Source organism: Amycolatopsis sp. NPDC024027, assembly GCF_040638975.1.
GTDB lineage: Bacteria > Actinomycetota > Actinomycetes > Mycobacteriales > Pseudonocardiaceae > Amycolatopsis.
Window position 1 is genome coordinate 166,864 of record NZ_JBEZYY010000012.1, and the last position, 56,652, is coordinate 223,515.

Sequence of the window (56,652 nt, forward strand, 5' to 3'; positions counted from 1 at the left end):
ACCGCCCCGCACGTGGGCTACTACCGCGCCGACGCGGCCGGGAAGCTCGTCGTCAAACAGCCGATCGACGTGCCCGGCCTGACGATGATGCACGACTTCGCGCTCACCGGGGAGCACGTCGTGTTCTACGACCTGCCGGTGGTGTTCGACCGGGCGTCGGTCGGCCGGGGCATGCCGTACCGCTGGGACCCCGGCTACGGCGCCCGGCTCGGCGTGCTGCGCCGCGACCGGCCCGAGGCCGGCGTCCGCTGGCTGGCGATCGAGCCTTGCTACGTCTTCCACACGCTCAACGCGTTCGACAGCGCGTGCGGCCGGATCGTCGTGCACGTCCTGCGCTACGACCACCAGTGGTGGGCCGGCCACGAGGACCCGCCGGCGTCGCTGTGGCGCTGGACGATCGACCTCGCGGCCGGCACGGTGACCGAGGACCGGCTCGACGACCGGCCGGGCGAGTTCCCCCGCATCGACGACCGGCTCACCGGGTCCGACGCGCGGTTCGGGCACGTCACCGGCCACGACGTCCTGCGCCGCCACGACCTGCACACGGACACGGCCACCGAGCACGTCTTCGCGCCGGGGCGCACCCCCGGCGAAGCGGTGTTCGTCCCCGCCGAGCAGGGCGAAGGCTGGCTGCTCACCTACGTCCACGACGCGGCGGAGGATCGCAGCGACCTCGTCGTGCTCGACGCCGGGAACCTCGCCGCGGCGCCCGTGGCGACCGTCCACCTCCCGCAGCGGGTGCCCGCGGGCTTCCACGGGAACTGGCTGCCGGACGCGTGAACGCTCAGGCGAACTTGGTCTTCGGGCGCTCCTGCCGGACGTCGTCGACGTAGACGTCCACCTTCTCGTCGAGAAACGCGACCAGCCCGGCGACGCGGGTGCTCTCGGGCAGCGGCGTCGGGTAGCTCCAGGCGAGGTCCTCGTGCCCGGCGACGTCGAAGTGGTCGGCGGCGCCCTTGTACGGGCAGTGCGTCACGACGTCGATCTTCTCCAGCAGGTCCATCCGGACGTCCACGCGGGGCAGGTAGTAGCGGGTCGGCAGGCCGGTCTCGAACAGCAGGTGCGGGCGGACGGTGTCGGCGACGGTGACGCCGTCGACCTCGATCCGGACGTGCCGCGAGCTCGGCAGGATGTCGACGCGGACGCCGGGGTCGCGCGGGTGCGTGAAGATCTGTTCGTCCTCTTCGAACCAGTCGAACGCGCCGAACTCGAAGCGGACGTGGCCGCGGAGCTCTTCGATCGGGGAATCCGGGTACTCCAGCGCGCCGTCCACCGCCTCGGCTCCGGCACCCTTTATCGTCGACAGAACAGCTTCTCCGCGGCTCGGCGAGTGCGCCGTCCGGCCGGAGGGGGTGAGAACACCGCTCACGACGTCCGCGCGCGGGATGTAGTACGTGGGGTAGTACGGAACTTCCCACACCAGGAGGGGGTGCACCGTGTCCGCGACGACCTGCCCGCCGAGGAACACCCGTACCCGCTTCGCGCCTTGTGCCACGCGGACCCGGCCGCGTCCCGGAGTGCTCATGTACCGGTCAACGGGCCGCGAAGGACGGGTATTCCGGCGGGCTCCGGGGCTGGACGGCTAGCGTGGCAGGCAGCACGAGGACGACAGGAAGCGGGCACGGGTGGCCGGCGTAGAAATCCCCACGGTCGGTACCCCCGCCGGGATGCGCAAGATCAACCAGCGGGCGGTGCTGGACCTGCTGCGCCGCGGCGGACCGGCGACCCGGCCGCAGGTGGCGAAGGACACCGGCCTGTCGAAGCCGACGGTCAGCCAGGCGCTGCTGGCGCTGGAGGCGGCCGGGCTGGCCCGGCCGACCGGGCAGACGTCCACCGGCACCGGGCGCTCGGCCGTGCTGTACGAAGCCGACCCCACCGCGGGGTACGTGCTGGGGGTCGACATCGGCCGCGAGCACCTGCGGGTCGCGGTGTCGGACCTCGGCCGGACGCTCGTGGCGCGCCGCGACGAGCGCAACACGGCACGGTCCGGCGCGGCTCTGGTGACGGCGGTCGGGAAGATCGCGGCCGCGGCGGTCGCGGAGGCCGGCCTCGCGGCGGGCGACATCGTTGTCCGCGTGGTCGGCTCCCCCGGCGTCGCCGATCCGGAGAAGCGGTGCTTCCGGCACGCGCCGAACCTGCCGGGCTGGGGCCGCCAGGGCCTGATCGACGACCTCGAAGCGGCGCTGGGCCCGGACCTGATGGTGGAGAACGACGCGAACCTCACCGCGGTCGGCGAGTGGGAGAGCGGCGCCGCGCGCGGGGCGTCGGTGTTCGGCTGCATCACGATCGGCACCGGCGTCGGCATGGGCCTGATGGTCGACGGCCGGGTGTTCCGCGGCGCGACCGGCGCGGCGGGCGAGATCGGCTACCTCCCGTACGGCCGCACGCGCGCGGCCGACGAGCCCGGCACCCCGCCCGCGCGCGGGCACCTCGAAGAGGCGACGGCGGCCCAGTCTGTCGTCCAGGGGGCCCGCGAACTCGGGCTGGGCACGGCGAAATCGGCCCGTGAGGTGTTCCGCCTGGCCCGCGAAGGCGACGAGCTGGCCCGCCAGGCACTGGCGGCGGAAGCCGACCGCCTGGCGTACACGGTGGCCTCGGTGGCGGCGGTGATCGACCCGGAGCTGATCGTCCTGGGCGGCGGCATGGGCGCGGCGGCGGACCTGCTGCTGGAACCGATCGACCGCGCCCTGCGCGCGTTCACGCCACTGGTGCCGAAGGTGGTCCAGGGTGAGCTGGGCGAGGACGCGGTGCTGACCGGCGCGATCAGCGTGGGCCTGCGGGCGGCCGAGGGGCTGGTGTTCGACCGCCGGGTGGGTGCCGCCTAAGCCGCCCGCCAGGCTTCGCCGCCCGTCGACAGCCGCCAGGGTGTCAGACGCAGCACCGTGATCTTCGGGTCGCGGTGGTCCTCGCCGCCGAGGATCTTCGGGTCGAAGCCGAGCGGTTCGGGCGTCGACGCGAACAGGTCCCACAGGTCCTTGCGCGTCTCCTCGTCGTCCTCGAACTCCGCGCGGCACTCCGCCACCGCCACCTCGTGCTGCGGATCCCAGTAGGAGCACGACACATACGGCGACGCCGCCAGGTGGGCGAGCTTCAACGGCGTCGGCCGGGTGAACAGCCGGCCGACCAGGCCCTCCGGGGTGCGCTCCCAGATCGGGTGGACGACCCGGGACCGCGGTCTCCCCCGCCGGTCGACCGTCACCAACGTGCACCACACGATCCGGTGCGCCACCCGCACGAACGCGTCCGCCAGTTCCGCCGGCACTCTGCTAGATTCCACAACCATGGTTGTGCATCCTAGCGCCCACACCCTCGACTTGTCACTGACCGCGCTCTTCGCGGGCTGGGCGATGACCGACGAGATCCAGCGGCGGCTCGCCGGGCAGGGCTTCGGCGAGCTCCGCTTCAACGACGGCGTCGTGATCCAGCACGTCCTGGCCGCACCGCTGTCCATCACCGCGCTGGCCGAGCGGATGGGCGTGACGCAGCAGGCGGCGTCGAAAGCGGTCGCCGACCTCGAACGCCGGGGACTGGTCCGCCGTGAGCCCGGCCCCGCCGACGCGCGCACGAAACTGCTGCACCTGACGGAACACGCGCTGGCCGCCGTCGAAGCGACGCGGGTGCTGCGGCGGGAACTCCAGGAGGAACTGATCGCGGAGCACGGCACCGAACGCGTCGACGACGCGCGGGCGCTGCTGGCGGCGGTCATCGGCCGCTTCGGCGGCGGTGACGCGATCCGCGCCCGCCGCGTCCGGCCGCCACGCTGATTACCTCCGGCGTAATCGACACCCCCGCCGGGAAGGCCGACGATCGGCGGCATGAGCGAAACCGCCGAGAACCGCAGGATCGTCGTCGACTGCCTGGAAAACCTGTTCGTGCACAAGGACTTCGACGCCGCGAAAGCGGCACTGCACCCCGATTTCGTCACCCACAGCCCGGGTCTGCCCTCCGGCCGCGAGGCGTTCGCCGACGCCGTGAAGAACTCGCCCCTGGCCGGCGCGACCGCGCGGATCCAGCACGTCGTCGCGGAGAACGACCTCGTCATGGTGCACCTGCACGTGGCAGGCACGGCCATCGTCGACGTCCTGCGCCTCGAGGACGGTCTCCTCGTCGAGCACTGGGACGTCAAGCAGCCCCTCAGCGCGTGATGGCGCAGGTCCCCGACGCCGTGGCCAGCAGCTTGCCCTCGGCGTCGCGGATCTCCCCCTCCGCGAAGGCGATCCGCGACCCCTCCTTCACCACGCGGCCCGTCGCCCGGATCTCGCCGCGGCCCGCGTGGATCGCGCGCAGGTAGCTCACCTTCAGCTCCACCGACGCGTACCCGACGCCGGCCGGCAGCGTCGTGTGGACCGCGCAACCGACCACCGAATCCAGCATCGTCGCCGCCACGCCGCCGTGGACCATGCCGATCGGGTTGTACAGCGACTCGTCCGGCTCGGCGACCGCGACGACCTCGCCGTGGCCGATGTGCTCCCAGCGCAGCCCGAAGTGCGCGGCGATCGGCGGGCCGGGGACGCGCCCCTCGGCGACGGCGGTCAGGTAGTCGAACCCGGACATGGTGGCACCGAGCCGGGCCGTCGCCAGGGGGTCCTGCCACGTGATGGTCTTCGAACGGGCCTGTGCGGCGACGTCGGTCATCCCGGCTCCTCGACTGCGACACTCGAAAACTATGACAACTGTCTTAACACCAGCGTCGCTCCCGGACCGGGTGGCGTCAAGCGCGGCGTGACCCAGACCACCCGTGGTCCGCCGGCACGACGGGTGGAATCATCCGGGGGTGAGCACCGACCGCAAGCTGATCGACCCGGAACGCGTCGCGGCGGCGGTCGACGGGCTCGGCGACCGCGCCGTCATCGACGAATGGGCCCGGCGCTTCTCCGTGGTCGCCGACCCGTCCCGGCTGGCCCTGCTGGTCTCCATCCACTACGCCCGCGAGATCAGCGTCACCGACCTCGCCGCGGCCACCGGCATGACCGACACCGCGGTGTCGCAGGCCCTGCGGCTGCTGCGGGCCCACGGCCTGGTCACGCCGCAGCGCGTCGGCCGGGTCGTCCGGTACCGGCTCGCCGACGCGACGGTGCACGAACTGATCCACCACGTACGCCCGCACCCCGAACAAGCTGAGACAACCGGGGCTTCGCCCCGAGCCGGGGGCTCCGCCACCCGGACCCCCGAACAACAGGTGGACCAGACCGAAGACCGGTAGCGTGCGGGCATGACGGGATTGCCCGAGACCATCACCGCCTGCCTGTTCGACCTCGACGGAGTATTGACCGGCACGGCGGTCCTCCACCGCGAGGCCTGGAAGCGGACATTCGACGAATTTCTCCGCGCCCGCGACGGCGCCGGGTTCGCGGAGTTCACCGACCACGACTACGCGGCCTTTGTGGACGGCCGCCCGCGCGCCGACGGCGTGCGGGAGTTCCTGCGGTCACGGGGGATCGAACTGCCCGAAGGCACCCCCGACGACCCGGTGGACGCCCCCACCGTCAACGGCGTCGGCAACCGCAAGAACGAACTGGTCCTCAAGATCATCGACGAGCGCGGCGTCAACCCGTACCCGGGCTCGGTGCGCTACCTCGAAGCGGCCAAGGCCGCCGGGCTGCGGATCGCCGTCGTGACGTCCTCCGCGAACGGCGCCAAGGTGCTCGACGGCGCCGACCTCAGCAAGTACGTCGAGGCCCGCATCGACGGCATCGTGATCCGCGAACGGCACCTGCGCGGCAAGCCCGCGCCGGACTCGTTCCTGGCCGGCGCCGAGGCGCTCGGCGTCGAGCCCGCGCACGCGGCCGTCTTCGAGGATGCCCAGTCCGGCGTCCAGGCGGGCAAAGCCGGCGGCTTCGGGTACGTAGTGGGCGTGAACCGCGCGGACCAAGCCGAAGAACTGCGGGCCCACGGGGCCGACATCGTCGTCGACGACCTCGCCGACCTGCTGGAGGACCGATGACCGAACCGCACGGCTACGAGTGCGCGCCCTGGGAACTGCGGTGGCGCGGCATGGACGTCGACGCCCTGCAGCGCACGGAATCGGCGTTCGCCGTGTCGAACGGCCACATCGGGCTGCGCGGCACCCTCGAGGAGGCCGAGCCGCGCGGGCTGCCCGGGACGTACCTCAACGGGTTCTACGAGCAGCACGAACTCCCCTACGCCGAGGCCGGCTACGGCTACCCCGAAGAGGGCCAGACCGTCGTCAACGTGACCGACGGCAAGATCATCCGGCTGCTCGTCGAGGACGAACCGCTCGACATGCGCTACGGCGCCGCCACCGCGCACGACCGGGTCCTCGACTTCCGCACGGGGACGCTCAGCCGGACCACCGAGTGGTCGTCGCCGACCGGGCGGCGGGTCCGCGTGCGCACCGAGCGGCTCGTGTCGTTCACCCAGCGCGCGATCGCCGCGATCCGGTACGAGGTCGAGCCGCTCGACGAGGACCTGCAGCTGGTGGTCCAGTCGGACCTGCTGGCCAACGAGCCGATCGAGTCCGACACGAGTGACCCGCGGGTGGCCGCCGCGCTGGAATCGCCGCTGGTCGGCGAGTTCCACCGCGCGTCGGACTACAACGCCGTGCTGGTGCACCAGACCCGCCGGTCGGGGCTGCGGATGGCCGCGGCGATGGACCACAAGATCGAGGTGGACGACGGGATCCGCGCCCGCATCCACAGCGAAGAGGACCTCGCGCGGCTCACCGTCGCCGTCGACGTGCCCAAGGGCGGGCGGCTGCGGATCACCAAGTTCCTCGCCTACGGCTGGTCCGCGCAGCGCTCGGTGCCCGCGCTGCGGTCCCAGGTCGAGGCGGCGCTGGCCGGCGCCCGCCAGACGGGCTGGAAGGGCCTGCTCACCGAGCAGCGCGAGTTCCTGGACGACTACTGGGCCACTTCGGACATCGAGATCGAGGGCGATCCCGAACTGCAGCAGGCCGTCCGCTTCGCCCTGTTCCACATCCTGCAGGCCGGGGCCCGCGGCGAGAGCCGCGCGATCGCCGGCAAGGGGCTGACCGGGCCGGGCTACGACGGGCACGCCTTCTGGGACACCGAATCCTTCGTCCTGCCGGTGCTCACCTACACCATCCCGGACGCGGCGCGCGACGCCCTCCGCTGGCGTCACTCCACAATGGACAAGGCGCGGGAACGCGCGCACCAGCTGGGGTTGCGCGGCGCGGCGTTCCCGTGGCGCTCGATCAACGGCGCCGAGTGCTCGGCGTACTGGCCGGCGGGCACGGCGGCCTTCCACGTCAGCGCGGACATCGCCGACGCCGTCCTGCGCTACCTCAACGCCACCGGCGACGAGCAGTTCGAGCGCGCCTACGGCACCGAGCTGCTGCTGGAAACCGCGCGGCTGTGGGCGTCACTGGGCCACCACGACCGGCACGGCGCGTTCCGCATCGACGGCGTCACCGGGCCGGACGAGTACTCGGCGGTGGCGGACAACAACGTCTACACGAACCTGATGGCGCGGCGGAACCTGCAGGCGGCGGCGCAGTCGTGCGAGCGGCACCCCGACGTGGCCGCGCGGTTCGGCGTCGACACCGTCGAGCTGGACTCGTGGCGCGCGGCCGCGGCGGCGATGTACCTGCCCTACGACGAAGAACTCGGCGTGCACCCGCAGTCGGAGGGGTTCCTCGACCACGACGAGTGGGACTACGAGCACACCGATGCGGCGCAGTACCCGCTGCTGCTGCACTTCCCGTACTTCGACCTGTACCGCAAGCAGGTCGTCAAGCAAGCGGACCTGGTGCTGGCGCTGCACCTGTGCGGCGACTCGTTCAGCGCGGAAGAGAAGGCACGCGACTTCGCCTACTACGAGGCGAGGACCGTGCGCGACTCCTCGCTGTCGGCGGGAACGCAGGCGGTGGTGGCGGCCGAGGTGGGGCACCTGGAGCTGGCCTACGACTACCTCGCCGAAGCCGCGCTGACCGACCTGCACGACGTGCACAACAACGTGCGCAACGGCCTGCACATGGCGTCGCTGGCCGGCGCGTGGCAGGGCGCCGTGGCCGGGTTCGGCGGCCTGCGCGACCACGGCGGGACGCTCGCCTTCGCGCCGCGGCTGCCCCCGCAGCTGGGGCGGATCACCTTCCGCCTGATGTTCCGCGGCACCCGGTTCCAGGTCGAGATCGACCCCGACCAGGCCACTTACCACGTCGTCGCCGGTGCGCCCCTGGAAGTCCTGCACCACGGGGAGCGCATCACGATCACCGCGAAGCCGCAGCAGTACGCCATCCCGAAGATCGACGCCGGCACGCCGCCGAAGCAGCCACCCGGCCGCGCCCCGATGCGGCGCGACTCGGAAGCGGTGCGTCAGTACGCGGAGCCGGCCAACCCCATCACCGAGGAAGGTCGCTAGCGGCTTCGCGTCCGGGTGGGGCCTGGACGTCCTCGGTCCCACCCGGGCTGACGTCCGGGTCCGGCGCGGTCGGCACGTCGTGCGTCAGCTTGCCGGGGGTCGGGAGCTTGGGGAGCTCTTCGTCTTCGTCGTCGCGGCCGTGGAGGCGCTGTTGCTCGCTCATGCTTTCCGGAATACCCGGTTTTCCCGGTGACGGCCAGCGAATCAGGCCGCGTGCATCCCCGCCGCCGCACGCGCCTTGTCCTGCAGGGTGAGCAGCAGGCCGTCGCGGGTCGACCAGGGGCAGATCGTCACCTTGCCGCCGGCGACCGTCAGCAGCGCTTCCGCGACGATCGCGCCGGCCAGGGCCTGGTGGGCGCGGTTGCGCGAGATACCGGGCAGTTCCGCCCGCCGCGACGGCGGCAGCGCGGCGAGCCGCGGGATCCACGCGCGGAGCTCGTCGAGCCGCAGCTCCTTGCACTTGCCCGGGCGGGCGCCGGCCAGCCGCGCGAGCTGCTGCAGCACCTTGGAGCAGCCGACGACCCGGGGATCGTCGACATCGGCGGCGCCGAGTGCGGTGGTCACGACGTCGAGGGCGTGCGCGCGCAGCGCCTTGACCTGCTTGTTCGACACGCGCTCGGACGGCAGCCAGTCCCGCGTCATCGAGCGGGCCCCGAGCGGCAGTGAACGCGCGAAGGTGGCCTTCTCGCCGGAGCCGGCGGCCAGTTCGACCGTCCCACCGCCGATGTCGAGCACGAGCATCGGCCCGGGCTCGTCGGCGTACCACCGGCGGGCGGCCAGGTAGGTCAGTTCGGCCTCGCGGCGGCCGGAGAGGAACCTCAGTTCGACACCGGTTTCGCCGGCGACGTGCCGGACGACGTCCGCCGCGTTGGCCGCGTCGCGGATCGAGGAGGTAGCCAGCGGGTAGACGTCGCTGACGCCGTGGCGGTAGGCGGTGGTCATGCCCGCCGCGACGGCGGCCGTGACGGCGTCGATGCCGCGCTCGGACAGGCGGCCGCGGACGTCGAGCTCGCGGTCCAGCCGCAGCCGCGTCTGGTGGTTGACCACGGGTGCACGGGGTGAGCCCGCCACCGGCACCACCACGAGCCGGGCGCTGAACGAACCGACGTCCAGCACGCCCACCGCGGGCTCAGCTCTTTTACGCACTGCTCGGCGCACCTCACTTCCGCCTGGTGAATATCCCCAGTTCGACGGCTCGAAACCAGTAATCATGTCCGATCTCACGCGTGGCTGCCGCGCATTTCCGCGAATGAGTCCCTCCGGGGGCGCATTCCTGACGCGAAGGTCACAGTGAGATAACCCGATCGAGTGAACCCCTGAGCAACCGGACACGATTCGGTAACGCCAGCGGCGGCGCTGCGATTAATCGGACATCGGAACCGGCGTGGAGCAGGGGAAAGAGATGCAACGGCCCGAGCAGTTCGTGCGGCCGGCCGCCGTCGTGCTCGCGGTCGTGGCCGGGCTCGGCTGCGTCCTCCTCGGCGTGACGTCGGTGCTCGCACCGGCGCCCGCGGCCGCCCCGGCCGCGGATCGCCCCGAAGCCGCCGGAGCCCCGCCCGCGGCGGTGCTGATCCCGGACCTGGGTCTGACGCTCGACCACGTGGTCGCCCTCGGCCACGTCGGCGGCCGCCGCGAGCAGCCGGGCACGGCATCGGGCGTGGGCTGGTTCGCCGACGGGCCGCCGCCGGGAGCACCCGGGGTGGCGGTGTTGTCGGCCCACGCGAGCTTCGGCTACTCGGCCGGCGCGTTCGCCCGGTTGGACAAGCTCCCGCCGAAAGCGGCGATCACGGTCCGCGACGCAAGGGGCCGCGAGTCCCGCTTCACGGTCCGCAGGACGGCGGTGTTCCCGGCGACCGAGCCGGACACGACGCTGGTGGCACCGGAGGGCGCGGGACCGGAGCTGCGGCTGATCACGAGCGACGGAACGTACGACAGCGCCGGTCTCGGCGGCACGCGGGTCGCGGTCTACGCAACCCCGGCTTAGCGGCAGGCGCGGCGGTCAGTGCGGCCGCAGGCCCCGGCTGCACGGCCACGGCTTTCCGGCAGCACAGCGCAAGCACCGCCCTCGACCCTCGGACGCGACCTTCCCGCAGCGCACCGCACCCGGGCCGACAGCCCCAGCGGCGAGCGGGCCGCGACCACCCGACCACCGACCTCACGGCCGCTGCCCTCCCGCAGCGCGCACCTCCCCCCGACCCAGCGGCGGCGCGTGGCCAGCCCAGCCCCTCAAACGCGCGAAAGCCACCTCGAGGACCTTGCCCCAAGGTGGCCACCGCGCGTCGGGCTCAGTCGATCAGCTCGCGCAGCTGGGACACCGCCGCCACGCGAGCCTCGCGGCCGGGCTGCAGGGGGTTCACCACCAGCGTGGTCGCGCCCGCCTCGGCGAAGGCCGCCAGGCGCTCCTTCACGTAGCCCGCCGGGCCGACCAGGGAAATCGCGCGCAGCAGCTCGGCCGGGACCGCCGCCGCCGCTTCTTCCTTCTTGCCGTCCAGGTACAGGTCCTGGATCAGCTTCGCCTCGGCCTCGTAGCCGTAGCGGCAGGCCAGGTCGTTGTAGAAGTTCTTGCCCCGGGCGCCCATCCCGCCGATGTACAGGGCCAGGACCGGGCGCACGTAGTCGAGCAAGGGCTCGACGTCGTCGCCGATGGCCAGGGCCACCGTGACGAACGTTTCCAGCTCGCCCAGTGCCGCGTCGCGCTTGGCCTTGCCCTCGGCCAGGGAGGCACCCCAGACGTCGGCGGCCTTCTCCGGGTGGAAGAAGATCGGCTGCCAGCCCTCGGCGATCTCGGCCGTCAGCGCGACGTTCTTCGGGCCGATCGAGGCCAGCAGCACCGGGATCCGCTCCCGCACCGGGTGGTTGATCAGCTTGAGCGGCTTGCCGAGCCCGGTGCCCTGCTCGGGCGGCAGCGGAATCGTGTAGTGCTTGCCCTCGTGCACCACGCGCTCGCGGCGCCACACCTGGCGGCAGACGTCGACGATCTCCCGCGTGCGGCCCAGCGGCGCGTCGTACTTCACGCCGTGGAACCCCTCGATGACCTGCGGGCCGGACGCCCCGAGCCCGAGGATGAACCGGCCGTCGGAGACGAAGTCGAGGCCGGCCGCGGTCATCGCGGTCAGCGTCGGCGTGCGGGTGTAGATCTGGAAGATGCCGGACGCCAGTTGGACACGCTCGGTCTTCGCGGCCAGGTAGCCGAGCTGGCTGACCGCGTCGAACGAGTACGCCTCCGGCACGAAGACGACGTCGAGGCCGGCCTTCTCCAGTTCGACGACGTCGGCGACGCTTTCGGCGAAGCCTCCGGAGTAGCTGATCCCGGTCCCGATCTTCATGACATCCTCCCGTGCTAAGCGTCCGCTTAGGCTAGCCGGGAACCACCGTACCCCGCACGTCGCCGAAGCCGATGCGCGCGCCGCGCGGGCCGGGCGCGGTCGCGCTGATCACCACTTCGTCGCCGTCCTCGAGGAACGTCCGCGTCACGCCGCCGGGCAGCTCCAGCGGCTCCTGGCCACCCCAGGACAGCTCCAGGAACGAGCCTCGCTGGTCACGCTCCGGGCCGGTCACCGTGCCCGAAGCGAAGAGGTCGCCGGTGCGCAGGCTCGCGCCGTTGACCGTCATGTGCGCCAGCTGCTGCGGGGCCGTCCAGTACTGCGTCGCGAACGGCGGGCTCGACACCAGGTGGCCGTTGAGGCGGACCTCCAGCGCCAGGTCCAGCCCCCACTTTTCGGAGGTCCGGAGGTATTCGAACGGCTCCGGGTCCTGCGGCGGGCCGTCGACGCGCGCGTGCTCCAGCGCGGCCAGCGGGACGATCCACGGCGACACCGACGTCGCGAACGACTTGCCGAGGAAGGGGCCCAGCGGCTGGTACTCCCAGGCCTGGATGTCGCGCGCCGACCAGTCGTTGACGAGGCAGACGCCGAACACGTGGTCCGCGAAGTCCGCTGTGGACACACTCGTGCCCACAGTGGACGGAGTGCCGACGACGAACCCGACCTCCGCCTCGATGTCCAGCCGTTGTGACGGGCCGAACGACGGGGCATCGGCGTTGCGGGGCTTGCGTTGCCCGTGCGGCCGGACGACCGGCGTGCCGGACGCCACGACCGTGCCCGCCCGGCCGTGGTAGCCGATCGGCAGGTGCTTCCAGTTGGGCGGGAGCTCGGTGGCGTCCGGGCGGAAGATCTTGCCGGCGTTGAGGGCGTGGTGCTCGCTGGAGTAGAAGTCGACGTAGTCGGCGACCTCGAACGCCAGGTGCGTGGTCACCTCGGCCAGGGGCACGAGGTGCGGCCGGAGCTGATCGGCGTAGCGGGCTTCGGTCAGCCACCCGGTGACGCTCTCGCGGACTTCGCGCCAGGTGGCGGCCCCGGCGGCGAGCAGCGGGTTGAGCACCCCGGAAGTGAGCAGCGGGGCGAACGCGGCGGCGGTCCCGGCGGCCGCGGCGGTCAGGTCGAGCACCTGATCGCCGACCGGCACGCCGATCCGCCGCTCGGGCGCGCCGCCGACGGAGAAGACGCCGTAGGGCAGGTTGTCCAGGCCGAACGGTGTGTCGTCGGCGAGTTCGAGCCAGGTCACGGTCACTCCTCGTCCCGGGCGGCCCGCGCCGCCACCCACTCGGCCACCACGTCCGCCAGGACCGGCAGCGGCAGGGTTCCGCTGCCCAGCACCGTGTCGTGGAACTCGCGGATGTCGAACGCCTCGCCCAGCGCCTGCTCGGCCTCGGCGCGCAGCCGCTCGATCTCCAGGCGGCCCACCATGTAGCTGAGCGCCTGGCCCGGGAGGCCCGCGTACCGGTCGATCTCCGCCTCGATCTCGATCCGGGCCATCGGCGTGTGTTCGACCAGGTAGTCGACCGCCTGCTGCCGGCTCCAGCCCAGCGCGTGCAGGCCCGTGTCCACCACCAGCCGCGCCGCGCGCATCGAATCCTGCGTCAGCAGGCCGAGCCTCGCCGTGTTGTCCGAGTACAGCCCCATCTCGTCCGCGAGCCGCTCGGCGTACAGCCCCCAGCCCTCCACGTACGAGTTGAACATGGCGATGCGGCGCAGCATCGGCACGCCGGTGAGCTGCTGGGCGAGCGTCAGCTGGAAGTGGTGGCCCGGCACGGCTTCGTGGAAGGCGACGGACTCGCTCAGCGTCCGCTGCCGCTGGTCCGCCTCGCGCGTGTTGGCGTAGTACGTGCCCGGCCGTGAACCGTCGAGCGACGGGTCGATGTAGTAGGCGATCGAGCCGCTTTCGGCCTCCGCGTCGGGCACCGGCGCGACCCGGCACCGCTGCTCCGGTACCCGCGAGAACCACTGGGGCGCCGCGGCTTCCGCTCGCCTGATCGTGGCGCGAGCGGACTCCAGCAGTTCGTCGCCGTCCCGCCAGCGCAGCGCCGGGTCCGTGCGGATCCGCTCGAAGATCTCCGCGAGCTCGGTCGTGCCGAAGAGCTCGGCGCCCAGCTCGCGGTATTCCCCCGCCAGCCGCTCGATGATCGCCAGGCCGGTGTCGTGCAGCTCCCGCGGCGTGCGCTCGGTCGTCGTCTCCGCCCGGATCAGCGCCGCGTAGCGCTCCGGCCCGCCCGGCAGGTCGCCGATCCCCGGCGACGTCTCGGGCCGGGCCGCCGGGACGACCTCGTCGGCCAGGAAGTCCCGGTACCGCCGGTAAGCGGGCCACACGACTTCGGCCAGCAGCCGGTCCCGCTCGGCTTCGAGGCCCCGAACGGGCACCTTCAGCGGGTCGTTCTCCGGGGCGGCGAGGTACCGCTCGACGTAGCCGACGCCGATGCGCGCCAAGAACGCCGGCGGCGCCAGGCCCTCGGCGAGCGCCGCCCGCTGCCGCTCGATCACCTGGTCCAGGTAGGTGCCGATGGCGGCGAGCCGGCTCAGGTAGCCGCGCACCTTGACGTCGTCGTCGAGGATCGTCTGCGGCAGCTCGGTGAGCAGGCTGAGGGCCGGTGCGTCCAGCCCGTCGCTCACCGCGATGTCCGCCCGCCCGGAGTCGAGCAGGTCGATCCGGGTGCGGGCCTGCCAGATCACGACGCCCCGGGTGACGCGGTCGGCCGGGGTCAGCCCGGCCGGGTCGATCGCCTCGGCGCGCGCGATCAGGCCGGCGAGCCCGGTGCGGAACCGGGCGGCGGCTTCGGCGGTCTGGTCGGCGAGCTTGTCGTGCGTCCCCGGCAGGCCGTACAGCGACGCGAACAGCGGCTGCGCCTCGAACATCAGCTCCAGGCACTCGTCGGCGAGCTTCTCCGGCGTGTCACGGCGCTGCGCCACCCACTCGCCGACCACGCCGGACAGCACCGGCAGCGGCAAGGTGCCGCTGCCCAGCACGACGTCGTGGAACTCGCGGATGTCGAACGCCGCGCCCAGCGCCTGCTCGGCCTCCGCGCGCAGCCGCTGGATCTCCAGCCGTCCCACCATGTAACCCAGCGCCTGGCCGGGATCGGCGGCGTACCGGTCGATCTCCGCCTCGATCTCCAGCCGGGCCATCGGCGTGTGCTCGGCCAGGTAGTCGACGGCCTGCTGCCGGCTCCACCCGAGCGCGTGCAGGCCCGTGTCGACGACCAGCCGGCCCGCCCGCATCGAGTCCTGGGTCAGCATGCCCAGCCGCGAGACGTCGTCGGAGTACAGGCCCATCTCGTCCGCCAGCCGCTCGGCGTAGAGCCCCCAGCCCTCGCCGTAGGCGTTGACGTGCACGATCCGGCGCAGCAGCGGCAGGCCGGTGAGGCCCTGGGCGAGGCACTGCTGGAAGTGGTGCCCCGGCACGGCTTCGTGGAACGCGATCGCCTCGCTGGTGAACCGCGGCCGCTTCTCCGCTTCGTGCGTGTTCGCGTAGTAGACGCCCGGGCGCGTGCCGTCGAGCGACGGCCGCAGGTAGTAGGCGATCGTGCCGCTCGCCGCATCGGCCGCCGGCACCGGCGCGACCTGGCACCTCTGCTCCGGCACCCGCGAGAACCACTGCCCGGCCACGGCTTCCGCGCGGGTGATGGCGGCCCGGGCCCCGGCCAGCAGCTCCTCGCCGTCCCGCCAGCGCAGCGCGGGGTCGGTCCGGATCCGGTCGAAGATCTCCCCGAGATCGGTGGTGCCGAACAGCTTCCCACCCAGCTCGCGGTACTCCCCGGCGAGCTTCTCGATCAGCGCCAGCCCGGTTTCGTGCAGTTCCTGCGCGGTGCGCTCGGTGGTCGTTTCGACGCGGATCAGCGCGGCGTACCGCTCCGGCCCGCCCGGCAGGGCACCGATGCCCGGCGATGTCTCGGGCCGGGCCACCGGCGCGACCTCGTCGGCCAGGAACGCGCGGTAACGCGCGTACGCGGGCCGGACCACCTCGGCGAGCAGGCGATCGCGCTCGGCCTCGAAGCCCTCGAGCGCATACGGCGGTGTCACCCGCAGCGGGTCGCTCTCCGGCGCGCCGAGGTAGCGGTCGACGTACTCGATGCCGATGCGCACCAGGAAGCCCGGCGGCACCAGCCCTGCGCCGACCGCCGCGCGCTGCCGGTCGATCAGCGCGTCGAGGTAGCCGCCCAGGCCCGCGAGCCGGCTCAGGTAGCCGCGGACCTTCGGCTCGTCGTCCAGGACCGTCTGCGGCAGGTAGAGCAGCAGCTGCAGTGCGGGCGCGCCGAGCCCGTCGCTGACCGAGATGTCGGCGCGGCCGGAATCCATCTCGTCGATGGCCGCTTTCGCCTGGGAGAACACGACTTCCAAGGTGACGCGCTCGTCCACGGGCAACCCGGTGGCGTCGAGGGCTTCGGCGCGCGCGGCGATCGCCGCGTACCCGGCTCGGAGCCGGGCCTGGGCTTCGGCACCCGGATCGGGCAGCTTGCCGTGGTCGCCGGGCAGGCCGAACACCGACGGGTACAGCGGCTGCCGTTCGAAGTGCAGCGCGACCAGCTCGTCGGCGAGCCGGCCGGGTGTGTCGAGCCGGCCGGCCACCCAGTCCGCGACCACCTTGGCCAGCGCGGACAGCGGCAGCATGCCGTGACCGAGCACGACCTCGTGGAACCCGCGGATGTCGAAGCGTTCGCCCAGCGCCTGCTCGGCTTCGGCGCGCAGCCGCTCGATCTCCAGCCGCCCCACCATGTAGCCGAGCGCCTGCGCGGGCCAGCCGATGTACCGGTCGATCTCCGCTTCGATCTCCAGCGGCGCCATCGGCGTGTGGTCGGTCAGGAAGTCGATCGCCTGTTGCCGGCTCCAGCCCAGCGCGTGCAGCCCGGTGTCGACGACCAGCCGGCCCGCCCGCATCGAGTCCTGCGTGAGCATGCCGAACCGCGAGACGTCGTCGGAGTACAGGCCCATCTCGTCGGCGAGCCGCTCGGCGTACAGGCCCCAGCCCTCGGCGTAGGCGTTGAACATGCCGATTCGCCGCAGCAGTGGCAGGTCACGCAGCTCCTGGGCCAGGCTGAGCTGGAAGTGGTGCCCCGGCACGGCTTCGTGGAACGCGATCGCCTCGCTGGTGAACCGCGGGCGCTTGTCCGCCTCGTAGGTGTTCGCGTAGTACGTGCCGGGCCGTGAACCATCGAGCGAGGGCTGGAGGTAGTACGCGATCGTGCCGCTCGCCGCGTCGGCCTCCGGTACCGGCGCGACCTCGCACTTCTCCGCCGGGATGCGGGAAAACCACTGCGGCGCCACGGCTTCGGCCCGCGCGATGGCGTCCCTGGCCGCGGACAGCAGCTCCTCGCCGTCGCGCCAGCGCAGCGCCGGATCGGTGCGCAGGTGCTCGAAGATCTCGCCGAGCTCGGTGGTGCCGAACACCTTCGCGCCGAGTTCGCGGTACTCGCCGGCGAGCTTCCCGATCAGCGCCAGCCCGGTTTCGTGCAGCTCCTGCGCCGTGCGCTCGGTGGTCGTCTCCGCGCGGATCAGCGCGGCGTACCGCTCGGCCCCACCCGGCACGTGGGAGATCCCGGGTGCGGTGTCGGGGCGCCCGGCGGGCTCGACCTCCGTGCGCAGGAAGTCCCGGTACCGCGCGTACGCCGGGTGGACCACCTCGGCGAGCAGCCTGTCCCGCTCGGTCTCGAAGCCCTCGACGGCCGCCGTCGTCCCCAGCTTCAGCGGGTCGGTGTCCGGCGCGGAGAGGTAGCGGTCGACGTACTCGACGCCGACGCGGGCCAGGTACGCCGGCGGCACCAGCCCTTCGGCCAGGCTCTCGCGCAGCCGCTCGGTCAGGTCGGCGAGGAACGGCTCGATCGCACCGAGCCGGGCCAGGTAGCCGCGCGCCTTCTTCTCGTCGTCCAGCTTGTAGTACGGCAGGGCCATCAGCAGCCCGAGCGCGGGCGAAGTGAGCCCATCGCTGACCGCGATGTCGGCGGTCCGCGCGCCGAGCCGGTCGGCCTCGACTTCGGCCGAGGCGATCACGACCTCGCGCGTCACCGCTTCTTCCGGCGTCAGGTCGCCGGTGGGGAGCGCCCGCGCGCGGGCGGCGAGATCCGTGTAGGCCGCCCGGAACCGGTCCTGGGCTGCCCGTGTCTGGTCGGCGAGCCGGTCGTGGTCACCGGGCAGGCCGAGGATCGACGGGTTCAGCGGCTCCTGCTCGAAGGACAGCTCGACGAGCTCGCTCGCCAGGCCGTCGACGGTGTCGCCGTGCCCGGCCACCCACTCGTCGACGACGGTGGCGAGCACCGAGAGCGGCAGCGGGCCGCCGGCCAGCACGAGGTCGTGGAACGCGCGGACGTCGAACCCCGAGCCGAGCCGCTGCTCGGCGCGGGTGCGGGCCCGCTGGATCTCCCGCCGCCCCACCAGGTACCCGAGCGCCTGGCCCGGCCACGCGATGTACCGGTCGACCTCGGACTCGACCTCGGCGCGCGACTCCGGCGTGTGCTCCAGCAGGTAGTCGATCGCCTGCTGCCGGCTCCACCCCAGCGCGTGCAGGCCGGTGTCGACGACCAGCCGGCCCGCTCGCAGCGAGTCGCCGGCCAGCATGCCGAGCCGGGCGATGTCGTCGGAGTAGAGCCCCATTTCGTCGGCGAGGCGCTCGCTGTAGAGCCCCCAGCCCTCGATGTAGGCGTTGAACATGCCGATGCGGCGCAGCAGCGGCAGCTCGGTGCGGCCCTGCGCGATGCTGAGCTGGAAGTGGTGGCCCGGCACGGCTTCGTGGAACGCGGTCGTTTCGGCCATGTGCCGGAGCCGCTCGGTGGCTTCGTGGGTGTTCGCGAAGTAGATCCCCGGCCGCGAACCGTCGGCGGCCGGGCGCAGGTAGTACGCCGCGGGCGCGCCGGGCGCGACCTCCGCCGGCACGGCTTCGACCGCGCACTGCTGCTCCGGGATCCGGCCGAACCACTTCGGGGCTTCCGCGGCCGCGCGGGCGACGGCGGTGCGGGCGGTCTCCAGCAGCTCCTCCGCACTGCGCCAGCGCAGCGCCGGGTCGGTGCGCAGGCGCGCGAAGATCTCGGCGAGGTCGTCGGTGCCGTACACCTTCAGCCCCAGCTCGCGGTACTCGGCGGCGAGCGCCTCGATGGTGTCGAGGCCGATCCGGTGCAGCTCTTCCGGGGTGAGCTCGGTGGTCGTGTGCAGCCGGGCCAGGCGGGTGTAGGTCTCGTCCCCGCCCGGCAGCCACGACAGGCCCGGCCGGTCCGCGGGCCGTCCGTGCGGCTTCACCTCGGTGGCCAGGAACTCGCGGTACCCGGCGAAGGCCGGGCGGACGACGTCGGCGAGCAGCTCTTCCCGCCGCCGCTCGAACTCCTCGTCCGGGGCGGGCTGGCGGCGCAGCGGGTCGGCGCCGGAATCGGCGAGGTAGCGGTCGAGGTGGGCGATCGCGGCGTCGACCAGGTGGGCCACCGGGAGCAGGCCGTCGGCGATGCCGTCGGCGTGCCGCCGCGCGGCCTGGCGCAAGTACTCGGGGATCGCGGCCAGCCGGCCGAGCTGGGCCTCCGCGGCCTCGCCCGCCGTCACCGTCGTCATCGGCAACGCCATGAGCAGGCCGGCCGCGATCCCGACGGAGAGGTCGGTGACGGTGAACTCGGTCATCCGGCTGTCGATCGCCGCGATGCGGTTCTCGGCCGTGGTGATCAGGACTTCGCGGGTGACGCGGTCCTCGGCCGGCAGGCCCTCGGTCCCCAGCGCGCGGGCCCGGCCGAGGAACTCCGTGAGCCGGGCCCGGAACGCCCGCTCGGCCTCGGCGGTCAGGTCCGCCAGACCGGGCGCCGCCGGACGCAGGCCCAGCAGCGCCGGCGTCAGCGGATCGGCGGCGAACAGCGCTTCGACGAACTCGTCGGCGAGTTCGGTGACCGCGGTCATGGCAGGACCCCCAGCTTCGGCTGATGTGCTCACGGCCGACCCTAACGGAGATCACCGACAGAAACGGTGGACCGTTCGCCGGGGGCGGACCGCCTCGGGCAACGCGGACCGGCCAGGCGGTAGCGTTTCCGATGTGGCCGTGACCGATCCCGTGGATGCCCGCCTGCTCGCCGCGCTCGCCGACCTCGGCAAGGCGGCGGTGCACGAGCTGGCGGCCAAGGTCGGCATGGATCCCCGCGAGGTCGCCTACCGGCTGGTCGCCCTCTCCGGCAGCGGGCTCCCCCTGCTCGTCGGCGTCGAAAGCGACCCGAACGGCCTGCGCGCGGCCATCGCCGGCGCCCCGCCGTCGTGGGCGAACCGGCCGCAGGTCCCCCCGCCTTCGCAGCCCGTACCGCACCAGCCCGCCCCGCCGATGCCCCCGCCCGTCCAGGGGACGCCTTCGGGGCCGTACACCGTCCAGGGCGCCCCTTCCGGGCCGTACACCGTGCAAGGCGCGCCTTCGGGGCCCTACACCGTCCAGGGCACGCCGTCCGGGCCGCACCAGGTCCAGGGGACGCCGTCCGGGCGCTACCCCGGCCCGCCACCGCAGCAGCCGCCGCGCCCGCCCCGGCCGTTCACGCCGCCGCCGGTGCCGCTCGACCCGGCCGTGAGCACGTGGGGCGTGCCGCAGACGGCGTCCTGGGCCCGCGGCGACGAACCCGCCCGGCCGAGCGGGCCCGCCGCCGGCAAGCGGGGCCGGCTCGGCGAGGTCATGGAGACCCAGGGCCTGGAGGGCGAGCAGCTGTCGGTGCAGCTGCTGGAAGTCCAGGACCCGGCCGACTACCTGTTCAGCGCGGCCGGGTACCGCCTGGAAGCCGGTGAGCGTGCGGTGGTGGTGCACACCGAGATCACCAACCGCGGGCCGATCCCGTTCGCGTCGCTGCCGGACAACTACCTCGAGCTGCTCGCCGCCGACGGCCAGGCGATCGGCAAGGCCCCGGTGTCGCTGACGTCCCGGCCCCCGCACAAGATCGGCGTCAAACCGGGCGAAACGCTGGGCGGCCACACGGTGTACGTCCTCCCGGACGCCACCCGCGTGGTTTCGGTCCGCTGGAGCCCGCGGCCGGAGCCGGACGAGCGCACCATCACCTGGTCGATCGAGGATTGAGGCTTATTCTGGTCAGCCCGCCGCGCCCCGCGCGGAAACCGGCGGCTACCGGCGATGTCATGCGGCGGGCGACGGCTGAATAAGCCTCACTAGTAGCTTTCGTCGCGCAGCTTTTCCAGGGCCTTCGCCAGGTCGTCCGGGTACTCCGACTCGAACTCGACCCACCGGCCGTCCGCCGGGTGGGCGAATCCCAGGGTCTTCGCGTGCAGCCACTGCCGGCTGAGCCCGAGGTGGCGGGCCAGGACCGGGTCCGCGCCGTAGGTCAGGTCGCCGACGCAGGGGTGCCGCAGCGCCGAGAAGTGGACGCGGATCTGGTGCGTCCGCCCGGTTTCGAGCTTGATGTGCGCGAGCGACGCCGCCCGGAACGCCTCGACGACTTCGTAGTGCGTCACGCTCGGGCGGCCGCCCTGGACCACCGCGAACTTGTAGTCGTGGCGCGGGTGGCGGTCGATCGGGGCGTCGATCGTGCCGCGCATCGGGTCCGGGTGGCCCTGGACGATCGCGTGGTAGCCCTTGTCGACCGTGCGCTCCTTGAACGCGCGCTTCAGCACGGTGTACGCGTGCTCGCTCTTGGCCACCACCATCACGCCGGTGGTGCCCGCGTCGAGCCGGTGGACCACGCCCTGGCGCTCGGCCGCGCCCGAGGTCGCGATGCGCAGGCCGGCCGCGGCGAGGCCGCCGACGACGGTCGGGCCGGTCCAGCCAGGGCTCGGGTGCACGGCGACGCCGACGGGCTTCGAAATGACGATGATGTCGTCGTCGTCGTGGAGGATCTGCATGCCCTCGACGGGCTCGGCGACGATCTCGATCGGGTTCGCCGGTTCGGGCAGCGTGATCTCCAGGAGGCCGCCGCCGGAAAGCCGGTCGGACTTGCCTGCCGGACGGCCGTCGAGCAGCACGTCCCCGGATTCGGCGAGCTCGGCGACGACCGTGCGCGACAGTCCGAGCAGCTTGGCGAGGCCGGCGTCGACCCGCATCCCGTCGAGCCCGTCGGGCACCGGGAGCATCCGCGAGCTCACGCCTGTTCCTCCTGCTGCTCCGGTGCTTCGGCCTTCTTCTTGTCCTTGGCCGGCTTGTCCTTGGTCGACGTGCCGTCGTAGTCCTTGCCCAGCAGCGACAGCAGCACGATCAGGGCGCCGCCGACGCAGATCGCGGAGTCGGCGATGTTGAAGATCGCGAAGCCCTTGCCGTTCGGGGCGAACGCCGAGATGAAGTCGACGACGTGGCCCTGCAGCCCGCCGGGCGCGCGGAAGATGCGGTCGGTCAGGTTGCCGGTGGCGCCGGCGAGCACGAGGCCGAGGCCGATCGCCCAGCCGATCGACCGCAGCCGCCGCGACAGCCAGACGATCGCGATGACGACGGCGAGCGCGACCAGGGCGAGCACCCACGTCATGCCGGTGGCCATCGAAAACGCGGCACCGGGGTTGCGGATGACCTGCAGGTAGATCAGCCCGCCGAGGACCTTGACCGGCTCCTTGCCCTCCAGGTTGGCCACGACCAGGTTCTTCGTCACCAGGTCGATCGCCCAGAACACGACGGCGACCGCGAAGACCCAGCCGACCCGCCGCTTGGGCAGCAGCGGCTTCGCCGGGACCTCCGGGTTCTCGGGCGCGTCCGCGGCGGGATCGGGCACCGCGTCGGCGGGCGCGGCGGTGTCGGGTTCGGAGTGGCTGGGCTCGGTGCTCACCGGTCCATTGTCCACGGCGCTGGTCAGGCCGTGTCGGGCCCGTCCGGCCGCGGGCGCAGGAGGACGGCGAAGGCAGCCGCGAACAGCACGCCCGCCGCGGCGAGCGCGCCGGCCACCGGGGGCAGGAACACGGTCGCGACCAGCGCGAACACCCCGGCTACGGCCAGCAGGAACCGGCTGCGCTCGTGGGCGGCCAGCAGCACCAGGCCCAGCGTCGCCAGCAGAGCGCCGCGGACGTCGCCGCCGAGCCGGAGCTGGAGGGCGCCGGCCAGGTCGAGCAGCGGGACGGCGGCCAGCGCCCCGAGCGTGCCGAGCAGGAACCGGCCGGGGCGCGGGGGCCGCAGCTCCCGCCAGTACCAGGCGGCCACGGCCAGCACCACGCAGGCGAGACCCGCGAGCCAGCCGAGCTTCGTCGCGGGCGTGGGGTCGGCCGAGAACGCGATGGCCCGCACCTCGTTTCCGGCCGGACGGCCGGGGCCGCCGACTCCGCCGGTCCCGAGGCCGTACCAGCCTGGGGACAGCTGGTACCCCTGGCCGGCTTCGATACCGTCCGGGACCGTCTCGACGGCCACCATCACCAGCAGCGCGAACCCCAGCGCGGCCAACGGGAACCAGGACCGCCGTGAACTCCCCATCGCGTCAGCGTATCGAGCTCGGGTTTCCCCGCAGCAGCGCGATGAAGGCGGCGGCGAGCAGGATCACCGCCGAGATCAGCACGCCCGCCATGTCCGCCGAGAGCACCACGACGACCAGGGCGAACGCGACCACGGTGACCAGGAGGAGCAGGCTGCGCTCGTAGGCGGCGAGCACCAGCAGGCCGAGCGTGGCCAGCAGCGGGCCGCGCAGCCCCTCGTCGAGCCGGAACTGCCGGGTCCCGACCAGGTCGAGCAGCGGGACGGCGAGCAGCGCGGCGACCGTGCCGAGGACGAACCGCCCGGTGCGGACGGGCCGCAGGGCCAGCGCGTACCAGACGGCTGTCCCGGCGAGCACCACGCCGAGCGCGACCAGCCACGCGGGCCCGGCCGGCAGGCCGCTTTCCACCCGGCGGAAATCGTCCAGGGGCAACGGATACGCCTGGCTGTGCTCGGTCACGCCGGGCGGGACCGAGTACGGTCCGATGAGGAGGTTCGCGGACTCGCTTTCGGCCCGGCTGCGGCGGGCCACCAGCTGCACCGCCGCCAGGCCGATCTGGGCGAACCCCAGCAGTGCCAGCGGAAACCAGAAACGCCCTCTCCCCATCGGCCCAGGTTAGCTGCTCAGCAGAAGGGCGGCAGCTCCCGCGGGTCGCCCACCGGCGCCCAGCGGCCGTCCACCTTCGCGTATTCCCAGCGTGCTCCGCGGGCGACGATCTGCCGCAGCGCCAGGAGCACGCGGTCGACGTGTTCCTCCGTGCTGCCGAGGCCGAGGCTCACGCGGACCGCCTGCTGCCCGTCGCCGCCGGCGACGCCGATCAGCCGCTTGGCCGCGATGTGGGCGCAGAAGGCGCCGTCGCGGACGCCGATGCCGTACTCGGCGGACAGCACCGCGGCGAGCCAGCCGGGGTCGAAGCCGTCGACGACGAAGCTGACCGTGCCGACCCGGTCGACCGGCGCGTCGAACAACCGCAGCTCGGCGCAGCCCGGGATGGCCTCGAGGCCCTTGCGCAGCCGGGCGAGCAGGGCCTGTTCGTGGTTTTCGATCGCGGCCCAGTTTTCACCGAGGGTCTCGCACGCGACACCGAGCGCGTACACGCCGACCGTGTTGGGCGAACCGGCTTCGTGGCGCTCCGGGCCGGTGTTCCAGACGACGGCGTCCTCGGTGACGAGCTTGGTCGCGCCGCCGCCGGCGAGGTACGGCCGGGCCGCGCGCAGCCAGTCGGCGCGGCCGATCAGCGCACCCGCGCCGAAGGGCGCGTACAGCTTGTGGCCGGACAGGGCGATGTAGTCGACGTCCAGTTCCTTGAGCGAGATCCGGCGGTGCGGGGCGAGCTGGGCGGCGTCGAGCGCGATGCGAGCGCCGTGTTTCCGTGCCACGGCGGAGATTTCGGCCACCGGGAGCAGTTCACCGGTCACATTGGACGCTCCGGTGACGACGACCAGCCGCGGTCCCTGCGGGGCGGCCGCGAGTGCTTCGTCCACAGCGGACACCGCGGCGAGACGGGTGCGCGGGGTCGGGATCCGCCGGACGTTCGGTCCCGGCCACGGCAGCAGCGCGGCGTGGTGCTCGGTGTCGAAGACGATCACCGTGGTGTGCCGCGGCAGGCTGCGGGCGAGGAGGTTGAAGGAGTCGGTGGTGTTGCGGGTGAAGACGACGGTGTCGGTCCGCCGGGCGTCGACGAAGCGGCGCAGGACGTCACGGGTGCGCTCGTAGAGCTTGGTGGAGACCTGCGACGCGAAGCCGGCCCCGCGGTGGACGCTCGCGTACCAGGGCAGGAACTCGTCGACGGCGCCGCGGACGGCCTCGAGGCACGGGGCGCTCGCGGCGTGGTCGAGGTTGGCGTAGCCGATGTCCCCGCCGGTCACCAGCGGCACCCGCAGCGCCGCCCCCGCGACGGCGGGGATGGCGCGGGCTTCGGGGCTTGCGGGGCTTTCGAGCGGGGTGCGGTCGATGGCGAGAGTCATCGGGGTGCCTCCTCGGCGATCCGGGGGACCCCGGCGAGGGGCCCGCGCTTGCCCGTCGCACGGCGCGACCGGCCCGGTCTTCACCCGGGGCACCCCACCGCGGTAGGAGGGTTGCCGGCCAGCAAGCCGGGGCTTCGCGCTGGCACTCATGACCTGAACCAGAAGGTAACCGAGAACGCGGCCGGTGGCCAACCCCTGCCTCACATTCTGAGACGCCGCTCACAGACAGTGAGCACGCACGGCCGCGGCGCCCGGAAATCCGGGCGAACGTGACGCCGTCCCCGTCGCGGCCGCGTCCGGTTCAGCCCCGCCGACGGCACGGCCGCGTTTCCGTCAGCGGCCGGATTCGCCCTTCCAGCGAGCCAGGCGCCCGGCCCGGTCGACGGCGCGCAGCCGGCGTTCGGCGTCGTCGCGGACGGCGCTCGTCGTGACGACCAGCAGCTGGTCGTTCTCCTGCAGCCGGCTGGTCTTCTGCGGTGTGAAGCCCGCGCCGTCGCGCACCACCAGGCTGATCGTCGCCCCGATCGGCAGCCGCAGCTCGGACAGGTACACGCCGTGCAGCTTCGATCCCGGCTGGATCCGGACCTGCAGCAGTTCGGCACCCAGCTCGTCCAGTGGCGCGGAGTCGACCTCCACCTCGTGCGGCTCGGACTTCTTGGCCAGCCCGAGCCGGCGCGCGAGCGGGCCGAGCGTCGCGCCCTGCACCAACGTCAACACGACGACCAGCACGAACACCGCGTCGACCAGCCGCTGCGCGCCCGGCAGGCCCTGCGACAGCGGGATCATCGCGAGCACGATCGGCACGGCGCCGCGCAGCCCGGCCCACGACAGGAACGCCTGTTCCCGCCACGGCAGCCGGAACGGCAGCATCGCCAGGACGACCGAGACCGGCCGCGCCAGCAGCAGCACGACCGCGCCCGCGACCAGGCCCGGCACGATCGCGTCGAGCAGCCGGCCCGGCGACGCGAACAGCCCGAGCAGCACGAACAGCCCGATCTGCGCCAGCCAGCCCAGGCCCTCGGCGAACGACAGCGTGTCCGAGCGGTGCGGCAGCCGCGAATTGCCGAGCACCAGCGCGGCGACGTAGGTGGCGAGCAGCCCGGACGCGTGCAGCAGCTGCCCGGACGAGTACGCGACGACGCACACCGCGACCGTGGCGAGCGGGTAGAGGCCCGTCGCCGGCAGCGCGGCCCGGCGCAGCGCGTGGCCGCCGAGCCAGCCGAAGGCCAGCCCGATGGCCAGGCCCGCCGCCAGCTCGTAGACCGCCAGCAGCGGCAGCGTCCAGTCCACAGTGGTGCCTTCGGCCAGCACCACGACGGCGATGTAGGCCGGCGCGTCGTTGATGCCCGACTCGAGTTCGAGCGCGCCGGTGAGCCGTTTGCCGATCCCCGCCGTGCGCAGCACCGAGAACACCGCGGCCGCGTCGGTCGAGGCGAGCACCGCGCCCCACAGCAGCGCCAGCCGCCAGTCCAGGCCCAGCAGCCAGTGCAGCGCCGCGCCGGTGACCGCGATGCTCACCACCACGGACACTGTGGACAGTGCGATTCCGCGGCCCAGCGCGGGTTTCACCGCCGACCACCGGGTGGTCAGCCCGCCTTCGGCGAGGATCATGACGAGCGCGGCGAGGCCGAGCGACTGGGTGAGTCCGGGGTTGTCGAACCGGATGCCGAAGCCGGCTTCGCCCAGCACGACGCCGATCCCCAGGTACAGCAGCAGCGAGGGCAGGCCGAGCCGGATCGACACGCGCACGGCCAGCACCGAGGCGAGGAGCACGACACCGCCGACGCCGAGCAGCACGGGAAGCTGGTCCATGCCCGCCTCCTCCCGAGTGCCGTGGGGCCCTCAGAATAGTGAAGCGCGGGGGTTAACTCGTTCGTGTACCGCTGCCCGGCGCCGGGCACCCGGTGTGTTAAGGCGCCGCGGCACCACCGAGCGCGTCGAGATCGACACCGAGAGCGGCGAACGGCTCCCCCGCCGCGGGCAGCACCTTGACCGCGCGGTGGCCGTCCCTGGCCACCCAGCCGGCGTCGACCGCCCGGTCGAGCAACGCCGCGGGCAGGGCACCGGCGAGGTGGTCGCGGCGCTCCGTCCAATCCAGACAGTCACGCAGCAGCGGCCGCCGCCCGGCGGCGACCGGCACGCCGAGGTTCGCCAGCACCGTCCGCCCGCGCGGGGTCAGGGCTAGGCCGTCGGCGGTGTCGACCAGGCCGGTGGCGAGCATGCCTTCGCGCAGCGCCACGCCGAGCTCGCCGGCGAGGTGGTCGTAGCAGGTCCGCGCGAACCCGAGCCGCCGCGCCCGCAGCGAGGACTTCAGGCCGGTGACGGGCCGGTACCCGGCAGTTTTTCGGGGGCTCCGGGTGGCGGAGCCCCCGGCCCGGGGCGGAGCCCCGGATGCCACGGCGTGCTGGGCCAGGTGCTCGATCAGCTCGGCCACGCGCGGGTCGGCGATCCGGACGTAGCTGGCCCGCCCCTGCTTGGCCCGGACGACGAAGCCGGCACCGGCCAGCCGGGTGACGTGCTCACTGGCCGTCGAGAGGGCGATCCCGGCCGCCTTCGCGAGCTCGCCGACGGTCCAGGCGCGCCCGTCCAGCAGTACGAGGCACATGGTGGCCCGGCTCGGGTCGGCGAGCACCGCGGCCACCTCGGCCAGCGCGATCGTCTCCATGCCCCCACGCTACGGCCCCGACCCGTCGGCCACGGCCGAACCATCGCCCCCGGCCGGAGACGGGTCAGAGGGGTTTGAGGAACTTGGCGGCGACCTGGACGGCCGGGCCCGAGTCGTTCGAGTTCTCCAGGACCACCGCGAAGGCGATGGTGCCGCGGTAGCCCACGAACCAGCCCGTGGCCTGCTTGCCGTCGCCGAACTGGGCGGTGCCGGTCTTGCCGAAGACGTTGCCCGCCGCCGCGGCGGCCCGGCCGGTGCCGCTGGTGACCACCGCGCGCATCATCTTCCGCACCTCGCCGAGCACCGACGCCGGCGGCGGCGAATAGCCCTTGACGACCTTGGTCTCGACGTCGTGCCACAGCCGCGGCGTGATCGCCTTGCCGGAGGCGACCGTGGCGGCCATCAGCGTGCCGCCGAGGGCGCTGGCCTGGATGCGGCCCTGGCCGAACCCGTCCTCGACCTGCTCGTCCTTGCTCGCCGCGGGCTCGACCTTCCCCAGCTCCGTCTTGAGCCCGGGGATCTCGTAGTCGGCGTTGAGGCCGAGTTCGTCGGCCGCCTTCTTCAGCCCGTCCGCGGGCAGGCCGAGCGCGAGCTGGCCGAACGTCGTGTTGCAGGAGCGCGCGAACGCCGTCTGCAGGTTGGTCGCGCCCAGCTCGAAGCCCTCGTTCTTGACCGTCCGCGTGCCGATCGTCGCGACGCCCGGGCAGTCGACCGGCGACGTCGCGGTGAGCCCGCTCTGCTGGACCGCCGCCACCGACGTCGCGATCTTGAACGACGACCCCGGCTCGTACAGGCCGTTGAGCGCCTTCGGCGAGTTCCCGGCGGCGGCGTTCTGCGCGACGGCGAGGATGTCGCCCGAACCCGTGTCGAGGGCGACGAGCATCGCCGACCCCTGGTAGCCGTCCACCGCGGCCTGGGCGGCGTTCTGCGCGTCCAGGCTCAGGCTCGCCACGAGTGGCTTCGCCCCTTCGGCCGACGCCTTCCCGAACAGCGTCTCGACGCTCTTGCCGCCGCCATCGACGCGCTCGACGGCGAATCCCCCGCCGGCCGCGGCGGTGACCTGCCCGGTGAGCGCCGAGCGCAGCAGCGGGGCCGGGTTGCCGTCCACCGGCCGCACGCCGCCGGGCCCGCTGATGACCAGCGGCTTGCCGTCGCGGTCGGCGACCGCGGTGGTGTCCTGCGCGGCGGTGCTGATCACCAGCCGCTGGCCCGCCTCCAGCTTCGGGTGCAGCAGCGACGGCGCCCAGTGGACCAGCCACTTCCCACCGTTCTGCGCGAGCTGGAACGGCACGTCGTAGGTCCACGTCTTGCCCGGCTTCAGCACCCACGAGAGGCTGAACGTCCCGTCCGTCTGCTTCGCGCCGGCCGCAGCCGGCTGCAGGGCGCCCAGCTTGGCGGTGACCGACGACGGGGTCAGCGCGTTCCGCGTGGCCCGCAACGCCACCGCGGCCGCCGCGTTGTCGTCGGTCAGCCGGGCCGCCGCGTCGGGGTTGTTCTCGGAAAAGTCCTGCAGGTACTCGGTGATCGCCGAGTTCGGGTCGTGCGCGCCCGGGCTCTCCACCGTGGTCGCGCCCGCGGCGGCCTCCGGCGTCGAACCCCCGCTGTTCAGCACGAAGAACGCGGCCACCAGCACCACGACGACCAGCAGCGCGCCACCGATCAGGATGCCGCGTCTCTTACCGGGATTCACCTTCGACGTACCCCTCCCCCAAGGTGCCGCCCCGGATCCGGGGTGGCCGGTCGAGTCTGCACCCTACCGGCCACCCGCGGCAATCATGCTTTCGCCACCGCCACGGTGACCTTCGTGCCGTCGCCGACCGTGCCGGCGAAGCCCTCGGCCACCGGGCCGTGGGTCACCGACGTCGCCAGCGTCTCCGAGGCCAGGAACTCCTCGTGCGTCCGGGCCGCGGCCACGACGTCGGCGGGCGCGTCGATGGTCAGCGCGATCCGGTCGGCGACGTCGAGCCCGGCGTCCCGGCGGGCCTGCTGCACGACCCGGACCAGGTCGCGGACCAGGCCCTCGGCCGCCAGCTCCGGCGTCACCTCGGTGTCGACCAGGACCAGCCCGGACCCGCCGGGCAGCTCCGCCGCCGCGCCGCCGCCCTTGGCGACCAGCCGGCGTTCGAACTCGCCCTCCTGCAGGGCGATCCCGGCCGCGACCACGGCGCCGCCCTGGAACGACCAGTCCCCCGCCTTGACGGCCTTGATCACCGTCTGGACGTCCTTGCCCAGGCGCGGGCCGGCGGCGCGGGCGTTCACCGCGACCTCGAACCCGCCGTGCGCGGCGACGTCGGTGGTCAGCTCGACCGCCTTGACGTTCACCTCGTCCCGCAGGATGTCGGCGAAGGCGCCCATCGTCTCGGCATCGTCGGCCGCCACGACCAGCGACGACAGCGGCAGCCGCACGCGCAGCTTGTTGGCCTTCCGCAGCGACAGCGCCGAGGACGCCACCTGCCGCACCCGGTCCATCGCCGTCACCAGCGCCGCGTCCGCGGGCAGGTCGTTCGCGTTCGGCCAGTCGGTCAGGTGCACCGAACGGCCGCCGGTGAGCCCGCGCCAGACGACCTCGGTGGTCAGCGGCAGCAGCGGCGCCGCGACCCGCGAAGTCACCTCCAGCACGGTGTGCAGCGTGTCGATCGCGTCCTTGTCGCCCGCCCAGAAGCGGTCGCGCGAGCGGCGCACGTACCAGTTCGTCAGGACCTCGAGGAAGTCCCGGACGGTCTGGCACGCGCCCGCGACGTCGTAGTGGTCCATCGCGTACTCGACGTCGGTGACCAGCTCGTGCGTCTTCGCCAGGACGTACCGGTCGAGCACGTTCGGCGAGTCCGTGCGCCACTGGCCTTCGACGCCTTCCGCGTTCGCGTACAGCGCGAGGAAGTAGTACGAGTTCCACAGCGGCAGCACGGCCTGGCGGACGGCGTCGCGGATGCCCTTGTCGGTGACGACGAGGTTGCCGCCGCGCAGGATCGGGCTCGCCATCAGGTACCAGCGCATGGCGTCGGAGCCGTCGCGCTCGAGCACCTCGTTGACGTCCGGGTAGTTGCGCAGCGACTTGGACATCTTCGCGCCGTCGGAGCCCAGCACGATGCCGTGCGCGACGCAGGTTCGGAACGCCGGCCGGTCGAACAGCGCCGTGGCCAGCACGTGCAGCAGGTAGAACCAGCCGCGGGTCTGCCCGATGTACTCGACGATGAAGTCGCTCGGGTAGTGGTGCTCGAACCACTCGGCGTTCTCGAACGGGTAGTGCACCTGGGCGTACGGCATCGAGCCCGAGTCGAACCAGACGTCGAGGACGTCCGGGACGCGGCGCATCGTCGACCGGCCGGTCGGGTCGTCCGGGTTCGGCCGGGTCAGGTCGTCGATGTAGGGCCGGTGCAGGTTGTCCAGCCGCACGCCGAAGTCGGCCTCGAGCTCGTCGAGCGAGCCGTAGACGTCGGTGCGCGGGTACGCCGGGTCGTCGGACTGCCACACCGGGATCGGCGTGCCGAAGTACCGGTTGCGGGAGATCGACCAGTCGATGGCGTTCTCCAGCCACTTCCCGAACTGGCCGTCCTTGACGTTCTCCGGGTACCAGGTGATCTGCTGGTTGAGCTCGACCATCCGGTCCTTGAACTGCGTCACCGCGACGAACCACGACGAGACCGCGCGGTAGATCAGCGGGTTCCGGCAGCGCCAGCAGTGCGGGTAGCTGTGGTCGTAGGTCTCGTGCCGCAGCAGGACGGCGCCCTGCTGCGCCGCGGATCCGGTGCCGTTCTTGAGGTCCCGCACGATGTTCGGGTTGGCGTCGAAGACCTGCAGGCCCTCGTAGTCCGGCACGGTCGCGTCGAACTTGCCGTGCGCGTCGACCGGCGTGACCGGCGGGATGCCGGCGGCGTCGGTGACGACCTTGTCGTCGGCACCGTAGGCCGGGGCGATGTGGACGATCCCGGTGCCGTCGTCGGTGGTGACGTAGTCGGCGGCCAGCACCTGGTGGGCGTTCTCGGTGCCGGTGAAGTACGGGAACGGTGGCGCGTAACGGGTTCCGAGCAGCTGCGTGCCGGTGTAGCGCGCGACGACCGTCGGCTCTTCGCCGAGTTCACGCGCGTACGCGGCCACCCGCGCTTCGGCGAGCAGGAACCGCTTGCCCTCGCTCTCCACGACGACGTACTGCACTTCGGGGTGCACGGCGGTGGCGAGGTTCGACGGCAGCGTCCACGGCGTCGTCGTCCAGATCAGCAGGTAGCTGCCGTCCAGGTCATTGTCGTTGCCCTGCAAGCGGAAACCGACCGTGACGGCCGGGTCCTGGCGGTTGCGGTAGACGTCGGAGTCCATGCCCAGCTCGTGGTTGGACAGCGGCGTCGCGTCGCGCCAGCAGTACGGCAGGACGCGGTAGCCCTCGTAGACGAGTCCCTTGTCCCACAGGCGTTTGAACGCCCACAGCACCGACTCCATGTAGGTGACGTCGAGGGTCTTGTAGTCGTTGTCGAAGTCGACCCAGCGGGCCTGGCGGGTGACGTACTCGCGCCACTCGTCGGTGTAGCGGAGGACGGACTCCTGCGAAGCCGCGTTGAACTTCGCGATGCCCATCTCTTCGATCTCGGACGTCTCGGTGATGCCGAGCTGGCGCATCGCTTCGAGCTCGGCGGGCAGCCCGTGGGTGTCCCAGCCGAAGCGGCGCTCGACCTTGCGGCCCTTCATCGTCTGGTAGCGCGGCACCAGGTCCTTGACGTACCCGGTGAGCAGGTGGCCGTAGTGCGGCAGGCCGTTGGCGAAGGGCGGGCCGTCGTAGAAGACGTACTCGTTTTCGCCCTTTTCGCCGGCCGGGCGCGCGTCGATCGTCGCCTGGAAGGTCCGGTCGCTCTCCCAGTAGGCGAGGACCTGCTTCTCCAGTGCGGGGAACGACGGCTGCGACGGGACTCCTGCGCCGTCGCCAAGCTGGGCCTGGGGGTACATCCGGGTGCTCCTCGGTTCGTCGCTCGCGTACGGACGACCGGCTTCGCACCGGTCACCCACACGGGGACGAGACGCCTCGGCGTTCCGCGGTACCACCCCGCTTGCCTGCTCGCGCAGGCCACTTCGTTCGACGGCTGTCACGGGCCGAACCCGTCCGGTTCTACTGAGAGCGGTGAAGCTCGGTTCTTCCGGAGGCTCCCCGGTGATGGCCGGATCGACGCCGTGTTGCCTACCAGGTTAACCGGCCCGCGCAACCGGGTTGTCACGAGGGGCACATACGGTCACGACGATCGCGACCAGCCAGAGCGTGCCCGCGATCAGGCCCACCTCGTGCAGACCGGTGACGAACGGGCCGGCCACGACGGTGCCGAGCACCGCCACCCCGAGCGCGCCGCCGGCTTGGCGGGCGGTGTTGTTGACGCCGCTGGCCACGCCCGCGCGCTCCGGCGGGATGCCGCCGACCGCGGCCGTCACCACCGCCGTCGTCAGCAGGCCCATCCCGATCCCGAGGCCGAGCAGGGTCGGCAGCAGGGCCGGGTAGCCGCTGTTTTCGTTGAGCAGCACCAGGTTCAGCATTCCGAGTGCGCCCAGAGCCAAGCCGGTCACCATGAGCGGGCGGGGGCCGAAGCGGCCGGTGAGCCGGCCCGCGACGGGAGCCAGCAGCGAGAGCGGGCCGAACAGCGGCAGCACCTCGAGCCCGGCTTCGAGCGGACTCGCGTGCCGGACGCCCTGCAGGTACAGCGTCAGGACGAGGATCGCGCCGATGCCGGTGAAGTTCATCGCCGCCGCGACGAAGTTCGGGCCGAGCGTCCGGCGGACGACGTCCGGCGGCAGCATCGGATCCGCCACCCGGCGTTCCACGACCGCGAACGCCGCGAGCGCTCCGGCCGCCACGATCCCGGCCAGGAGGTCCCGCTCGATGACCGCGTACACCCCGGCACCGAGGGCCGGCACCGCCGTGGCGACGCCGGCGACGTCGATCCGCCGTCCGGATGTGCGCTCGCCGCGCGGGACGAGCCGCGCTGTCGCGAAGGCCGCTGCCAGGACGACGGGGACGTTGAGCCAGAAGACCGGCTGCCAGCCCACCGCGGTGACCACGGCGCCGCCGAGCACCGGGCCCGCCGCCAGGGCCAGCGCCGACACCCCGGCCCAGAGGCCGAGGGCCCGTGCCCGCTCGGTGCGTCCCGGGTAGGCGTTCGTGATCACGGCGAGGGTGCCGGGCAGCAGCAACGCGGCGCCCAGGCCCTGGCCGGCGCGGGCGGCGACGAGCCACGGCGCCGACCCGGCGAGCCCGCAGGCGGCCGACGCCGTGCCGAACAGCGCGAAGCCCGCGAGGACGACCCGGCGGTGACCGAAGACGTCGCCGAGCGCGCCGCCGGTGAGCAGGAAGGCGGCCAGGACGACCGCGTAGCCGTCGACCACCCACTGATGCGCCGCGAGGCCGGCGTGCAGGCCGGTGCCGATGGCGGGCAGGGCGACGTTGACGACCGTGACGTCCAGCTGGACGAGGAACATCCCGGCGCACATGGTGAACAGGAGCACGTCCCCAGTGGACCGCGCGGACACTTCCGTTTGGGTGGAAGTGTCGCGGGGGCATCCTGGGAGGCGTGGAAGGCGACGCCGACATCGCGCGCACGGCCGCGCTGTTCGCGGACCCGGCCCGGGTACGCGTGCTGCTCGCGCTCGCCGACGGCCGGGCGCTGGCGGCGTCGGTGCTGGCCGCCGAAGCGCGGCTGTCCGCGCCGGGCGTCAGCGCGCACCTGGCGAAGCTGCGGGCGGCGGGCCTGGTCGTCGCCGAGAAGTCGGGGCGCCACCGGTTCTACCGGCTGGCCGGCCCGGACACCGCCGAGCTGCTGGAGACGCTGGCGCGGTGTTCGCCGTCCCAGCCGGTGACGTCGTTGCGCGAGGGGACGCGGGCGGAGGCGCTGCGGACGGCCCGGACGTGCTACGACCACCTCGCTGGCCGGCTCGGGGTGGCGGTGACGTCGGCGTTGCTGGCGCGCGGCGCGTTGACCGGACCTGGCGATACGCGAAGGCGGCCGGGTGACCGGATTTCGGCTCCGCTGCGCGAACACCCGTACACGCTGGGTCCGGCGGCTGTTCCGGTGTTCGGCTCACTGGGCGTGGACCTGGCGGCCGTCGCCGCCGGACGGCGTCCGCTGCTGAAGTTCTGCGTCGACTGGAGCGAGCAGCGGCACCACCTGGCGGGCGCGCTGGGCGCGGCGGTGGCGGCCCGGTTCCTCGACGCGGGCTGGGTCCGGCGGCGAGCCCAGGCCCACCGCGCACTCCGCCTCACCCCGGAAGGCTCCCAAGCCCTGGAGACTCACCTCGGCCTGGCCGCCTGACGCCGTGTCGTCCCTTCAATCACGCGTGTCGTCCCTCCAGGCACGCGTGTCGTCCGTTCCGGCAGGCGCTCGAACCCCGGATCTCGCGTGATGGAGGCCGGAACTCGGGTGATCAGGGCCGTGACTCGCGCGGCTGGCGGGGCATCTCGCGTGATTGGAGAGGCATCTCGCGTGATCAGGGGGGCATCTCGCGTGATTAGGGGGTCGACACGGTCAGCGGTGGGCGGCGACCAGGGTGGCGTCGGGGCGGCAGCGGTCGCAGGGGGTGAAGCCGAGCTGGCGGGCCTCGCCCACGCCGATCGGGATCGTGTCGCGGGTGCCGAGCCAGGGGCACGTGCCGAGGTGGTAGCGGGGGTGCTCGTCGACGACCACGACCTCGTCCTCTAGGTCGGCCAGGACCGCGACGTCGGCCTCCGGGGTCTCTTCCACTCCCGGGTCGGAATCGGGCTTCGTTTCGGTCTCGGCTGAAGCGTCGGCCTCTTCGGCCGGCTCGGGTTCGGGTGCGTCGGGCGTGTCGGCCGGGTCGCCCAGGTCGCCGGCGGCCGGGATCAGGGTGGTTTGTTCTTCTTCGGCCGGTGACTCGGGCGCCTCGGGCACCTCGGCCTCCGGCGGGGAAACGGCCGGAGTGGCCGGAGCGGCGGCCGGGGCCGGAGGCGCGGCGGATCGGCGACGGCGGCGCAGCCAGTCGGCGACCAGGAGCAGCCCGGCCAGCACGGACAGGCCGATGGAAACCCACGCCCACAGCGAAGAAGCCGTGATCAGCGCGGTGACGAGCAACCCCAGAGCCGCCAGTACCAGGACCAGCACGATGTAAAGCACGCTGAATTACAGCACGAACCGCCCGGGAGCGGACCACGACCCGCCCACGTGTGGTACCGGATCGACTCCGAACCGTGGTCCACCCCACCGGCGGGGGCCGGCGGGGTGGACGCGGAACGGAAACTCAGCCGGCTTCGGCCCGCGGGCCGAAGGAGTAGCCCTGGCCGCCGCTCGTCGAACCGGACGACTGCCCGGAGTTCGACGACGCCGACGCGGGGGCCGCGGAACCGCGGTCGTCGAGCTCGCGCAGCTGGGACTCGAGGAACCCGCGCAGCCTCGTGCGGTACTCCCGCTCGATCGTGCGCAGCTCTTCGATCTTCTTGCCCAGCCCGCTCTTCTCGGAGTTCAGGCTGTTCATCGTCTCGGTGTACTTCCGCTGGGACTCGCGCTCCAGCGTGGTCGCCTTGTCGCGCGCCTGGCGCTCCAGAGTCTCGGCACGGGTCCGCGCGTCGTTCAGCATCGTGTCGACGCGGGTGCGGGCCTCGTTGACCATCGAGTCGGACTTCGCCCGGGCGTCCGAAAGCAGCTGCTCGGACTTGGTGCGGGCCTCGGCCAGCATCCCGTCGGACTCGGTCTTCGCCTCGGCGGTCAGCCGGTCGGCCATCTCCTGGGCCAGGCCCAGGACCTTGGCGGCCTGCACGTTCGGCTCCGTGCTGTCCCCGACCATCGAGTGCGTCGAGTGCGCCTGGGTCTGCTCCATGGCCGACTGCGGCGGCGGCACCGGGGCCAGCCGGCGCGACGGCTCTTCACGCATCGGGGGAGCGGATTTGGCGCTGTCGAGCTCGCTCCGAGTCGACTCGAGCTCGGCGTCGAGCTGCTCCATCTGCTGGCGCAGCTCGTTGTTGTCTTCGATCAAGCGGGCCAGCTCGGTCTCCACCAGGTCGAGGAACGCGTCCACCTCGTCCTCGTTGTAGCCCCTCTTGCCGATGGGCGGCTTGCTGAACGCAACGTTATGCACGTCAGCGGGGGTCAACGACATCAGATCACCTCACGCACTCCATGGCCTGCAGGGTCCACCCAAGTTTCCCCGATCAACTTGGAGTCGCCAGTTGCATCGCGAAGAACACAACCAACAGCAGCACCATAATCGACAAGTCCAGTCCGACGCCGCCGATTCGAACCATCGGAATGATTCGTCTGAACAGACGAACCGGCGGGTCCGTCACTGTGTAGATGGTCTCGAGCGTGACCGCAACCCCTCCGGCCGGATGCCACTCACGCGCGAAGGTCCGGACGAGTTCGACCACGATCCGCGCCGTCAGCAGCAGCCAGAAGGCGAACAGCACGTACCAGACGACCAGCCACACAGCTTCCACGTACCTACTCTAACCGGGCGTCCTCTCCGAAGACGCAGTTGAGGGGGCCGACCTCGCCTCGGGTCGGCAAAGTCACGTCTGCTTGCGCTCAGCGGTCCCGGCGACTTCAGCCCCGCAAAAACAATCCACCCTCGGCAATCCGCCGGCGGTCTTCCGCGGTGACGTCCACATCGGGCGGTGAGAGAAGGAACACCTTGTTGGTGACCTTGTCCATCGACCCTCTGAGCGCGAACGCCAGCCCGGCGGCGAAGTCGACGAGCCGCTTCGCGTCCGCGTTCTCCATCTCGGTGAGGTTCATGATCACCGGGATGCCCTCGCGGTAGTGCTCCCCGATCGCCCGCGCCTCCGCGTAACTGGTCGGGTGCAATGTGGTGATGCGGCTCAACGGATCACGCACCGGCTGGCGCACGACCGGCTCGGTGACCGGTCGAAGCCGGGCCACGGGTTCCGGCTGCCGGTCCATGGCGAGCGCGCCGTGGACAGCGGGCTCGGAGCTGGGCACGGAGCGTGACCGGCTGCGGCTGACAGGCTCGTCGTACGTGTCGTCGACGTCGCGGTACCGTGAGCGGGACGACCGCGGTGCCGGCTCCTCGTAGGAGTCGTAGTCGTCGTCCGCGTAGCCGCGCCGGTAATCGTCTTCGACGTCGTAGCCGTCGTCATCAGCGGGCACCATCCCGAAGTAGGCCTTCAGCTTCTGCAGCGCGCTCATGCCTCTCCCTAGCCCTAGCCGCTCCCGCACTGACTCGATCTCCACGCCGTCAGTGCCCCGCACGGGCGGCCACGAAACGTGACGACCGCGCGAGCTCCCTACGGCGAGGCTAAACCGCGTCCACCGAGCAACGCGGTTCCGACACGCACACAGGTCGAGCCGTGCGTGATCGCCTGTTCGAGATCATGGCTCATCCCGGCGGAGACGTCTGCGGCATTCGGGTGATCTTTTCGGAGGGCCTCCCCCGCGCGAGCGAGCCGTTCGAAGGCGGCGGCCGGGTCCGCACCCAGCGGCGCGACGGCCATCAGGCCGCGAAGCCGCAGCTCTCCGGACCGCGCGATGCGGTCGGCGAGCGCGGGCAGCTCGGCGAGCGGGCAGCCGCCGCGCTCGGGGTCGTCGTCGAGGCTGGCCTGGATCAGCACGTCGAGGGGTTCCTCACGTTTACCGCTGTAACGCTCGGTGTGCACCGCCTTGGCGAGCGCGTCGGCGAGCCGCCCGGAGTCGACCGACTGCACCTCGTGCGCCCACCCGACCACGGACCGCGCCTTGTTCCGCTGCAGCCGGCCCACCATGTGCCACCGCAGTGCCGATCCGGGGAGCAGCTCGGCGGCTTTCGGCCCGGCTTCCTGGTCGCGGTTCTCGCCGACGTCGGTCACGCCGAGCTCGGCCAGCAGCGCGACGTCGGACGCGGGGAAGGTCTTCGTGATCGCGATCAGCTTGACCTCGTCCCGCGGGCGCCCGGCCGCGCGGCAAGCGGCGGCGATCCGCTCTTCGACCTCGGCCAGGTTCTCGGCCAGCTCGGCCTTCCGGGAGGTCATGCCTCGACCCAGGTGATGCCCGCGATCCGCCCGGTCGTCCCGTCGCGGCGGTAGCTGAACAGCGTCTTGTCCTCGTTCGTGCAGCGCGGGTCGACGCCGACCTTGCCGACACCCAGGTCGGCGAGCTGCCGCCAGAGCCCGGCGCGCAGGTCGAGGCCGGGGGTGCCCTTGCGGGTCTTGCAGGCGCTGCCGGGGACGTGTTTCTCGACGTCGGCGGCCATGGCGGCCGGCACCTCGTAGCAGTCGCCGCAGATGGCCGGGCCGAGCAGGGCCTCGATCCGGTGCGGCTCGGCACCCACCTCTTGCATGGCGCCGACGGCGGCCGGGACGACCCCGACCCGCGTGCCGACGCGCCCGGCGTGCACCGCCGCGACCACCCCGGCCTCGGCGTCGGCCAGCAGGATCGGCACGCAGTCCGCGACGAGCACCACGAGCGCGACACCCGGGGTCGCGGTCACCAGGGCGTCGGTCGCCTCCGCCGCGCGGGACTCCGAACCGTCGACGATGGTCGCCGTGCGGCCGTGGACCTGCTCCATCCAGGCCAGCTTGTCCTCGGCCAGCCCCAGCTCGGCGGCCAGGCGCTTGCGGTTGGCGAAGACGTTGCCCTCGTCGTCACCGACGTGGTCACCCAGGTTGAAGGTGTCGTAGGGCGGCCGCGACGCACCGCCCGCCCTGGTCGTCACCACTCGCCGAACCCGCACGAAATCCTCCTGGACGTCACTGAAGGCCATCACCCCCGACTCTAGTTCGCGGGTGATGGCCTTCAGAGGTGGTGGCTAGCGCCGCATGAACGGCGGGACGTCGACCTCGTCGTCCGACGGGTCGTCGTGCACCGGCATCGCGCGCCCGGGCAGGCTGCCCTGGGTCGCGTTGGAGCCGAGCGGCGAGTAGCCGCGCGAACCGCCGCCGGGCTGCGGGAGCCCGCCGGACGGCTGGTTGCCGCCGGCCGACGGCAGCGGCGAGTGCGACCGCGGCGGCGCCACCGGGTAGCCGGAGCTGCCCGCGGACGGCACCGGCGTGGCCCCCGACGGCGGCGACTGCTGGTTCGAGACCTGGCCGGCCGAAGCCGACGCGGTGGTCCCGGACGAACGCGAGCCGGAGCCGAAGGTCGACGGGTCGAGCTTCTTGTGCGTCGGCGCGCCGGCGTCGAACCCGGCGGCGATCACCGTGACGCGGACCTCGTCGCCGAGGGAGTCGTCGATGATCGTGCCGAAGATGATGTTCGCGTCCGGGTGCGCGGACTCCTGGACCAGCGACGCGGCCTCGTTGATCTCGAACAGGCCCAGATCCGAACCACCCGCGATCGAAAGCAGTGCGCCGTGCGCACCATCCATGGAGGCCTCGAGGAGCGGCGAGTTGATCGCCTTCTCCGCGGCCTGGATGGCTCTGCCTTCACCGCGTGCGCTCCCTATACCCATCAGGGCGGAGCCCGCACCGGACATGACGCTCTTGACGTCGGCGAAGTCCAGGTTGATCAGGCCCGGCGTGGTGATCAGGTCGGTGATGCCCTGCACACCGGACAGGAGCACCTCGTCCGCGGAGCGGAACGCGTCCATCAGCGAGACGCCGATGTCGCCGAGCTGCAGCAACCGGTCGTTCGGGATCACGATGAGCGTGTCGCACTCGTTGCGCAGCGACTGGATGCCGTCTTCGGCCTGCTTGCCGCGCCGCTTGCCCTCGAAGGTGAACGGGCGGGTCACGACGCCGATGGTCAGCGCGCCCAGCTTGCGGGCGATCTGCGCCACGACCGGGGCGCCACCGGTTCCCGTGCCGCCGCCTTCACCGGCGGTCACGAACACCATGTCGGCGCCCTTGATGACCTCTTCGATCTCTTCGCGGTGGTCTTCGGCGGCCTTCTGGCCGACCTCGGGGGCGGCGCCCGCGCCGAGGCCGCGGGTCAGCTCGCGGCCGATGTCCAGCTTGACGTCGGCGTCGGACATGAGCAGTGCCTGGGCGTCGGTGTTCACCGCGATGAACTCGACACCCTTGAGGCCGACCTCGATCATGCGGTTCACGGCGTTCACGCCGCCACCGCCGATGCCGACCACCTTGATCACCGCAAGGTAGTTGTGCGGGGGCGTCATCGAAGTCCGCCTTCCTGATCGTTGTGCCCGTACAGCCCGTCGCCGGTGATCAACCCTCAACCTCAACCCCAGATCGAGAGTTATGTCAACCGCCGACGTTAGGCAGGACGGTAGGCACCAGGCAGGCTCTAATCCAGTAGGCACGCCGTGTGTCGCAAAGGTGTTTTGCCACAACACGTTCGAGCGCGCAAGAGCGACGGGCCGTGAGCACCCCTTCGGCCCGATCTGGTATGGCCGTCGGATCAGGCGGGAACGGGCATGCTCATGAGGACTTCCGTGGGTGCTCCGGTGGCCGATCCACCGGCCGGTTCGACGCTCACCGCCACCTTGTCGGCGCCGGCGACGCCGTCCGCCACGACCAGGCCGCCCTGGTCCGCCGCCGCGATCACCCCGGCCGGGCGCGGCGCGGCCGCGCCGGTGATCAGCCAGGCTTCGTAGACCTTCCCGCCCGGCTGCGACGGCAGGCCCGCGTCCATCACCATCACCCGGTTCAGCGAGCGCGACAGGACGACCGTGACGCCGCCGCCGATCGGTGCCTCGCCGTGCGCGGTCTTCGCGTCCGGTGCCGCGAGCAGCGCCGCCACCGGCGCGAACTGCTGTTTCGCCTGGTCGAGCCGGCTCTGCGCGGCCTGCAGCTCCTGCTGCTGGGTGAGCGCGATCCCGCCGAACACCCCGCCCGCGGCGAGCCCCACGACGGCCGCCGCGGCCGACACGACGACCGCCCAGCGCGGGACCCGCGCCGAGCGGCGGTGCCGCTCCGGGGCGCCGGGCCGGGTGCGCGGCGGCAGCTGCCGGGTGGCGTGCATGGCGGTCATGACGCGGTCCTTGAACCCCGGCGGCGGCTCTTCGGCCATCGCCGCGCCCAGCCGGGCCGCCGTCGCCCGCAGCTCGGCGACCTCCTGCGTGCACGACTCGCACTGCTCGAGGTGGCGGGCGAACTCCGCGCGTTCGACGTCGTTGACGGCGTCGAGCGCGAAGGCGCCGGCCAGGGTGTGCATCTCCGGCGTGCTCAAGCGGTCACCCCCAGGCAGTCCCGCAGGCGGATCAGCCCGTCCCGCAGCCGCGTCTTGACGGTTCCTTGCGGCGTCGACAGCACTTCGGCCACCTCGCGATACGTATAGCCCTGGTAGTAGGCGAGCAGCACGGACTCGCGCTGCAGGTCGGTCAGGAAGGACAGGCACCGGCGCACCTGGGAGCGTTCGAGCCGCGCGGTGACGGACTCGGCGACCTCGTCGAACGGGCGGCCGCGGGCGGCCTCGAAGGTCGCCTTCTGCTCGCGCTCGGTGCTCGCGCGCGCCGAGCGGACACGGTCGACGGCGCGGCGGTGCGCCAGCGTCATCGCCCAGTTGAGCGCCGAGCCCTTGTCCGGCGCGTACCGCGTGGCGGTGCGCCACAGCTCGATGAGCACCTCTTGGGCGACCTCTTCGGACTGGGCCGCGTCGCGCACGATCCGCCGGACGAGCCCGTAGATCGGCCCGGAGAACTGGTCGTAGAGCAGCTCGAAGGCCCGCTCGTCGCCCTTGGCGACGCGGATCATGAGCTCCTCCGGGGACGGCACTGTGGGACCGGCCGAAACCTCCGAGGGCACCGGCGCCATCCGGCGCGGGCGGGCCGGCTCATCCATGCAGCTGTCCTCCGGCGTTCTGCGGGGTGCGCGGCACGACCGCGGCCTTCCGCAGCCACAGCGCGACGCCGTGGCGGCGGATCAGCGCGGACACCCGCTGCGGGAGCAGCGGCCGGGCCAGGACCAGCCGGGCCAGCCACCGCGGGTTCACCGGGCGGCGAACTCCCCGCAGCGTAGCGACCAGCGGCGTGGCCGTCCCGCGGCGCAACGCCACGGTGAGGTCGAGCAGCGCTTCCGGGTGCGGGAGGCGCATCCGGTATTCGCCGTCCATCTCCTGGAACGGCGAGACGTAGAACGCCTTGGCCGCGCGGGCGCGGCCGGCCTCGTCCGGGTGCAGCAGGTAGGCGTGGCGGCCGCCGTAGGTGTTGTGCACCTCGGCGACGACGCACGCCGGCCGGCCCGCCGGATCGTGGCACCAGTAGACGCTGATCGGGTTGAACGCGTACCCGAGCACGCGGGCGGCGGCCAGCATCTCGACCCGGCCGCCGCGCAGGTCGACCCCGCGCTCGGCGAGCCAGGCGTCCAGCTTCTCCCGGATGCCGCGCGGGTCGCCGGCCGCGAAGTGGTCGCGGGGGTCGAACCGGGCGAACGGCCGCAGCCACCACGGCAGCCGCGGCAGGTCGGCCAGGTCCACCCGCCACAGGTAAACGCGGTGGGTGAAGGCGTGCGGCGGGTCGATCCGCCGCACGTGCGCGACCGTGGCGTCGTAGAGCGCGTTCGTCACCACGTCACCCCCAGGCTTTCCGCGGCGCGGGCGCCGGAAGCGCAGCCGTCTTCGTGGAAGCCCCAGCCGTGGTAGGCGCCCGCGTACGCGAGCACGCCGTCGTTGAGCCCGGCCAGCCGTCGTTGCGCGGCAACGGATTCCGGCGTGTAGACCGGGTGCTCGTACCGCATCCGCGCGACCAGGTGCTCGGCCCGGGGGCCGTCGCCGGGGTTGAGCGTGACGACGTAGCCGGTCGGCTCGTCGAGGCGCATCAGGCGGTTCATGTCGTAGCTGACCTGGACCGCGCCGGTGGGCGCGCCGCAGGCGGGCGCGCGGTAGTTCCAGCCGGCCCGGGCGCGGGGCAGCGAAGGCAGCACGCTCGTGTCGGTGTGCAGCCAGGCCTCGTTCTCGGAGTAGCGGAACGCGCCGAGCACCTCGCGCTCGGCGGCGGTCGGGTTGGCGAGCAGCGACAGGGCCTGGTCGGCGTGGGTGGCGACGACGACCTTGTCGACGCGGTGCGGGGTGTCGGCGTCGTCGCGGATCTCGACGCCGCCGGCGGTCCGCAGCACCGACCGCACCGGCGTCGACAGGTGCACCGCCGTCAGCTGCTTCGCCGCGAGCTCGACGTACTCGCGCGAGCCGCCCACGACGGTCCGCCAGGCCGGCGAGTCCTGCACCGAGAGCATGCCGTGGTTGCGGAGGAATTCGAACAGGTACCGCGCCGGGTACCGGAGGGTGTCGGCGCGGTCGGCCGACCACACGGTGGACACCAGCGGCAGCATGAAGTGGTCGACGAAGTAGCGGGTGTAGCCGCCGATGGCGAGGAACGCGCCGAGCGTGACGTCGCCGGCGTCCTTCGCCGCCAGCAGCCGCTTCGCGTGCCGGTGGAACCGCTTCACCTCGGTCAGCATCCGCAGGTACCGGCCGCGGACGGCGTTGGCGCGCTGGGCGAACAGGCCGCTCACGCCCTTGGCGCCGGCGTACTGCAGGCCGCAGCCGTCGCAGCGGATGCTCATCGACATCTCGGTGTCGCGCGTGGCCACCCCGAGCTCGCCGAACAGCTTGAGCAGGGTCGGGTAGGTGCGCTCGTTGTGGACGATGAAGCCGGAGTCCACGCCGACGGTGCCGCCGAGGGTGCTCGGCACGTCGTGCGTGTGCGCGTGCCCGCCCAGCCGGTCGTCGGCCTCGAACAGCAGCACTTCGTACTTGCGTTGCAGCAGGTATGCCGCGGTCAGCCCGGCCACCCCGCTGCCGATGACGCCGATGCGTTCTCCGGTGATCTCCACACCGGTCCTTCGGGACCGCGGCCCGCCCGGATTGCCCGGCCGGGCGACCAATCCACCGCGGCGGGGAGAGCGAATCCCGGTCATGCCGCACACCACCGCGCACCGCCTCGCCTCGTTCGCCGCGAAACTCCTCGGCGGCCCGCTGCCCGTGGGCCTCCGGACCTGGGACGGGACCCGGGCCGGCCCAGAAAACGCACCGGCCCTCGTGCTCCGCAACCGCCGTGCCCTGCGCCGCCTGCTCTACGCGCCCGGCGAGCTGGGGCTCGCCCGCGCCTACGTCACCGGCGACCTCGACGTCGAAGGAGATCTGGCGGACGGCTTCCGCCGGATCTGGGCCCTCACCCGCACGGGTGGGCTCAACCGGGCCAAGCTGGGACCGCGCGAGTGGGCCGAAGCCGTCCGGCTGGCGGCCCGGCTCGGCGTCGCCGGGCTCCCGCCGAAACCGCCCGCCGAAGAGGCGCGGCTGTCCGGGAAGCTGCACAGCCTGCTGCGCGACCGCTCCGCCATCGCCCACCACTACGACCTGAGCAACGCCTTCTACCAGCTGCTGATGGACGAGTCGATGGCGTACTCGTGCGCGTACTTCACGTCCAAGTCCCAAAGCCTCGAACAGGCGCAGCACGACAAGCTGGAGCTGATCTGCCGCAAGCTGGGGCTGCGGCCGGGCATGCGGCTGCTCGACGTCGGCTGCGGCTGGGGCTCGCTGCTCGTCCACGCGGCCAAGCACCACGGTGTCGAGGCCGTCGGCATCACGCTCTCGGCCGAGCAGCTGCAGCACATCCGCGGCCGGCTCGCCCAGCACGACCTCGAAGACCGCGTCGAGGTGCGCCGCCAGGACTACCGGGAGCTGCCGGACGCGCCGTTCGACGCGGTCGCGTCGATCGAGATGGGCGAGCACGTCGGCGAGGTCAACTACCCGGCGTACGCGGCGACGCTGCACCGCGTGGTGAAGCCGGGCGGGCGCGTGCTGCTGCAGCAGATGTCCCGGGGGCACGTCGCCCCGGGCGGCGGGGCGTTCATCGAGCGGTACATCGCGCCGGACATGACGATGCGCCCGGTCGGGCGGACCATCGACCACCTGGAGACGGCCGGGCTCGAGGTGCGGGACGTGCAGGCGCTGCGCGAGCACTACGTCTGGACGGTCCGGGCCTGGGCCGCCACCCTGGAGGAGAACTGGGCCGACGTCGTCGCGCTCATCGGCGAGACGGGCGCGCGGGTCTGGCGCCTGTACCTGGTGGGCGGGGCGCTGGCGTTCGAGGAGAACCGGATGGGCGTGGACCAGATCCTGGCCGTGCGACCCGACCGGCACGGCGGCTCCGGCCTGCCGGCCACGCGGGAGTGGTGAAGATGCCCCCGCTGCTCGTCACGGCCGTCGTCACGCTCGTGGCGGTGACCGTGACCTTCGGGATCGCGCGGGCGCGCCGGCGGTACGACACGATCGACACGTTCTGGGGGCTCGGGTTCGCGATCGTCGCGCTCGCCGCCTTCCCGTTCGGCGACGGCCCGCTGCCGCTGCGGCTCGTGGTGGTGCTCCTGACGGTCGTCTGGGGTGTGCGGCTCTCGGTGCACCTGCACCTGCGCAACCACAAGCTGCCGGAGGACCCGCGGTACGCGCGGATGGGCCACGGGCCGCTGAAGATGTTCCTGCGCGTGTACCTGTTCCAGGCCGTCGTCCTGTACTTCGTGTCGCTGCCGGTGCAGTTTGCCGTGGACGGCACGGGCATCGGCGTCCTCGGCTGGCTCGGGGTCGCGGTGTGGCTGGTGGGTTTCGCGTTCGAGACGATCGGCGACGACCAGCTGCGCCGGTTCAAGGCCGACCCGGCGTCGAAGGGCAAGGTGCTGGACACGGGCTTGTGGCGCTACACGCGGCACCCGAACTACTTCGGCGACGCGTGCGTGTGGTGGGGCCTCTACCTGCTGGCCTGTTCGACGTGGCCGGGCGCGCTGACGATCCTCTCCCCCGTCGCGATGACGTTCACCCTGGCCCGCGGAACGGGCAAACCCATGCTGGAGAAGGGAATGGCGCGCACGCGCCCGGCGTACGCGCACTACGTCGAGCGCACCAGCGGGTTCTTCCCGTTGCCGCCGAAGAAGGTCATTCCCCGGTGAGACCGTCGGTCAGCTCGCGCAGCACGTCGAGGTGGCCGACGTGCCGCGCGGTCTCCTCGATCATGTGCGTGAGGACCCAGCGGACGTTGAAGGTCTCGTCCTTGTGCGTCACCCGATCGTCCAGATCGTGAGCGGCAGTGATTTGGCGGCTGCGGGCGCACTGCTTCTCGTAGTCCGCGAGGAGGGTTTCGAGCTCGGTGTCCGGCGGGACGCGGAACTCCGCGTCCGGGTCTTCCTTCAGGCGCTCCTCCCAGGTGTCCTCCTCGCCGTCGACGACCACGCCGAACCAGAACCACTCGTCGAGCGTGAGGTGCGCGACCAGGCCGGCGACGGTCGTCAGCTCGCTCGGCAGGTGCACCTGGCGGGCCTGGTCTTCGGTGAGGCCGCCGGCCTTCCACGCGACGGTGGCGCGGTGGTAGTCGAGCAGGCTGGTGAGGATTTCCCGCTCGCCACCGGTGAGCGGGACTTCGGGGCGCTGGGGTCGTTCGGTCATGGCCGGGAGTCTGCCAGGCACCACCGACAGTTTTCCGGAATACCTTGTGCACGATGTAATCGTGGGCTAGGTTTGCGGACGTGCCGGACGAGTTCCTTCTAGACGAGCAGGCCTGCTTCGCGCTCTACGCCGCGTCACGCGCGGTGACGGACGCGTACCGTCCCCTGCTCGGCGAGCTCGACCTCACCTACCCGCAGTACCTGGTGCTGCTGGTGCTGTGGGAGTCCGACGCCCGGCCGGTCAAGGAGATCGGCGAGGCGCTGCACCTGGACTACGGCACGCTTTCCCCGCTGCTGAAGCGGCTCGAGGCCAACGGGCTGGTGTCGCGGACACGGTTGCCCGCGGACGAACGCACGGTGATGATCAGCCTGACCGGGCAGGGCCGGGCGGTGCGCACGCGCGCCGCCGGCGTCCCCTCGGCGATCGGCTGCGCACTCGGCCTCGGCGAGCAGGAGCGGCGGGAACTGATCACCACCCTGCGGCGGCTGACGGCGTCGGCCGCCGCGTACTCATCCGAGCACTGACTCATCCGAGCACCGAGGAGGCTTTATGCCCAGCCGTGACGCCACCACCCACTGGGTCGGCGGACTGAACAGCGGGAAGGGCGAGGTCACGCTGGACTCGTCCAACGCGGGCACGTTCGCGGTCTCGTTCCCGACCCGGGCGGGCGACCCGGACGGCCAGACGAGCCCGGAGGAGCTCATCGCGGCGGCGCACTCGTCCTGCCTGGCGATGAACCTGTCGGGCGTGCTGGAGTCCCAGAAGCTCACGGCGGACTCGATCGACGTGAGCGCCGAGGTGACGCTCGGCCCGGCCAAGGGCGGCGGCTTCGAGATCAGCGGCATCGCGATCACCCTGCGCGCCTCGATCCCGGGCGTGACGGCGGAGCAGTTCGCGGAGTACGCGGAAACGGCGGAGAAGACCTGCCCGGTGTCGAAGGCCCTGGCCGGCACGACGATCACCATGGACGCGGCACTCGCCTGAGTTCCCCGGGTTCGACCGTCGCGAATGACTCATTCGGGACCTCGGAGGTCCCGAATGAGTCATTCGCGGCACCGGCGATCACGCGACGGCCCCTCAGCCGAAGGCGGCCAGGGCGAGGGGTTCCCACTTGCGCCAGCCGTCCAGCCGGTCCCGGTACTCGGCTTCGACCGCCGCGAACGACTTGCCGAAGAACATGCGGTGCGGCGGGTCGTCGGTGTCCGCGAGTTCCAGCAGCGGCGCCCGGGTCGCCCGCGGGTCGCCGAGGTCCCACTCGATCCGGCCCGCTTCGCGGACCGCCTCGTAGGCCGGGTCCGGCTCGCTCTGCCGGATGCTGCCGCCGCCGAAGTCCGTGCGGTACGGGCCCGGCTCCAGGCAGATCACGTCGATCCCGAACGCCGCGACCTCCTGCCGCAGGGACTCCGAAAGCCCTTCCACCGCCCACTTCGAGGCGTGGTAGGCGCCGATGCCCGGGAACGCGCGGATGCCGCCCTCGCTGGTGACCTGGATGATCCGGCCACGCCCCTGGCGGCGCATGATCGGCAGGGCCGCCTGCGTCAGCCAGAGCGTGCCGAAGAAGTTCGTCTCCAGCTCCGCCCGGACCTCCTGCTCGGTGAGTTCCTCGACCATCCCGAAGTGCCCGTAGCCGGCGTTGTTCACCAGCACGTCCAGCGAACCGAACCCGGCCGCCGCCCGCTCGACCGCGTCGACGGCGGCGGCGCGGTCGGTGACGTCCAGCTTCAGGGGCAGCACGGCGTCGCCGTACCGGTCGACCAGCGGACGCAGGTTTTCGACGTCCCGCGCGGTGGCGGCGACCCGGTCACCGCGCTCGAGTGCGGCTTCGGTCCACTCACGGCCGAAGCCCTTGGACGTCCCGGTGATGAACCAGTTCTTCGTCACGACTTGCCCTTCCGTTCGCGTCTCTACCTCTCAAGCTAACAGTAGCACAGAGTGCATTTTTATGATGGCTGGTAGAGTTGCCGCCATGATCGCGAGTGACGGCCGCCGGGAGCGCAAGAAGGCCGAGACCCGGACCCGCATCCGGGAAGCGGCCCTGGACCTCTTCGCGAGCCAGGGCTACCGCGAAACGACGATCGCGCAGATCGCCGCGCGGGCCGACGTCGCGACCCGCACGGTCACGCTGCACTTCCCGGCCAAGGACGACCTGCTGTTCGCCGACGATCCGTTCACCCCGGAGTCACTCGAGGCGCGGTTGCGGGCTCGGAAGGCGGAGAGCACCCTCGACGCGGTCGGCGACTGGATGCGGGCGACCATGCGCGAACTCGACGCGCGCGACCACGGCTCCGGGGTGGACCCGGCGCACCTCTGGCAGCGCCGGGCCCTGCGCGCCGGACTGCTCATGGCCGACGACGACCTCCGCGGCCGCGCCCGGGCCGGCTACCGCGACCTCGAACTCCTCATCGCCGCGGGCATCGGCGAGGACATCGGCCTCCCGGCGGACGCCCTGCTCCCCCGGCTCGCCGCCGTCACCGTGGTCACCGGCCTCCGCGAGATCTACGTGACCCGCGAGGGCCGGGCGCGGTCGGCGACGAGCGAACTGTCCGATCTGGTCGACGAGGTGCTCGCCTTCGCCCGGGCCGGCCTCCGCGACCGGTCGGCGACCCCCTGAGCGGCCCTTGCTCGAGCAGAATCGAGTGATCGCGGTCCGGCGGGCGAGCCAATGGCGGCAAATTCCGGCCACACCCCGCGAAGCCGACGAAGTAAACCGATCGGTTTTCAATCCGGGCGAACCGGGTTAACCTCGCGGGATGACCACCGAGGCGAAACCCACGTCCCGCGAGCGGCTGCTGGCCGCCGCGGCCACCCTCACCCACCGGGACGGGGTCGGCATCGGCGTCGAGGCGCTGTGCAAGGCCGCGGGTGTGTCGAAGCGGTCCCTCTACCAGCTGTTCGAAAGCAAGGACGAACTCCTCGCGGCGAGCCTGAAGGACGGCGCGGCCGCCTTCGTGGCCGGCCTGCTGCCCCCGGCGGACGACGGCCGCTCGCCCCGCGAGCGGATCATGCACGTCTTCGCGCAGCTGGAAGCGCAGGCCCGCACCCCCGATTTCCACGGCTGCCGGTACCTGGACGCGCAGATCGAACTCAAGGACCGGCGCCACCCCGCCAGCCGGGTGGCGCGGCGGATCAAGCGGAACCTGCTCGGCTTCTTCCGCCGGCAGGCCGAACAGGGCGGGGCCGCCGATCCGGAGCTGCTGGCCCGGCAGCTCCTCGTGGTCTTCGACGGCGCCAGCGCCCGGGCCGGCATCGGGGTCGACGACCTCAAGGGGCTCATCGTCCCGACCGTGACCACCCTGCTCGACGCGGCGGGCCTGCACTGAGGTCCGTCACTCCGGCGGCGCCCGGCCGCCGGCGACTTCCTTGAGCGGCTTGTGCGGGAAGCGTCGCTTGGCGTACTCCTGCGCGCGGGAACCCGGGCGACGAACTCAGGCTCTGCCACATCGAGGCGCTTTCGGCGGCGGGGACGCGCACCCAGCACGTACTCGCGTTCCCCGGCCAGGTCGGGGTGGTCGAGACCGACCGCGGCCGCGCCGGCGGCCAGGCACAGCTCGCGCAGCCAGTCCGCGTCGAGCACCGGCGGCGGCCCCGCGGCTTCCCGGAAGGGACGTCGCCGCGGCGCCCGGTAAACCGATCGGTTTTCTCACCGTGGTACCACATCTTGCGATCGGAAACCGACCGGTTTACGGTATCGAAACCGATCGGTTTCCGATCGCTCCCGAGAGGAAGCCGGCGCGATGCCCGACGCGAACGCCCACCCCACCATCCACATCCCCGGTGCGACCAGCCATGTCCTCCCCGCGCGCGGGGCCCGCGAAGGAGCGTTGCGCTACCTCGGGGCGGGCACCGGCGCTCCCCTGGTCCTGCTGCACACCGTGCGGACGCAGGCCGAGCACTTCCGCAACCTCATCCCCCTCGTCGCGGACCGGTTCACCGTGTACGCCCTCGACCTGCCGGGGATGGGTTACTCGGAGATCGTGCCCGGCGCGTCCTACGAAGAACCGGCGCTGCGCGCGGGCGTGGAACGGCTCCTCACCGAACTCGACCTCGACGACGTGACGCTGCTGGGCGAATCCATGGGCGCGGTGCTGGCCCTGACCACCGCGGCCGAACTGCCGGACCGGGTCCGGCGCGTCATCGCGGTGAACGCCTACGACTTCCGCGGCGGCATCGCCCGGTCCGGCCTGCTCGCCCGCGCGGTGGTCGCCGGCGTCCTCGCGCCGGGCGTGGGCCCGGTGATCGCCGGGGTGGAGCCCAAGGCCGCGCTCCGCCGGATCCTGCGAGGCGGCCTCGGCGACAAGAGCGCCCTGCACGAGGACTACCTGGCCGAACTCCTCCAGGTCGGCCGCCGCCCGGGCTACCCCGCCGTGGCCCGCGGGATCTACCGGAACCTCCCGAGCCTCATCGCGGCCCGCTCGCGCTACGCGGCAGTCAAGGCGCCCATCCACCTCGTCTACGGCGAGAAGGACTGGTCGCGGCCGTCGGATCGCCGGGCCAACGCCGATCTGCTGCCGGACGCCGCCTTCACGCAGGTACCCGGAGCGGGCCACTTCATCGCCCTGGAACGGCCCGGCGTGCTGGCCGGTTTGGTCACCGCGGCGGCGTGACGGGCCCGCCGTTCACTCCCGGGGTGATCGAATCGGTTCGATCTTCACCGAGCCCGGTGAATACCCTGCGGACCAGCTGAGATCCGCTTGCGCATCCCCGGCGAGTACTCTACGTTCGATTTTCGTCGATGCGGTTCGACGACATCGTGCCGGATCGCCGTCTCTGGGGGAGGGGCAGTCGAGAACGCCATGCGCAAGCGCGGTCACCACCGGCACGCCGGGACACGGCTCGAGGCCGGCCACCGGACGAACGTCCTGGCCCTGGTCGTCCCGCTGCGCGCCGGCGCCCACGACGTCGTCGTCCGGGAGTTCGTGGCCGCCGCGATCGCCGCGGCCGGCACCCGTGACCACGCCCTGCTCCTGCTCACCGCCGAAGAGGGCCCGGCCGCGCTGCGCCGCGCAGTGTCCTCGTCCGTCGCCGACGGGGTCGTGGTGATGGACGTCGAAGCGGCCGATCCGCGCGTGCCCGTGCTGCTCGGGCTGGGCCGCCCGGCGGTGCTGATCGGCCTGCCGGACCGGCCGCGCGGGCTCGGCTGCCTCGACCTCGACTTCGCGGCGGCGGGCGCGCTGAGCCTGGGCCACCTCGCCGGCCTCGGGCACGAGCACGTCGCCCTGATCGGCTCACCGCCCGCGGTCTACCGGCGCGGCAGCAGCTCCGCGGCCCGGCTCGCGCTGGGTTTCACGGCGGAAGCGGCGCGCCGGGGCGTCCGCTCGACGACGCTGGCCTGGGGGACCACCCACTGGCGGACGCTGCGCGGCCTGGACGCGCTCTTCGCCCGGCACCCCGACGTCACCGGTCTCGTGGTGCACAACGAAACGGCGCTGCCCGCGGTGCTGGCGGGGCTGCACCAGCGGGGGCTGCGGGTGCCCGAGGACGTCTCCCTCGTCGCGGTCTGCCCGGACAGCCTGACCGCGCACAGCCTGCTCGAGCTCACCTGCGTGGCGATCCCGGCGCGGGAGATCGGCGCGCTGGCCGTCGAAACGGTCATCGGGCAGCTCGACGACGGCACCGCGCCCGGAACCCGGCTGCTCGCGCCGAAGCTGGCCGCCCGCGCCAGCACCGCACCGCCGCGCCTGCCGTGACGCGGCCGAGTCAAATAACTTCCCCCACATTTTGCCACTGTCGGTATTGTGGTGATCAATTATCGGCTGTTGGTTCACGGAAATGACGTATTGCCCGGCACACCCGGGCCGGTGTTAACGTGACCGCGGCGACCGCGCGGCTGTTTTTCCCGCTCGCATTTGCCGAGACGAAATCCGGGGGAAAACGATCTCAGCCGGAGGGCCCTGACATGCATCGAAGACAGCTGGCACTGGCGGCCGTGGTGGTGGCGGGCTGGGCACTGCCCGTTCCGGCGGCGGCGGAACCGGCCGCAGCACCCGGCGCTTCACGCGATTCGGGCCAATCCGTCACGCTGATCACCGGCGACCGGGTGCGGGTGCTGCCGAATTTGCGCGGGGAAAGCACGGTCACGGTCGAACCGGGTCCGGGCCGCGACCGGATCGGTTTCTTCCGGGAAACGCACACCCCCGCGCGGCCCGGCGACATCACCGTGGTGCCGTCGGACGCGCTGGCGCTGGTGGCCTCCGGCCGGCTCGATTCCCGGCTGTTCGACGTTTCCGAGCTGCTGCGGCAGCACCTCGCCGACTCCGCGGGGAGTCTCCCCCTGATCGTCACCTCGTCCGCCGGCTCCCCCGCGGTCGCGCCGCCCGCCACCACCGCCGTCCGGGAGCTGCCGAGCGTGCGCGGCACGGCCCTGCGCCAGGACCGGCGCCGGGGAACGGAGTTCTGGACCTGGCTCACCGCCGGGTCCGCGCTGCGGGCCGGGATCGGCCGGGTGTGGCTGGACGGCCTGGCCACTCCGGCGCTCGACGTCAGCGTGCCGCAGATCGGCGCCCCGGCCGCGTGGCAGGCGGGCTACACGGGCCGCGGCGTCACGGTCGGCGTGCTCGACACCGGTGTCCGGGCCGACCACCCCGATCTCGCCGGCAAAGTCGTGGAAGCGCAGGACTTCACCGGGACCCGGCCGGACGCGGGCGACGACCTCGGGCACGGCACGCACGTCGCCGGCATCATCGCCGGAACCGGCGCCGCCTCCGGCGGGCGCTACCGCGGGGTGGCCCCGGACGCCCGGCTGATCAGCGGCAAGGTCTGCGTCGCCTACGGCTGCCCGGAATCCGCGGTGATCGCCGGCATGGAGTGGATCGCGCCGAAGGCCCGCGTGGTCAACCTGAGCCTCGGCGGCGACACGACCGACGGCACCGATCCGGTGTCCCAGGCGGTGAACGCGCTGACCACCCGGTACGGCACCTTGTTCGTCGCCGCGGCCGGCAACGACCGCACGCTCGACCTGCCCGAACCGGGACCGGTCGTCGCGCCCGCCGCGGCGGATGCGGCGCTGGCCGTCGGCAGCGTGTCGGCGCAGGACACCACCAGCCCGTTCTCCAACCGGGGCGCGCGGCTCGGCGACTACGCGGTCAAGCCCGACATCGCGGCGCCGGGCGAAGGCATCGTCTCGGCCCGGGCCGCTGGCACGCGCGACGGCGACACCGCTCCGGTCGACGACAACTACACAAGGCTTTCCGGGACGTCGATGGCGGCGCCGCACGTCGCCGGTTCGGCGGCCCTGCTGCTGCAGCGGCACCCGGACTGGCTCGCCGGCCGGCTCAAGACGACGTTGACGAGCACCGCCACACCCACCGCCGACGTCGCCGAGCAGGGTGCCGGCCGGGTGGACGCCGGGCGCGCGGTCACCCAGCAGGTCACCGCCACCACCGGCAGCCTCGGCTACGGCTTCGTCGCCTGGCCGCGCACGCAACCCGTCACGAAAACCGTGACCTACCACAACGACGGCGACACGGCCGTGTCCCTGGCCCTCACCACCACGGCGCCGCTGTTCACGCCTTCGGTGCCGTCCGTGGTCGTCCCCGCGCACGGCGATGCCGACGTCGGTGTCACCCTCCAGGCGGCCCGGGCCACGGCCGGGCAGCACGGCGCCCGGCTGACCGCGACGGCGCCCGGGATCACCGTGCAGACCGCGCTCGGCGCCTTCCTGGAGGCGGAAAGCTACGACGTGTCCGTGCGGCTGATCGGCCGGGACGGGCGGTTCACCGCGGGGGTCGCCACGCTCGTCGACACCGCGACGGGAGCCGCGTTCGGCGTCCGGCCGTTCCGCGCCGACGGCACGGCCGTGGTCCGGGTGCCCAAGGGGCGCTACGACCTCAACGCGTTCGACGTGTCCGGGGACCCGGCGGGCCAGACCCGGCCCACCGCCGTGACCCTGCTGTCGCGGCCCGGCCAGCCGGTGACCGGCGACGTCTCGGTCACTTTGGACGCCCGGGCGGGCAAACCGCTGCGGGCGGCGGTCGATCGCCCCGACGCGCGGCTGCAGGGCGGCGAACTGGGCCTGGTGTCCGGGAATCCGGGCGGGACCCGCACGAACACGCTCGCCTGGATCGCCCAGCCGGGCACCGAGCTGTACGCGGTGGGTTCGGACCGTGAGGTCACCGACCACACCTACGCGCTGTACTTCCGGGCGACGCTGGCCGCCCGGCCACCCGGGGTGGATCCGAACGGGTACGTCTACCAGCTGGCGCTGCTCGAGCGCGGCCGCGTGCCGGCCGATCCCGTGTTCCGGGTGCGCGACCGGGACCTCGCGGTGGTCGACGCCCGCTACCACACCCAGGGGAAACCGGCCGAGAGCCTGCGCCTCGACGACGTCACCTTCGGGTTCCCGGGCGCCGACAGCGGGACCTACCAGGTCGCGGCGCAGGCACTGCCGAGCCGGCGCACCGAGTACTACACGACCGGGGTCAGCTGGCAGCACCTCCTGGCGGTGTACCCGGACCCGCTGACCGACGCGGAAAGCAACTACTCGTACCGGACCTACCGGCCCGGGCCGCAGCACTCCGGCTGGAACCGCGCCCCGGTCGGGCCCGCTTTCGGCGCACCACAGGACGGCTGGGGCGTGGTTCGCGCCGGAAACCAGCTGACGTACGCGATCCCGCTGGTCTCGGGCAGCGACCCGGAGCAGTACACCTCACCGCCGGGAGGCCTCACCGGCACGGCGACCCTGTCGCGCGACGGCGTCACGCTGGCCACCGCGGCGAGCCCCGCCTTCGGGGCGCTGGCGATTCCGGACGCCGCGGGGACCTACACCCTGCGGTCCGTGGCCACGCGCAGCGTGCCGTGGTCGGTGGTCGGTACCGCGGTGGACGTGGCATGGACGTTCCGCGAGCCGGGCGTGGCCGCGCCGGCGAAACCGTTGCCGCTGCTGGTGGTCCGGGCCGAGGGCGCGGTCGACGACCAGAGCCGCGCCCCGGCCGGGAAGCCGTTCGTGCTCGCGCTGACCGCCCAGCGGCAGCCGGGCGCGGGCGAGTTCCGGCTGGCGGACCTGCGCGTCGAGACGTCCGTGGACGACGGTGCGAAGTGGACGTCCACGCCCACCGCACGCCTCGGCAACGGCGGGCTCACGGTGGTGCACAACCCGCCGGGCGGAGGGTTCGTGTCGCTGCGGATCACCGCCCGGGACACCGACGGCAACGCCGTCACCCAGACGGTGATCAGGGCGTACCAGACAACACCGTGACGGCGACGGCGGCGAGCGGGCCGGCGAAGGCGGCCCCGGTCAGGAGCTTGAGCTCCCGGCCGTGGGCCCGCCATTCGCCGTCCCAGCCGCTTTCGCCGTCGTAGCGCAGGTTCGCCGTCGTCATCAGCGCCCGGCCGAGCCCGAACCCCGCGCCCGCGCACAACGCCGCCGGCAGCGAAGCCGTGAGGGCCACGGCGATCGCGGCGACGTACGGCAGGCCGCTGGGCAGGTAGGTGCGCACCCCGGTGCCCATCTCGAAGCCGAACTGCAGCGGGCCGAGGTGGCGGCCGAGGCGGAACACCGTGTCCGGCACCAGCCGGCGGTTTTCGGGCAGCCGGAAGGACCACACCCCCGTTTCGCGCAGCAGCACCGCACCCAGCGCCGCGGCCACCACGGCCCAGCACAGGAGCGCCGGAAGCGGGGCGCGCAGCAGGGAACCCGCCACGGTCAGGACGAGCGCGCTCAGGGCGCCGCCGCAGACGAGCCCGGCGCAGAACGCCAGTGTCGGAGTGCCTCGCCAGACCGGCGAGCTCAGCACGAAGGCCGAGTTGCGGCTTCAACTGGAGCCGCTGGTGGCGAACCCGGCG

At 72.6% G+C, this 56,652-nt stretch carries 51 protein-coding genes, 1 pseudogene and 1 riboswitch (2 of these 53 cut by a window edge); of the genes and pseudogenes, 19 read left to right on the plus strand and 33 right to left on the minus strand.

Features of this window, described 5'->3' with window-relative positions; all coding sequences use genetic code 11:
* Nucleotides 1-780, plus strand: partial view of a carotenoid oxygenase family protein gene (locus AB0F52_RS27890; RefSeq protein ID WP_360177135.1) — the 3' portion only. The gene continues 501 nt to the left of window position 1, outside the view; 780 of the gene's 1,281 nt are visible here — the last part of the coding sequence; the start codon falls outside the window, past its left edge; it ends in the stop codon at nt 778-780.
* A gap of 4 nt (nt 781-784) precedes the next feature.
* On the opposite strand, the gene AB0F52_RS27895 is transcribed toward AB0F52_RS27890, so the two are convergent.
* On the minus strand, nt 785-1,525 hold the full coding sequence (locus tag AB0F52_RS27895) for a DUF427 domain-containing protein (RefSeq protein ID WP_360177138.1): 741 nt from the start codon (nt 1,523-1,525) through the stop codon (nt 785-787).
* Nucleotides 1,526-1,625: 100 nt separating this feature from the next.
* Between AB0F52_RS27895 and AB0F52_RS27900 the strand changes: the two genes are divergently transcribed.
* The gene (locus AB0F52_RS27900) at nt 1,626-2,825 is read left to right on the plus strand and encodes an ROK family protein (protein WP_360177141.1); all 1,200 of its coding nucleotides are present in this window, start codon (nt 1,626-1,628) and stop codon (nt 2,823-2,825) included.
* Here the strand turns inward: AB0F52_RS27900 and AB0F52_RS27905 are convergent.
* A complete protein-coding gene (locus AB0F52_RS27905; protein WP_360177144.1) occupies nt 2,822-3,283 on the minus strand; it encodes a pyridoxamine 5'-phosphate oxidase family protein in 462 nt (153 codons plus the stop codon). The genes AB0F52_RS27900 and AB0F52_RS27905 overlap by 4 nt on opposite strands.
* Here AB0F52_RS27905 and AB0F52_RS27910 point away from each other — a divergent pair.
* Nucleotides 3,282-3,764 (plus strand): MarR family transcriptional regulator, encoded by a 483-nt coding sequence (locus AB0F52_RS27910; protein ID WP_360177147.1) that lies wholly within the window; start codon nt 3,282-3,284, stop codon nt 3,762-3,764. The two genes, AB0F52_RS27905 and AB0F52_RS27910, sit on opposite strands and share 2 nt — an antisense overlap.
* 51 nt (nt 3,765-3,815) lie before the next feature.
* The gene (locus AB0F52_RS27915) at nt 3,816-4,145 is read left to right on the plus strand and encodes a nuclear transport factor 2 family protein (protein ID WP_360177150.1); all 330 of its coding nucleotides are present in this window, start codon (nt 3,816-3,818) and stop codon (nt 4,143-4,145) included.
* On the opposite strand, the gene AB0F52_RS27920 is transcribed toward AB0F52_RS27915, so the two are convergent.
* On the minus strand, nt 4,135-4,635 hold the full coding sequence (locus tag AB0F52_RS27920; RefSeq protein WP_360177153.1) for a PaaI family thioesterase: 501 nt from the start codon (nt 4,633-4,635) through the stop codon (nt 4,135-4,137). The two genes, AB0F52_RS27915 and AB0F52_RS27920, sit on opposite strands and share 11 nt — an antisense overlap.
* A gap of 139 nt (nt 4,636-4,774) precedes the next feature.
* On the opposite strand from AB0F52_RS27920, the pseudogene AB0F52_RS27925 reads away from it, so the two are divergent.
* From AB0F52_RS27925 to AB0F52_RS27935, 3 genes and pseudogenes are all read left to right on the plus strand, one after another.
* A pseudogene (locus AB0F52_RS27925) lies at nt 4,775-5,113 on the plus strand (metalloregulator ArsR/SmtB family transcription factor); the annotation flags it as partial.
* 99 nt (nt 5,114-5,212) lie between these two features.
* Nucleotides 5,213-5,944, plus strand: coding sequence for a beta-phosphoglucomutase family hydrolase (locus AB0F52_RS27930; RefSeq protein WP_360177156.1), 732 nt, complete (start codon nt 5,213-5,215; stop codon nt 5,942-5,944).
* On the plus strand, nt 5,941-8,340 hold the full coding sequence (locus AB0F52_RS27935) for a glycosyl hydrolase family 65 protein (RefSeq protein ID WP_360177159.1): 2,400 nt from the start codon (nt 5,941-5,943) through the stop codon (nt 8,338-8,340). Before AB0F52_RS27930 ends, AB0F52_RS27935 begins: the two co-directional genes overlap by 4 nt.
* Here AB0F52_RS27935 and AB0F52_RS27940 read toward each other — a convergent pair.
* Both AB0F52_RS27940 and AB0F52_RS27945 read right to left on the minus strand, forming a co-directional pair.
* Nucleotides 8,321-8,503 (minus strand): hypothetical protein, encoded by a 183-nt coding sequence (locus AB0F52_RS27940; protein ID WP_014466904.1) that lies wholly within the window; start codon nt 8,501-8,503, stop codon nt 8,321-8,323. The genes AB0F52_RS27935 and AB0F52_RS27940 overlap by 20 nt on opposite strands.
* A gap of 41 nt (nt 8,504-8,544) precedes the next feature.
* Nucleotides 8,545-9,486 carry an exopolyphosphatase gene (locus AB0F52_RS27945; protein WP_360177162.1) on the minus strand — a complete coding sequence of 314 codons (942 nt, stop codon included), beginning with the start codon at nt 9,484-9,486 and terminating at the stop codon, nt 8,545-8,547.
* A 238-nt stretch (nt 9,487-9,724) separates the two neighbouring features.
* Here AB0F52_RS27945 and AB0F52_RS27950 point away from each other — a divergent pair, with 238 nt between their 5' ends.
* Nucleotides 9,725-10,324 carry a class F sortase gene (locus tag AB0F52_RS27950; RefSeq protein WP_360177165.1) on the plus strand — a complete coding sequence of 200 codons (600 nt, stop codon included), beginning with the start codon at nt 9,725-9,727 and terminating at the stop codon, nt 10,322-10,324.
* Between the two features lie 301 nt (nt 10,325-10,625).
* Here AB0F52_RS27950 and AB0F52_RS27955 read toward each other — a convergent pair whose 3' ends face one another.
* Genes AB0F52_RS27955 through AB0F52_RS27965 form a run of 3 tightly spaced genes read right to left on the minus strand, consistent with a single transcriptional unit; the run spans nt 10,626 to nt 19,535 of the window.
* Nucleotides 10,626-11,666, minus strand: coding sequence for an LLM class F420-dependent oxidoreductase (locus tag AB0F52_RS27955; protein WP_360177168.1), 1,041 nt, complete (start codon nt 11,664-11,666; stop codon nt 10,626-10,628).
* Nucleotides 11,667-11,697: 31 nt separating this feature from the next.
* Nucleotides 11,698-12,909, minus strand: coding sequence for a fumarylacetoacetase (gene fahA / locus AB0F52_RS27960; protein WP_360177171.1), 1,212 nt, complete (start codon nt 12,907-12,909; stop codon nt 11,698-11,700).
* Nucleotides 12,906-19,535: a DUF885 domain-containing protein gene (locus AB0F52_RS27965; protein WP_360177174.1), complete on the minus strand. Its 6,630-nt coding sequence runs from the start codon at nt 19,533-19,535 to the stop codon at nt 12,906-12,908. The genes fahA and AB0F52_RS27965 overlap by 4 nt, the downstream gene beginning before the upstream one ends.
* Nucleotides 19,536-19,668: 133 nt before the next feature.
* Here AB0F52_RS27965 and AB0F52_RS27970 point away from each other — a divergent pair, with 133 nt between their 5' ends.
* Entirely contained in the window at nt 19,669-20,682 is a 1,014-nt protein-coding gene (locus tag AB0F52_RS27970; RefSeq protein ID WP_360177177.1) for an AsnC family protein, read from the plus strand.
* Nucleotides 20,683-20,771: 89 nt separating this feature from the next.
* On the opposite strand, the gene AB0F52_RS27975 is transcribed toward AB0F52_RS27970, so the two are convergent.
* The 10 genes from AB0F52_RS27975 to AB0F52_RS28020 form a co-directional block, all read right to left on the minus strand.
* Nucleotides 20,772-21,701, minus strand: coding sequence for an RluA family pseudouridine synthase (locus AB0F52_RS27975; RefSeq protein ID WP_360177180.1), 930 nt, complete (start codon nt 21,699-21,701; stop codon nt 20,772-20,774).
* On the minus strand, nt 21,698-22,315 hold the full coding sequence (gene lspA / locus AB0F52_RS27980; protein ID WP_360177538.1) for a signal peptidase II: 618 nt from the start codon (nt 22,313-22,315) through the stop codon (nt 21,698-21,700). The genes AB0F52_RS27975 and lspA overlap by 4 nt, the downstream gene beginning before the upstream one ends.
* Nucleotides 22,316-22,392: 77 nt before the next feature.
* A complete protein-coding gene (locus AB0F52_RS27985) occupies nt 22,393-23,004 on the minus strand; it encodes a hypothetical protein (protein ID WP_360177183.1) in 612 nt (203 codons plus the stop codon).
* Between the two features lie 4 nt (nt 23,005-23,008).
* On the minus strand, nt 23,009-23,608 hold the full coding sequence (locus tag AB0F52_RS27990; RefSeq protein ID WP_360177186.1) for a hypothetical protein: 600 nt from the start codon (nt 23,606-23,608) through the stop codon (nt 23,009-23,011).
* A 17-nt stretch (nt 23,609-23,625) separates the two neighbouring features.
* Nucleotides 23,626-24,969, minus strand: a complete 1,344-nt coding sequence (locus AB0F52_RS27995; protein ID WP_360177189.1) for an aminotransferase class V-fold PLP-dependent enzyme — start codon at nt 24,967-24,969, stop codon at nt 23,626-23,628.
* A 39-nt stretch (nt 24,970-25,008) separates the two neighbouring features.
* Nucleotides 25,009-25,123: riboswitch (SAM riboswitch) on the minus strand.
* A 179-nt stretch (nt 25,124-25,302) separates the two neighbouring features.
* Nucleotides 25,303-26,781, minus strand: coding sequence for a potassium/proton antiporter (locus AB0F52_RS28000; protein WP_360177192.1), 1,479 nt, complete (start codon nt 26,779-26,781; stop codon nt 25,303-25,305).
* A 97-nt stretch (nt 26,782-26,878) separates the two neighbouring features.
* Nucleotides 26,879-27,634, minus strand: a complete 756-nt coding sequence (locus AB0F52_RS28005) for a metalloregulator ArsR/SmtB family transcription factor (protein ID WP_360177195.1) — start codon at nt 27,632-27,634, stop codon at nt 26,879-26,881.
* Nucleotides 27,635-27,698: 64 nt separating this feature from the next.
* Nucleotides 27,699-29,324 (minus strand): penicillin-binding transpeptidase domain-containing protein, encoded by a 1,626-nt coding sequence (locus AB0F52_RS28010; RefSeq protein WP_360177198.1) that lies wholly within the window; start codon nt 29,322-29,324, stop codon nt 27,699-27,701.
* A gap of 83 nt (nt 29,325-29,407) precedes the next feature.
* The gene (gene ileS, locus AB0F52_RS28015) at nt 29,408-32,566 is read right to left on the minus strand and encodes an isoleucine--tRNA ligase (protein ID WP_360177201.1); all 3,159 of its coding nucleotides are present in this window, start codon (nt 32,564-32,566) and stop codon (nt 29,408-29,410) included.
* 237 nt (nt 32,567-32,803) lie between these two features.
* On the minus strand, nt 32,804-34,108 hold the full coding sequence (locus AB0F52_RS28020; RefSeq protein ID WP_360177204.1) for an MFS transporter: 1,305 nt from the start codon (nt 34,106-34,108) through the stop codon (nt 32,804-32,806).
* A 65-nt stretch (nt 34,109-34,173) separates the two neighbouring features.
* On the opposite strand from AB0F52_RS28020, the gene AB0F52_RS28025 reads away from it, so the two are divergent.
* Nucleotides 34,174-34,911, plus strand: a complete 738-nt coding sequence (locus AB0F52_RS28025; protein ID WP_360177207.1) for a metalloregulator ArsR/SmtB family transcription factor — start codon at nt 34,174-34,176, stop codon at nt 34,909-34,911.
* Between the two features lie 213 nt (nt 34,912-35,124).
* On the opposite strand, the gene AB0F52_RS28030 is transcribed toward AB0F52_RS28025, so the two are convergent.
* The 11 genes from AB0F52_RS28030 to AB0F52_RS28080 form a co-directional block, all read right to left on the minus strand.
* Nucleotides 35,125-35,730: a hypothetical protein gene (locus AB0F52_RS28030; RefSeq protein ID WP_360177210.1), complete on the minus strand. Its 606-nt coding sequence runs from the start codon at nt 35,728-35,730 to the stop codon at nt 35,125-35,127.
* 124 nt (nt 35,731-35,854) lie between these two features.
* Nucleotides 35,855-36,709, minus strand: coding sequence for a DivIVA domain-containing protein (locus tag AB0F52_RS28035; protein WP_360177213.1), 855 nt, complete (start codon nt 36,707-36,709; stop codon nt 35,855-35,857).
* A 52-nt stretch (nt 36,710-36,761) separates the two neighbouring features.
* Complete coding sequence (locus AB0F52_RS28040) at nt 36,762-37,037, minus strand: YggT family protein (RefSeq protein WP_013224824.1); 276 nt, start codon at nt 37,035-37,037, stop codon at nt 36,762-36,764.
* Between the two features lie 115 nt (nt 37,038-37,152).
* Nucleotides 37,153-37,755 (minus strand): cell division protein SepF, encoded by a 603-nt coding sequence (gene sepF, locus AB0F52_RS28045; protein WP_093947567.1) that lies wholly within the window; start codon nt 37,753-37,755, stop codon nt 37,153-37,155.
* A gap of 98 nt (nt 37,756-37,853) precedes the next feature.
* Complete coding sequence (locus AB0F52_RS28050; protein WP_360177217.1) at nt 37,854-38,573, minus strand: YggS family pyridoxal phosphate-dependent enzyme; 720 nt, start codon at nt 38,571-38,573, stop codon at nt 37,854-37,856.
* Nucleotides 38,570-39,274, minus strand: coding sequence for a peptidoglycan editing factor PgeF (pgeF, locus tag AB0F52_RS28055; protein ID WP_360177542.1), 705 nt, complete (start codon nt 39,272-39,274; stop codon nt 38,570-38,572). The genes AB0F52_RS28050 and pgeF overlap by 4 nt, the downstream gene beginning before the upstream one ends.
* Before the next feature lie 75 nt (nt 39,275-39,349).
* Nucleotides 39,350-40,657: a cell division protein FtsZ gene (ftsZ, locus tag AB0F52_RS28060; protein ID WP_360177219.1), complete on the minus strand. Its 1,308-nt coding sequence runs from the start codon at nt 40,655-40,657 to the stop codon at nt 39,350-39,352.
* A 242-nt stretch (nt 40,658-40,899) separates the two neighbouring features.
* On the minus strand, nt 40,900-41,655 hold the full coding sequence (locus AB0F52_RS28065) for an anti-sigma factor (RefSeq protein WP_360177545.1): 756 nt from the start codon (nt 41,653-41,655) through the stop codon (nt 40,900-40,902).
* Nucleotides 41,656-41,666: 11 nt separating this feature from the next.
* Nucleotides 41,667-42,281, minus strand: coding sequence for an ECF RNA polymerase sigma factor SigK (sigK, locus tag AB0F52_RS28070; RefSeq protein WP_360177221.1), 615 nt, complete (start codon nt 42,279-42,281; stop codon nt 41,667-41,669).
* Nucleotides 42,274-43,008 carry a DUF1365 domain-containing protein gene (locus AB0F52_RS28075; protein WP_360177224.1) on the minus strand — a complete coding sequence of 245 codons (735 nt, stop codon included), beginning with the start codon at nt 43,006-43,008 and terminating at the stop codon, nt 42,274-42,276. Before AB0F52_RS28075 ends, sigK begins: the two co-directional genes overlap by 8 nt.
* Nucleotides 43,002-44,270 carry an FAD-dependent oxidoreductase gene (locus AB0F52_RS28080; RefSeq protein WP_360177227.1) on the minus strand — a complete coding sequence of 423 codons (1,269 nt, stop codon included), beginning with the start codon at nt 44,268-44,270 and terminating at the stop codon, nt 43,002-43,004. Before AB0F52_RS28080 ends, AB0F52_RS28075 begins: the two co-directional genes overlap by 7 nt.
* 82 nt (nt 44,271-44,352) lie before the next feature.
* Here AB0F52_RS28080 and AB0F52_RS28085 point away from each other — a divergent pair, with 82 nt between their 5' ends.
* Nucleotides 44,353-45,615, plus strand: coding sequence for a cyclopropane-fatty-acyl-phospholipid synthase family protein (locus tag AB0F52_RS28085; RefSeq protein WP_360177230.1), 1,263 nt, complete (start codon nt 44,353-44,355; stop codon nt 45,613-45,615).
* Nucleotides 45,616-45,617: 2 nt separating this feature from the next.
* Nucleotides 45,618-46,379 carry a DUF1295 domain-containing protein gene (locus tag AB0F52_RS28090; protein WP_360177233.1) on the plus strand — a complete coding sequence of 254 codons (762 nt, stop codon included), beginning with the start codon at nt 45,618-45,620 and terminating at the stop codon, nt 46,377-46,379.
* Here the strand turns inward: AB0F52_RS28090 and AB0F52_RS28095 are convergent.
* Nucleotides 46,366-46,872 carry a DinB family protein gene (locus AB0F52_RS28095; protein WP_360177236.1) on the minus strand — a complete coding sequence of 169 codons (507 nt, stop codon included), beginning with the start codon at nt 46,870-46,872 and terminating at the stop codon, nt 46,366-46,368. The two genes, AB0F52_RS28090 and AB0F52_RS28095, sit on opposite strands and share 14 nt — an antisense overlap.
* Before the next feature lie 80 nt (nt 46,873-46,952).
* Between AB0F52_RS28095 and AB0F52_RS28100 the strand changes: the two genes are divergently transcribed.
* Together AB0F52_RS28100 and AB0F52_RS28105 are read left to right on the plus strand one after the other, a co-directional pair.
* Entirely contained in the window at nt 46,953-47,396 is a 444-nt protein-coding gene (locus AB0F52_RS28100) for a MarR family transcriptional regulator (RefSeq protein ID WP_360177239.1), read from the plus strand.
* A gap of 25 nt (nt 47,397-47,421) precedes the next feature.
* A complete protein-coding gene (locus tag AB0F52_RS28105) occupies nt 47,422-47,856 on the plus strand; it encodes an OsmC family peroxiredoxin (RefSeq protein ID WP_360177242.1) in 435 nt (144 codons plus the stop codon).
* Nucleotides 47,857-47,949: 93 nt separating this feature from the next.
* Here AB0F52_RS28105 and AB0F52_RS28110 read toward each other — a convergent pair whose 3' ends face one another.
* The gene (locus AB0F52_RS28110; protein ID WP_360177245.1) at nt 47,950-48,753 is read right to left on the minus strand and encodes an SDR family NAD(P)-dependent oxidoreductase; all 804 of its coding nucleotides are present in this window, start codon (nt 48,751-48,753) and stop codon (nt 47,950-47,952) included.
* A gap of 85 nt (nt 48,754-48,838) precedes the next feature.
* On the opposite strand from AB0F52_RS28110, the gene AB0F52_RS28115 reads away from it, so the two are divergent.
* The 5 genes from AB0F52_RS28115 to AB0F52_RS28135 all read left to right on the plus strand — a co-directional run bounded on the left by AB0F52_RS28115 (nt 48,839) and on the right by AB0F52_RS28135 (nt 56,065).
* Nucleotides 48,839-49,483 (plus strand): helix-turn-helix domain-containing protein, encoded by a 645-nt coding sequence (locus tag AB0F52_RS28115; protein WP_360177248.1) that lies wholly within the window; start codon nt 48,839-48,841, stop codon nt 49,481-49,483.
* Between the two features lie 139 nt (nt 49,484-49,622).
* Complete coding sequence (locus AB0F52_RS28120; protein WP_360177251.1) at nt 49,623-50,192, plus strand: TetR/AcrR family transcriptional regulator; 570 nt, start codon at nt 49,623-49,625, stop codon at nt 50,190-50,192.
* Nucleotides 50,193-50,606: 414 nt separating this feature from the next.
* Nucleotides 50,607-51,476, plus strand: a complete 870-nt coding sequence (locus AB0F52_RS28125) for an alpha/beta fold hydrolase (protein WP_360177254.1) — start codon at nt 50,607-50,609, stop codon at nt 51,474-51,476.
* 189 nt (nt 51,477-51,665) lie between these two features.
* Entirely contained in the window at nt 51,666-52,559 is an 894-nt protein-coding gene (locus tag AB0F52_RS28130; protein WP_360177257.1) for a LacI family DNA-binding transcriptional regulator, read from the plus strand.
* Between the two features lie 209 nt (nt 52,560-52,768).
* Nucleotides 52,769-56,065 (plus strand): S8 family serine peptidase, encoded by a 3,297-nt coding sequence (locus AB0F52_RS28135; protein WP_360177260.1) that lies wholly within the window; start codon nt 52,769-52,771, stop codon nt 56,063-56,065.
* Here AB0F52_RS28135 and AB0F52_RS28140 read toward each other — a convergent pair.
* Nucleotides 56,040-56,603 (minus strand): hypothetical protein, encoded by a 564-nt coding sequence (locus tag AB0F52_RS28140; RefSeq protein ID WP_360177263.1) that lies wholly within the window; start codon nt 56,601-56,603, stop codon nt 56,040-56,042. The genes AB0F52_RS28135 and AB0F52_RS28140 overlap by 26 nt on opposite strands.
* 18 nt (nt 56,604-56,621) lie before the next feature.
* Nucleotides 56,622-56,652 carry the 3' portion of a hypothetical protein gene (locus AB0F52_RS28145; RefSeq protein ID WP_360177266.1) on the minus strand. It continues 143 nt past the right edge of the window, so the window shows 31 of its 174 coding nt (coding positions 144-174); its start codon lies beyond the right edge, outside the window; it ends in the stop codon at nt 56,622-56,624.

Excerpts from the sequence above, each read along its gene's own strand:
- ftsZ (WP_360177219.1), bottom strand. The coding sequence starts at position 40,657 with ATGACGCCCCCGCACAACTACCTTGCGGTGATCAAGGTGGTCGGCATC.
- AB0F52_RS27955 (WP_360177168.1), bottom strand. The coding sequence starts at position 11,666 with ATGAAGATCGGGACCGGGATCAGCTACTCCGGAGGCTTCGCCGAAAGC.
- AB0F52_RS27920 (WP_360177153.1), bottom strand. The coding sequence starts at position 4,635 with ATGACCGACGTCGCCGCACAGGCCCGTTCGAAGACCATCACGTGGCAG.
- ileS (WP_360177201.1), bottom strand. The coding sequence starts at position 32,566 with ATGTACCCCCAGGCCCAGCTTGGCGACGGCGCAGGAGTCCCGTCGCAG.
- AB0F52_RS27905 (WP_360177144.1), bottom strand. The coding sequence starts at position 3,283 with ATGGTTGTGGAATCTAGCAGAGTGCCGGCGGAACTGGCGGACGCGTTC.
- sepF (WP_093947567.1), bottom strand. The coding sequence starts at position 37,755 with ATGAGCGCGCTGCAGAAGCTGAAGGCCTACTTCGGGATGGTGCCCGCT.
- AB0F52_RS28105 (WP_360177242.1), top strand. The coding sequence starts at position 47,422 with ATGCCCAGCCGTGACGCCACCACCCACTGGGTCGGCGGACTGAACAGC.
- AB0F52_RS27895 (WP_360177138.1), bottom strand. The coding sequence starts at position 1,525 with ATGAGCACTCCGGGACGCGGCCGGGTCCGCGTGGCACAAGGCGCGAAG.
- AB0F52_RS27965 (WP_360177174.1), bottom strand. The coding sequence starts at position 19,535 with ATGACCGCGGTCACCGAACTCGCCGACGAGTTCGTCGAAGCGCTGTTC.
- AB0F52_RS28035 (WP_360177213.1), bottom strand. The coding sequence starts at position 36,709 with ATGTCGTTGACCCCCGCTGACGTGCATAACGTTGCGTTCAGCAAGCCG.
- AB0F52_RS28000 (WP_360177192.1), bottom strand. The coding sequence starts at position 26,781 with ATGGACCAGCTTCCCGTGCTGCTCGGCGTCGGCGGTGTCGTGCTCCTC.
- AB0F52_RS27930 (WP_360177156.1), top strand. The coding sequence starts at position 5,213 with ATGACGGGATTGCCCGAGACCATCACCGCCTGCCTGTTCGACCTCGAC.
- AB0F52_RS28005 (WP_360177195.1), bottom strand. The coding sequence starts at position 27,634 with ATGGAGACGATCGCGCTGGCCGAGGTGGCCGCGGTGCTCGCCGACCCG.
- AB0F52_RS28085 (WP_360177230.1), top strand. The coding sequence starts at position 44,353 with ATGCCGCACACCACCGCGCACCGCCTCGCCTCGTTCGCCGCGAAACTC.
- AB0F52_RS28135 (WP_360177260.1), top strand. The coding sequence starts at position 52,769 with ATGCATCGAAGACAGCTGGCACTGGCGGCCGTGGTGGTGGCGGGCTGG.
- AB0F52_RS28125 (WP_360177254.1), top strand. The coding sequence starts at position 50,607 with ATGCCCGACGCGAACGCCCACCCCACCATCCACATCCCCGGTGCGACC.
- AB0F52_RS28120 (WP_360177251.1), top strand. The coding sequence starts at position 49,623 with ATGACCACCGAGGCGAAACCCACGTCCCGCGAGCGGCTGCTGGCCGCC.
- AB0F52_RS27990 (WP_360177186.1), bottom strand. The coding sequence starts at position 23,608 with ATGGGGAGAGGGCGTTTCTGGTTTCCGCTGGCACTGCTGGGGTTCGCC.
- AB0F52_RS27915 (WP_360177150.1), top strand. The coding sequence starts at position 3,816 with ATGAGCGAAACCGCCGAGAACCGCAGGATCGTCGTCGACTGCCTGGAA.
- AB0F52_RS27995 (WP_360177189.1), bottom strand. The coding sequence starts at position 24,969 with ATGACTCTCGCCATCGACCGCACCCCGCTCGAAAGCCCCGCAAGCCCC.
- AB0F52_RS28130 (WP_360177257.1), top strand. The coding sequence starts at position 51,666 with ATGCGCAAGCGCGGTCACCACCGGCACGCCGGGACACGGCTCGAGGCC.
- sigK (WP_360177221.1), bottom strand. The coding sequence starts at position 42,281 with ATGGATGAGCCGGCCCGCCCGCGCCGGATGGCGCCGGTGCCCTCGGAG.
- AB0F52_RS28050 (WP_360177217.1), bottom strand. The coding sequence starts at position 38,573 with ATGACCTCCCGGAAGGCCGAGCTGGCCGAGAACCTGGCCGAGGTCGAA.
- AB0F52_RS27940 (WP_014466904.1), bottom strand. The coding sequence starts at position 8,503 with ATGAGCGAGCAACAGCGCCTCCACGGCCGCGACGACGAAGACGAAGAG.
- AB0F52_RS28090 (WP_360177233.1), top strand. The coding sequence starts at position 45,618 with ATGCCCCCGCTGCTCGTCACGGCCGTCGTCACGCTCGTGGCGGTGACC.
- AB0F52_RS28095 (WP_360177236.1), bottom strand. The coding sequence starts at position 46,872 with ATGACCGAACGACCCCAGCGCCCCGAAGTCCCGCTCACCGGTGGCGAG.
- AB0F52_RS27985 (WP_360177183.1), bottom strand. The coding sequence starts at position 23,004 with ATGGGGAGTTCACGGCGGTCCTGGTTCCCGTTGGCCGCGCTGGGGTTC.
- AB0F52_RS27935 (WP_360177159.1), top strand. The coding sequence starts at position 5,941 with ATGACCGAACCGCACGGCTACGAGTGCGCGCCCTGGGAACTGCGGTGG.
- AB0F52_RS27910 (WP_360177147.1), top strand. The coding sequence starts at position 3,282 with ATGGTTGTGCATCCTAGCGCCCACACCCTCGACTTGTCACTGACCGCG.
- AB0F52_RS28115 (WP_360177248.1), top strand. The coding sequence starts at position 48,839 with ATGATCGCGAGTGACGGCCGCCGGGAGCGCAAGAAGGCCGAGACCCGG.
- AB0F52_RS28065 (WP_360177545.1), bottom strand. The coding sequence starts at position 41,655 with ATGCACACCCTGGCCGGCGCCTTCGCGCTCGACGCCGTCAACGACGTC.